The 57,671-nt window shown below is 66.2% G+C and carries 52 protein-coding genes and 6 pseudogenes; 35 read left to right on the top strand and 23 right to left on the bottom strand.

The genetic code is table 11. The annotated features are described in order from the left end of the window. Positions 1-894 precede the first annotated feature (894 nt). Positions 895-1,287 carry a hypothetical protein gene (locus IU450_RS33660; RefSeq protein WP_195153759.1) on the bottom strand — a complete coding sequence of 131 codons (393 nt, stop codon included), beginning with the start codon at positions 1,285-1,287 and terminating at the stop codon, positions 895-897. A gap of 498 nt (positions 1,288-1,785) precedes the next feature. Between IU450_RS33660 and IU450_RS33665 the strand changes: the two genes are divergently transcribed. Beyond that, on the top strand, positions 1,786-2,244 hold the full coding sequence (locus tag IU450_RS33665) for a GNAT family N-acetyltransferase (RefSeq protein WP_195153760.1): 459 nt from the start codon (positions 1,786-1,788) through the stop codon (positions 2,242-2,244). Between the two features lie 76 nt (positions 2,245-2,320). On the opposite strand, the gene IU450_RS33670 is transcribed toward IU450_RS33665, so the two are convergent. The 5 genes and pseudogenes from IU450_RS33670 to IU450_RS33690 form a co-directional block, all read right to left on the bottom strand. Then, entirely contained in the window at positions 2,321-2,536 is a 216-nt protein-coding gene (locus tag IU450_RS33670) for a hypothetical protein (protein ID WP_195153761.1), read from the bottom strand. 402 nt (positions 2,537-2,938) lie between these two features. Further along, entirely contained in the window at positions 2,939-3,121 is a 183-nt protein-coding gene (locus IU450_RS33675; protein WP_195153762.1) for a hypothetical protein, read from the bottom strand. Between the two features lie 104 nt (positions 3,122-3,225). After that, a pseudogene (locus IU450_RS40705) lies at positions 3,226-3,710 on the bottom strand (ferritin-like domain-containing protein); the annotation flags it as partial. 620 nt (positions 3,711-4,330) lie between these two features. After that, positions 4,331-5,179 carry a DUF1932 domain-containing protein gene (locus IU450_RS33685; protein ID WP_195153763.1) on the bottom strand — a complete coding sequence of 283 codons (849 nt, stop codon included), beginning with the start codon at positions 5,177-5,179 and terminating at the stop codon, positions 4,331-4,333. After that, entirely contained in the window at positions 5,176-6,552 is a 1,377-nt protein-coding gene (locus IU450_RS33690; RefSeq protein WP_195153764.1) for a hypothetical protein, read from the bottom strand. The genes IU450_RS33685 and IU450_RS33690 overlap by 4 nt, the downstream gene beginning before the upstream one ends. Positions 6,553-7,223: 671 nt before the next feature. On the opposite strand from IU450_RS33690, the gene IU450_RS33695 reads away from it, so the two are divergent. The 3 genes from IU450_RS33695 to IU450_RS33705 all read left to right on the top strand — a co-directional run bounded on the left by IU450_RS33695 (position 7,224) and on the right by IU450_RS33705 (position 9,864). Then, complete coding sequence (locus tag IU450_RS33695) at positions 7,224-7,745, top strand: hypothetical protein (RefSeq protein WP_195153765.1); 522 nt, start codon at positions 7,224-7,226, stop codon at positions 7,743-7,745. Beyond that, entirely contained in the window at positions 7,738-8,730 is a 993-nt protein-coding gene (locus IU450_RS33700; RefSeq protein WP_195153766.1) for a nucleoside hydrolase, read from the top strand. Before IU450_RS33695 ends, IU450_RS33700 begins: the two co-directional genes overlap by 8 nt. A 309-nt stretch (positions 8,731-9,039) precedes the next feature. Beyond that, entirely contained in the window at positions 9,040-9,864 is an 825-nt protein-coding gene (locus IU450_RS33705; RefSeq protein WP_195153767.1) for an SAM-dependent methyltransferase, read from the top strand. Positions 9,865-9,977: 113 nt separating this feature from the next. Here IU450_RS33705 and IU450_RS33710 read toward each other — a convergent pair. Beyond that, a pseudogene (locus IU450_RS33710) lies at positions 9,978-10,442 on the bottom strand (IS110 family transposase); the annotation flags it as partial. A gap of 1,146 nt (positions 10,443-11,588) precedes the next feature. Between IU450_RS33710 and IU450_RS33715 the strand changes: the two are divergent. The 14 genes and pseudogenes from IU450_RS33715 (at position 11,589) to IU450_RS33775 (ending at position 26,192) form a co-directional block, all read left to right on the top strand. Then, positions 11,589-12,593 (top strand): hypothetical protein, encoded by a 1,005-nt coding sequence (locus tag IU450_RS33715; protein ID WP_195153768.1) that lies wholly within the window; start codon positions 11,589-11,591, stop codon positions 12,591-12,593. Next, positions 12,590-13,165, top strand: a pseudogene (locus IU450_RS41435) (D-sedoheptulose-7-phosphate isomerase); the annotation flags it as partial. The gene IU450_RS33715 and the pseudogene IU450_RS41435, both read left to right, overlap by 4 nt. Continuing rightward, a complete protein-coding gene (locus IU450_RS33720) occupies positions 13,148-14,614 on the top strand; it encodes a PfkB family carbohydrate kinase (RefSeq protein WP_416382933.1) in 1,467 nt (488 codons plus the stop codon). The pseudogene IU450_RS41435 and the gene IU450_RS33720, both read left to right, overlap by 18 nt. After that, positions 14,611-15,591, top strand: coding sequence for an NAD-dependent epimerase/dehydratase family protein (locus IU450_RS33725; RefSeq protein WP_195153770.1), 981 nt, complete (start codon positions 14,611-14,613; stop codon positions 15,589-15,591). Before IU450_RS33720 ends, IU450_RS33725 begins: the two co-directional genes overlap by 4 nt. 14 nt (positions 15,592-15,605) lie before the next feature. Next, positions 15,606-16,712 (top strand): hypothetical protein, encoded by a 1,107-nt coding sequence (locus tag IU450_RS33730; protein WP_195153771.1) that lies wholly within the window; start codon positions 15,606-15,608, stop codon positions 16,710-16,712. Then, the gene (locus IU450_RS41080; protein ID WP_195153772.1) at positions 16,709-17,983 is read left to right on the top strand and encodes a cytochrome P450; all 1,275 of its coding nucleotides are present in this window, start codon (positions 16,709-16,711) and stop codon (positions 17,981-17,983) included. Before IU450_RS33730 ends, IU450_RS41080 begins: the two co-directional genes overlap by 4 nt. Then, a complete protein-coding gene (locus IU450_RS33740) occupies positions 17,980-19,254 on the top strand; it encodes an aminotransferase class I/II-fold pyridoxal phosphate-dependent enzyme (RefSeq protein ID WP_195153773.1) in 1,275 nt (424 codons plus the stop codon). The genes IU450_RS41080 and IU450_RS33740 overlap by 4 nt, the downstream gene beginning before the upstream one ends. Continuing rightward, a complete protein-coding gene (locus IU450_RS33745; protein ID WP_195153774.1) occupies positions 19,251-20,408 on the top strand; it encodes a glycosyltransferase family 9 protein in 1,158 nt (385 codons plus the stop codon). The genes IU450_RS33740 and IU450_RS33745 overlap by 4 nt, the downstream gene beginning before the upstream one ends. Positions 20,409-20,411: 3 nt before the next feature. After that, on the top strand, positions 20,412-22,121 hold the full coding sequence (locus tag IU450_RS33750) for a carbamoyltransferase (protein ID WP_195153775.1): 1,710 nt from the start codon (positions 20,412-20,414) through the stop codon (positions 22,119-22,121). Beyond that, positions 22,118-23,488: a GDSL-type esterase/lipase family protein gene (locus IU450_RS33755; protein ID WP_195153776.1), complete on the top strand. Its 1,371-nt coding sequence runs from the start codon at positions 22,118-22,120 to the stop codon at positions 23,486-23,488. The genes IU450_RS33750 and IU450_RS33755 overlap by 4 nt, the downstream gene beginning before the upstream one ends. Beyond that, positions 23,485-24,174, top strand: coding sequence for a hypothetical protein (locus tag IU450_RS33760; protein WP_195153777.1), 690 nt, complete (start codon positions 23,485-23,487; stop codon positions 24,172-24,174). The genes IU450_RS33755 and IU450_RS33760 overlap by 4 nt, the downstream gene beginning before the upstream one ends. A 705-nt stretch (positions 24,175-24,879) precedes the next feature. Beyond that, positions 24,880-25,152 carry a nucleotidyltransferase domain-containing protein gene (locus IU450_RS33765; RefSeq protein WP_195153778.1) on the top strand — a complete coding sequence of 91 codons (273 nt, stop codon included), beginning with the start codon at positions 24,880-24,882 and terminating at the stop codon, positions 25,150-25,152. 6 nt (positions 25,153-25,158) lie between these two features. Continuing rightward, the gene (locus IU450_RS33770; RefSeq protein WP_195153779.1) at positions 25,159-25,599 is read left to right on the top strand and encodes a nucleotidyltransferase domain-containing protein; all 441 of its coding nucleotides are present in this window, start codon (positions 25,159-25,161) and stop codon (positions 25,597-25,599) included. Next, positions 25,596-26,192: a hypothetical protein gene (locus IU450_RS33775; protein WP_228835509.1), complete on the top strand. Its 597-nt coding sequence runs from the start codon at positions 25,596-25,598 to the stop codon at positions 26,190-26,192. The genes IU450_RS33770 and IU450_RS33775 overlap by 4 nt, the downstream gene beginning before the upstream one ends. Before the next feature lie 20 nt (positions 26,193-26,212). Here the strand turns inward: IU450_RS33775 and IU450_RS33780 are convergent, their stop codons facing one another. Continuing rightward, entirely contained in the window at positions 26,213-26,671 is a 459-nt protein-coding gene (locus IU450_RS33780) for a GNAT family N-acetyltransferase (protein ID WP_195153780.1), read from the bottom strand. Between the two features lie 378 nt (positions 26,672-27,049). On the opposite strand from IU450_RS33780, the gene IU450_RS33785 reads away from it, so the two are divergent. The 4 genes from IU450_RS33785 (at position 27,050) to IU450_RS33800 (ending at position 31,560) form a co-directional block, all read left to right on the top strand. After that, the gene (locus IU450_RS33785) at positions 27,050-28,546 is read left to right on the top strand and encodes a hypothetical protein (protein ID WP_195153781.1); all 1,497 of its coding nucleotides are present in this window, start codon (positions 27,050-27,052) and stop codon (positions 28,544-28,546) included. A 518-nt stretch (positions 28,547-29,064) separates the two neighbouring features. Next, positions 29,065-29,424 carry a hypothetical protein gene (locus IU450_RS33790; RefSeq protein WP_195153782.1) on the top strand — a complete coding sequence of 120 codons (360 nt, stop codon included), beginning with the start codon at positions 29,065-29,067 and terminating at the stop codon, positions 29,422-29,424. 812 nt (positions 29,425-30,236) lie between these two features. Then, positions 30,237-30,539, top strand: coding sequence for an ArsR/SmtB family transcription factor (locus tag IU450_RS33795; RefSeq protein ID WP_181720243.1), 303 nt, complete (start codon positions 30,237-30,239; stop codon positions 30,537-30,539). A gap of 19 nt (positions 30,540-30,558) precedes the next feature. Then, complete coding sequence (locus IU450_RS33800; protein ID WP_195153783.1) at positions 30,559-31,560, top strand: LLM class flavin-dependent oxidoreductase; 1,002 nt, start codon at positions 30,559-30,561, stop codon at positions 31,558-31,560. A gap of 159 nt (positions 31,561-31,719) precedes the next feature. On the opposite strand, the gene IU450_RS33805 is transcribed toward IU450_RS33800, so the two are convergent. Beyond that, complete coding sequence (locus tag IU450_RS33805; protein WP_195153784.1) at positions 31,720-33,318, bottom strand: MFS transporter; 1,599 nt, start codon at positions 33,316-33,318, stop codon at positions 31,720-31,722. 118 nt (positions 33,319-33,436) lie between these two features. Beyond that, entirely contained in the window at positions 33,437-34,441 is a 1,005-nt protein-coding gene (locus IU450_RS33810; protein WP_195153785.1) for an NAD(P)/FAD-dependent oxidoreductase, read from the bottom strand. A 93-nt stretch (positions 34,442-34,534) separates the two neighbouring features. Here IU450_RS33810 and IU450_RS33815 point away from each other — a divergent pair, with 93 nt between their 5' ends. Both IU450_RS33815 and IU450_RS33820 read left to right on the top strand, forming a co-directional pair. Beyond that, entirely contained in the window at positions 34,535-35,143 is a 609-nt protein-coding gene (locus tag IU450_RS33815; protein ID WP_228835510.1) for an XRE family transcriptional regulator, read from the top strand. Positions 35,144-35,247: 104 nt separating this feature from the next. Then, a complete protein-coding gene (locus tag IU450_RS33820; protein ID WP_195153787.1) occupies positions 35,248-36,111 on the top strand; it encodes a class I SAM-dependent methyltransferase in 864 nt (287 codons plus the stop codon). Between the two features lie 511 nt (positions 36,112-36,622). Here the strand turns inward: IU450_RS33820 and IU450_RS33825 are convergent. Continuing rightward, positions 36,623-37,363 carry an SDR family oxidoreductase gene (locus tag IU450_RS33825; protein ID WP_195153788.1) on the bottom strand — a complete coding sequence of 247 codons (741 nt, stop codon included), beginning with the start codon at positions 37,361-37,363 and terminating at the stop codon, positions 36,623-36,625. A gap of 61 nt (positions 37,364-37,424) precedes the next feature. Between IU450_RS33825 and IU450_RS33830 the strand changes: the two genes are divergently transcribed. Then, positions 37,425-37,997, top strand: a complete 573-nt coding sequence (locus IU450_RS33830) for a helix-turn-helix domain-containing protein (protein WP_324197923.1) — start codon at positions 37,425-37,427, stop codon at positions 37,995-37,997. Between the two features lie 403 nt (positions 37,998-38,400). On the opposite strand, the gene IU450_RS33835 is transcribed toward IU450_RS33830, so the two are convergent. From IU450_RS33835 to IU450_RS33845, 3 genes are all read right to left on the bottom strand, one after another. Beyond that, a complete protein-coding gene (locus IU450_RS33835; RefSeq protein ID WP_195153790.1) occupies positions 38,401-38,703 on the bottom strand; it encodes a twin-arginine translocation signal domain-containing protein in 303 nt (100 codons plus the stop codon). A gap of 493 nt (positions 38,704-39,196) precedes the next feature. After that, positions 39,197-39,973, bottom strand: a complete 777-nt coding sequence (locus IU450_RS33840) for a MauE/DoxX family redox-associated membrane protein (RefSeq protein WP_195153791.1) — start codon at positions 39,971-39,973, stop codon at positions 39,197-39,199. A gap of 403 nt (positions 39,974-40,376) precedes the next feature. Further along, positions 40,377-40,754 (bottom strand): hypothetical protein, encoded by a 378-nt coding sequence (locus tag IU450_RS33845; protein WP_195153792.1) that lies wholly within the window; start codon positions 40,752-40,754, stop codon positions 40,377-40,379. Positions 40,755-41,681: 927 nt separating this feature from the next. Between IU450_RS33845 and IU450_RS33850 the strand changes: the two genes are divergently transcribed. After that, complete coding sequence (locus tag IU450_RS33850) at positions 41,682-42,644, top strand: ferritin-like domain-containing protein (RefSeq protein ID WP_195153793.1); 963 nt, start codon at positions 41,682-41,684, stop codon at positions 42,642-42,644. Between the two features lie 307 nt (positions 42,645-42,951). Here IU450_RS33850 and IU450_RS33855 read toward each other — a convergent pair whose 3' ends face one another. Both IU450_RS33855 and IU450_RS33860 read right to left on the bottom strand, forming a co-directional pair. Next, positions 42,952-43,152 (bottom strand): hypothetical protein, encoded by a 201-nt coding sequence (locus tag IU450_RS33855; RefSeq protein WP_228835512.1) that lies wholly within the window; start codon positions 43,150-43,152, stop codon positions 42,952-42,954. Positions 43,153-43,513: 361 nt separating this feature from the next. Continuing rightward, entirely contained in the window at positions 43,514-44,125 is a 612-nt protein-coding gene (locus IU450_RS33860) for a TetR/AcrR family transcriptional regulator (RefSeq protein ID WP_324197924.1), read from the bottom strand. 150 nt (positions 44,126-44,275) lie between these two features. Here IU450_RS33860 and IU450_RS33865 point away from each other — a divergent pair, with 150 nt between their 5' ends. From IU450_RS33865 to IU450_RS33880, 4 genes and pseudogenes are all read left to right on the top strand, one after another. Next, positions 44,276-44,851, top strand: coding sequence for an NADPH-dependent F420 reductase (locus IU450_RS33865; protein ID WP_062977933.1), 576 nt, complete (start codon positions 44,276-44,278; stop codon positions 44,849-44,851). A 4-nt stretch (positions 44,852-44,855) separates the two neighbouring features. Beyond that, positions 44,856-45,857, top strand: a complete 1,002-nt coding sequence (locus IU450_RS33870) for a zinc-binding alcohol dehydrogenase family protein (RefSeq protein ID WP_195153795.1) — start codon at positions 44,856-44,858, stop codon at positions 45,855-45,857. A 99-nt stretch (positions 45,858-45,956) separates the two neighbouring features. Beyond that, complete coding sequence (locus IU450_RS33875) at positions 45,957-46,418, top strand: nitroreductase/quinone reductase family protein (protein ID WP_195153796.1); 462 nt, start codon at positions 45,957-45,959, stop codon at positions 46,416-46,418. A gap of 514 nt (positions 46,419-46,932) precedes the next feature. Beyond that, a pseudogene (locus IU450_RS33880) lies at positions 46,933-47,319 on the top strand (MFS transporter); the annotation flags it as partial. Between the two features lie 241 nt (positions 47,320-47,560). Here the strand turns inward: IU450_RS33880 and IU450_RS33885 are convergent. Then, a complete protein-coding gene (locus IU450_RS33885) occupies positions 47,561-48,220 on the bottom strand; it encodes a TetR/AcrR family transcriptional regulator (RefSeq protein WP_195153797.1) in 660 nt (219 codons plus the stop codon). 144 nt (positions 48,221-48,364) lie between these two features. On the opposite strand from IU450_RS33885, the gene IU450_RS33890 reads away from it, so the two are divergent. Continuing rightward, positions 48,365-49,123, top strand: coding sequence for an SDR family NAD(P)-dependent oxidoreductase (locus IU450_RS33890; protein ID WP_195153798.1), 759 nt, complete (start codon positions 48,365-48,367; stop codon positions 49,121-49,123). Positions 49,124-49,249: 126 nt separating this feature from the next. On the opposite strand, the gene IU450_RS33895 is transcribed toward IU450_RS33890, so the two are convergent. The 3 genes from IU450_RS33895 to IU450_RS41440 all read right to left on the bottom strand — a co-directional run bounded on the left by IU450_RS33895 (position 49,250) and on the right by IU450_RS41440 (position 51,472). Further along, a complete protein-coding gene (locus IU450_RS33895; RefSeq protein ID WP_195153799.1) occupies positions 49,250-50,455 on the bottom strand; it encodes a Tn3 family transposase in 1,206 nt (401 codons plus the stop codon). 5 nt (positions 50,456-50,460) lie between these two features. Beyond that, the gene (locus IU450_RS33900) at positions 50,461-50,634 is read right to left on the bottom strand and encodes a hypothetical protein (RefSeq protein ID WP_195153800.1); all 174 of its coding nucleotides are present in this window, start codon (positions 50,632-50,634) and stop codon (positions 50,461-50,463) included. 595 nt (positions 50,635-51,229) lie between these two features. Further along, positions 51,230-51,472: a transposase gene (locus IU450_RS41440; RefSeq protein ID WP_195153801.1), complete on the bottom strand. Its 243-nt coding sequence runs from the start codon at positions 51,470-51,472 to the stop codon at positions 51,230-51,232. A gap of 168 nt (positions 51,473-51,640) precedes the next feature. On the opposite strand from IU450_RS41440, the gene IU450_RS33910 reads away from it, so the two are divergent. From IU450_RS33910 to IU450_RS41455, 4 genes and pseudogenes are all read left to right on the top strand, one after another. Further along, on the top strand, positions 51,641-53,269 hold the full coding sequence (locus IU450_RS33910; protein WP_195153802.1) for a hypothetical protein: 1,629 nt from the start codon (positions 51,641-51,643) through the stop codon (positions 53,267-53,269). Between the two features lie 156 nt (positions 53,270-53,425). After that, complete coding sequence (locus IU450_RS41445) at positions 53,426-53,668, top strand: hypothetical protein (protein ID WP_195153803.1); 243 nt, start codon at positions 53,426-53,428, stop codon at positions 53,666-53,668. Between the two features lies 1 nt (position 53,669). Beyond that, a pseudogene (locus tag IU450_RS41450) lies at positions 53,670-53,723 on the top strand (hypothetical protein); the annotation flags it as partial. Positions 53,724-53,796: 73 nt separating this feature from the next. After that, positions 53,797-54,234, top strand: a pseudogene (locus IU450_RS41455) (transposase); the annotation flags it as partial. On the opposite strand, the gene IU450_RS41460 reads toward IU450_RS41455, so the two are convergent. The 3 genes from IU450_RS41460 to IU450_RS33940 all read right to left on the bottom strand — a co-directional run bounded on the left by IU450_RS41460 (position 54,176) and on the right by IU450_RS33940 (position 56,731). Next, positions 54,176-54,604 carry a hypothetical protein gene (locus IU450_RS41460; protein WP_195153924.1) on the bottom strand — a complete coding sequence of 143 codons (429 nt, stop codon included), beginning with the start codon at positions 54,602-54,604 and terminating at the stop codon, positions 54,176-54,178. The pseudogene IU450_RS41455 and the gene IU450_RS41460 sit on opposite strands and share 59 nt — an antisense overlap. Positions 54,605-55,345: 741 nt before the next feature. After that, positions 55,346-56,092: a hypothetical protein gene (locus IU450_RS33935; RefSeq protein ID WP_195153806.1), complete on the bottom strand. Its 747-nt coding sequence runs from the start codon at positions 56,090-56,092 to the stop codon at positions 55,346-55,348. A gap of 117 nt (positions 56,093-56,209) precedes the next feature. After that, positions 56,210-56,731 (bottom strand): hypothetical protein, encoded by a 522-nt coding sequence (locus IU450_RS33940; RefSeq protein ID WP_195153807.1) that lies wholly within the window; start codon positions 56,729-56,731, stop codon positions 56,210-56,212. Positions 56,732-57,671 lie beyond the last annotated feature (940 nt).

The following is a 57,671-nucleotide window of genomic DNA, read 5'->3' on the forward strand; positions in this document are numbered from 1 at the left end:
GGGCCAGCCGGTGCAGACCCTGCTGTACCGCGGTCGCAACCATTCGGTCCTCGTCGTGGCTGTAGGAAATGAACGCGTTGTATTCGTGTTGTCTGCTCCGCGGATCGGCCACCGCACCAGCATGGCGGACCCAATCCGTGCCGGTGCCGGAGACTGCGGAAAGTGCCTGCAAGGGCTCCGCTAGTGCAGGTGGCCGCGCGCGACATGCGCGCCTGGACTCGCGCGTTACGACCGAGCATGCACTCCGCGCGATGACTGTCTCGAGCTCGGTTGGGTGGTCGTGCGCAACCGATTTCACCGCGCCGCAGTCCGAGTTCGGGGAGGTAGACAGTGACGAGCTGTCCGCGACCGCTCACGGTGCCGGTGTATTCGAGGTCGGCCAGGTCCACCCCCAGGGTTTGCAGGGCATCCACCAACAGCTCTGCTGCGGTGTCGGCGTGCTCATCAGAGATCGTGTTGCCGAGGTGCCGCTGCCATAGACCGCTTCCTGGTGTCCAGCCGAGCTCGATGAGCCAGCTCGGGTCGGGCAGATCCGGATGGTGGACGAATGCATCGGTGGTGAGATCCCCTCCTACATTCCACACGCTGACGAAGTGCTTCTCATCGACCGCCGACTCCAGATGGAAGATGAACTGCCCGGGAAGTTTCGGTGTGTCGTGGCACAGAGCTCGCAGCGCGGCACTCAGCCGGTGGCGCAGGTCATCCCAGTCGGTGACGACGACACGGGGTTCGTGAGCGAGTAGTTCCGACGATTCGGCGGCTATCCATACCGTGTACGGCTCGTTTGTCGGCAAGCGCGGTGCACCGCCACTCGACCGCCACATCGCTTCCGTCCAGCCCTACGGCCATGCTGGTCTCAGGTCGCTGCCACAGCATCCAGGGACCAGGCCCACCTCAGCGGGTCGGTCGCGCACCGCAGACGCCCTCCACGATGCCCCACGCTTCGCGCAGGAATTCCACTTCGTCGTCGTAGGCGATGCCGTGGGAGACATTCACCGACAGCGCGACGATCTGTCCCGGATCAGATTTCGCGGCAACTACCGTCGCGACACCGGCTCTGGGCGCTTCGGGATACCAGCCCAGTTCCCAACCGACGACCTGCTCGGTGGGCCGCGCCGGTTCAACCGGCCGAGCCGGAACCACCGGTCGCAGCTTCCATCCCAGCCTCGACAACGCGGACTCGACCTCAGGAATGCTCCATCCGCCCATTCGCAGACCGGCGAGCTGTTCCACCAGATCCCGGAACCGTCGCTGCGCCGACCAGTACCGGTACTCGTCCCCCTTCACACACGCAGGGTATCGGTCTCTGCGCACCCAGCAGCGCCGCGATCGCTTCTCCTCGCGCGGCGTCAAATGCTGAATCGGTTATTCGGGATGCTGGGGCAGACACCGCGTGTGACTCGCTCGCGACCGTGCGGTTCCGCAGCCGCGCGTGACGGGCGCGACCGGGCGCACGCGGTGCGGCGGAGCGTGCACGTCGTGCGCGGTGGACTGGAATTGACGGGCGGCTGGCGCGCGGTCGCGCGCAAGTGGTGCGCGTGCCGCCGCAGCCAAGCCGTGCGCGAGAAGAGAGCAGGCGGTGTCGTGCGCACAATGCCGATATTCAGCGGGACGCAGCATGAGCTGGCGCTTCTGTCGCTGGCATGTGGGAAGTGGGTGGTCGAGTGGCACCGCGCGCGGTGCGCACGCTCCTCGCGCGCACTGTGCGCGGGCGAGTGATCAGGGTGGGACCGGCTGGCTGGCCGACACGTCGACCCCGGCGCCGCCCGTTGCTAGCGCGGTGAGATGGTCGAAGCCGTGAGCGAGGATCTCCGCATCGAGGTGGTGCACGACGTATCCGAGAACGAGCTGCCGCTGCGTGTGCTACTGGAACAGCTGGATCGTCGGCATCACCTGCGTGACAGCTCGTTTTTGCGATCAGCACACCATGTCGGTGCGCGGATGCTGGCTGTTGTGGCCGTGCGCCGAGGAAAGCTGGTCGGCTGGCTGGCGGGAAATCCGTCCACTGGGCATATCGCTCTGGTGGGAGTTCTCGAAACCCGGCAGGGGGTCGGTTCCGCACTGGTGGGCGATTTCGCCGTGCGCGCACGCCGCGCGGGCGCCCCCGAGCTGACCGTCACGGTTGACACCGAGCCTGCCGGCCGCTGGGACCGGCGGCGTTTTTTCATCAGTCACGGCTTCAGTCCCGTCAATCACAGCGCTCTGCACTTCGCGCGGCCTGTCGACAACACACCGTTCCGCTGACGTCTGCCGCGCCGACGCCGGCGCCCGAAGCCGTCGCTTGCTGACACTTCTTACTACGGAACCGCAGCAGGTTCGGTCACCGCGACTGGCCTTGGATGTCCAGCAGAATAGCGGCGGCGACGAGGATGCCGCTGATGACAATCGGGATGGATATCTGAGTTCTGTTCAGAATTTTCACTAGTGCCGATGCCACGACCGCCTCAGTGAGATCAACAGCAACCAACAGTGGCAGGTTGGAGATGACGAGCCGCGCGCCGGTACAGCACGAAACCGGGCCCCAGTAACGCTGCACCCGCCAGTTCGGCGAGCATCCGAGTTCCGTTCCAGGTCGTCGCCAGCAGGAGCGGCGTGGTGAGGAGTCCGGTGACGGCGTGACTTTTCGCGGGTCTGGTCTCCCCCCCGGGGGGTCGCGCTTGTGGTGGCCCAGAGGTGAAGGACGCTTCGTCTTCTCGGGGGTGGTGGCGGTGCGGTATGAGCGGTAGAGCGGGTGCGGGTTTAGACTGCTCGCTCAACGGCTGGCGCGTGAGGGGTTGTGCGGTGGCGGTTACTGCACCCTCCCAATACCGACCCTTCACCAGTCAGTAGGTCCGGCGGAGCCGAACGGCCGAGCTGGTCGAGTCGCGAAGGTGCGCCCGGACCGTCACGAGGTGCCAAATTGCACAGTTCGGACGGTCCAGGCGGTATTCGGTGGGTTCTATTCCTGCCAGTTGTACGGAGCGTCGGCACGACCGGACGACGCATCGCGTCTGAATCCCATTTCGATCCCACCGTTCCGGCGGCCGGAGCGGGTATAGATGTCGACCCCACACGCCTCGGCGAATTCATAGGGATCGAAGTTGGGATCGTCGTGCCACAGCGCCTGCCCGACCACCCACATGACATTCATGCCTACCTTGTCGGTTTCGGGTCGCTCAAGCTGTCGGGTATTCGCCGACCTCACCCGGTCTGGTGGGCGACGACTTCGCCGCTGCCGGGACCGGCTCAGGTGAGGCCGGCGACTTCTTGGGCGATCGCGGCGAGCCGGGTTTGGGCGGCGGAGACCACGCCGTGGCGGTTCTTGTGGGCTTCCTCGTAGGCGACGATCGCCCGGATGTCGGCGGGGTCGGTGAGTTCTTTGACCTCGGCGACGGCTTGGGAGACGTTCAGCTCGTCGTAGTCAGCGACCGGCAGTTCGTGGGGTTCGAGGACGCCGGTGCTGGTGCGGATCGACCGCAGGGCGTCGGCGGCGGTGTCGGCGCCTTCGCGGCGGGTGACCTGCTCGGCGGTCTCCAAGGCGGCGTCGCGGGACGCGGAGAGGGTTTTGACCGCGACATCACCCGCGCGTGCGCCTTGGCGAGCAGCCCGCCCAGCGCGGGCGGGGTGGCGCGCACGGTGTCCAGTGCCCGGTCCAGGCCACGAGTCGACCAGAAGACCGGGAGGTTGAACAGCTTTAGCGCGGTCCCGGTCGCCGCCTGCAAAGGGGTGCGGGCTCAGGAATCCGGCGACAGCAAGTTGAAGCTCGGCTGAAACGCTCGGATCACGTTGGCGAGATTCGCCGGCCACCAAGACGATCAGCATTGTGACCGTGGCGGCGCTGCCGAGCGCCAGTACGCAGTCGAGGACTGCTTTGCCAACACCGATCTCGGCGCCGGGTCTCGCTCGCGGCAACCAACACGATGGCGATGATGAGCAGCAGGAGCTCAACGGCCACGCCCACGCTCATCGGGCGCTTGCCGGCGCGCCGGCCACCGCCCAGTCTGGCCGGGCGGCCTTGCGTTCGATCAGCGTCTCGATCTGCGCGAACGATGTCAGCTGCCGCCGGTGGGCATGCAGTAACCCCACTGCGGTGGTGAGGATCTCGGGGTGGACGGAGTCGCTGGGATCGGCACGAACCGGCCGCGCGCATGACCCTCCGGTCCTGACCCGCACGATGCATACGAGGGGACACGCGCCGGGCGCGAGCGTTCAGGTGAAGGCTGGCGCGGACAGCATGGACAGACAGGGCTCCAAGGGCGAGGCGGGTCAGAGGCCGACGAGTGCTCCTATAGCCCTGCGCAGCGCGGCCGGGTAGGGCACGAACTGTTCGGGGGTTATCGAGGGCGCCCGACTACTTATCGTGATCAGTGGCCGTCAGGCGTTGGATGACCTGCTCTGGCGAGTTCGCCCAGTTGTCTTTGTCCGCGTCGAATCGCCGGTAGAGTTTCGCGGCTGCGTCGACGAAGTCGGCGGGTAGCCCGGCCTCAGAAAGGCTTATGGCGGCCTCCTCGACCTCGGTTATCCAGCGCCAAGCTCTGGCCGCGACTCCAGGGAGCGCGGCTCGGTCGCTGAGGAAGCCGGTTCCGATCCGATTCGCCTCGGCGACGAGCGTATCGGTGATTCCGTGCTGGTCTGCGAGACCATGAGAAATGGCTGCTAACAGCCGAGCCGGGCGTTGGTAAGCGATGAGAGCCATCTTGAGCGCGCTCGCTGCACCAAGCCTGTCGCCAAGTAGATCAACCGGCAAGCCCGCCGTCGTTAACAGGTCACGTACCGCTACGCACGCATTGCGAGCACCAGCAACGAAGATCTTGGCGGACGGGTTGTCATCGCGTGGCGGCGACCCGGAGATGATCGCATCGACCACCGCAGCGCCGTGATCAGTCAAAAGCGCAGCGATGTGCTGCAACTGCTGTGGGCTGATTGCATTCGCCTCGACATAGATTCCCTCGAATCGGTGTTCGGCGACCATCTCTGCGACTTCGATCGCAGCGGCGGACGGGCAGATCGATACGACGATCTCGGCACGCCGAAGTAGTTCCGCACGGTCTTCGACCGAAGTGAGCCTGGCGGCAGTGGCGCGCCTGCGAGTGTCAGTGCTGCGGCCTTCGGGGCACCACAGAACGGTGTGGCCAACTGCCGCGAGTCGGCCACCGAGCGCTGCCCCCATCTTGCCTGGGTGTAGCAGTCCGACGATCATGACGTTGCTCCAGGTGGCAAGGCCTGAGCGCTGCCCACGGGCGAATCCTTGATGCGGTCGCGTAAACCGATCGCCAGAGCCGAAGTCTGGAAGTGGGGCCGCTCCAATGCAGTACTGATCTGGCGAAGTCGTCGACCGACGCTTTCGACACGTCGTTGTCCACCTGTTTCGAGGACCGCTTCGATCTGTTCCGCGGCGCCGTCGAGGTCGCGCTGCAACAGCCGCGCGACCGCCAGGTCGAGGCGTGCTAAGGACATTTCGCCGAGCCGTCTCTGCTCGGGCGGGTCCTCGAGGTAGAGCTGAAGCGATTCGTCAGCGAGGGTTTCTGCTATGGCGTAGTTGCGATCACCGCCGAGCCACAGACGGGCGTTGGCCGCTGAGTACGCCTGCTTACCTATAGGGAATGCCATCATGCCGCCGGGCTGATCCTCGCCTTGTACGTGCTCCCGGGCCCAGTCGGCTCGAGTCAACGCCTCCTCTGTTCCACTGGCATCCCGCATGCGGGCGCGAGCACGGGCCTCGACGGAAGCGAGGCGTACTCGAGCCGTGCCGACTTCGGGGGCGAATTGCCATCCTTGTTCGGCGAATTCGACCGCATCGGTGAACCGATCATCCCAGTAGGCGATCAGTGCCTGAAGACCGCGCACCCAGCCACGTAGGCCATTGTGCTGAGCGAGTTCCCCGCAGAGAAATGCTGTGCGGGCCTGCGTCTGTGCGGCGTCGATGCTGCCGAGGTCGAAGGAGGCATTCGCCAAGACCGCGCAGACTGTACCGGCGACGAGGTAGAGATCCCGAGTCAGTTTGGGCGGCTGCCGTCCTTCGAGCTTCCTGAAGACGCGGTCGCGAAGCGAACGCAGCTCGACGAACGCGGGGTAGACGGGCCTGTTCGGGTAGACGTTGACGATGCGCTGGAGGTCAGCGTGGAACTGCTCCAGCGTGTGCGGCCCTACGTTGGATTGCTCGGCAAACTCGCCGAACGTGGCGGATTCGGCTGCCGCCATTGTGGTCATCTCCTCGATGTCTTCCCGGATGCCCGGTGCAGGACGCCATGGGGCTACCAGTTCCTGGGGCGGCACCTGTACCGGTGTCGACGGTGTCCAGTCTGCCAGCGGGGGACCGAACATGTCCTCTGCGGTCACCCCATACTCCTTGAACATCTGCTCAAGGACTCGGCAAGAGATCGGGGTGGGAAGCCCGATCTCTCCCTTGATCCACCGGCGGGCGGTTGACCAGGACACAGCGGCCTTCGGCGCATGCGTCTGCTCAGCGATCTCAGCAGACGTCCGCTGGAAATGGAGCACAAACTCACTCGTGGTGAGCCGCTTCGCTTTCACCAACTGTTCGAGGCGCGTGCGATCTGCCTGGCCGGCCACGCGATCTCCTTCTCCGATGACTGTGGGTACGTCGACAAGCTGAGACTACGGACCCGACGACACTCCCAGACCTGTCTGCTGACCAGATGCGCACCGAATGCTGACCACATGCTGACCGCATGCACGCCCTCTCTGGACGACGATCTGAGGTCATCAATCACTGGCCAAATCCGCAGTCAGGAGGGGCATGATGACCCGAACAGCAGGAGGTGGTGTTCTCTGGTGGGACAAGCCTGAGTATCGGATCCGTTGTGCAGCTACTACGGTACGGCGACTCTGCCCTGCAGCGGGTAGCAGTCGCCGCAATGCTGATGCTGGGTTTGCACCGCTCGAGTGCCCACGGTCGTGACCCGGTGGATAGCCACATCACAGTCGAGTTCAGCATCAACGGTCTGCCGGTGATTCTGCACTACCGCGCGGAGAGGAGCGCAGCGGACGTTTTCGCCGCTAAGATGCGGCGACAAAATCCATCTCGGAGTGTCACAGTCGATGACTCCACGACAGAAGAGATGGCTCGTCTTCCTTGCCAACGGCTCTTCCTACCGTGACCCCTCTGGCTCGCGAATGGCGCTACAGAGAGCCGCCGTACCGACTGAGCCGCCCAACGCCTTCCATCACCATCGCCGCATTGCCTCGACGCGCGCCTGCCCATTGAATTTCTGTGAGGATCCATGACTTTAGCCAATTCATCGACCGAAGCCGCCGAGACGTTGTGTGCGCGATACCGCTCAGAGAACGGTTTGGACGGTGCGGAAGTGAATCACCTTTCGCGCATCGTCGTACCTGCAGGAAGGATCGATAGCATTCAAATGCCCCGTCGGTTGGGCGATATAGTGCGCAATGAATTGGAGCAGCGCAAGATTCGGACGCCGATCATCTTGAACAAGACCACCGGCTACCTGATGTTCATCACCAACGCTGCGCCAGCTGATGACTCACGGCCGGTGCACATGCTGAGGATGGGGGGCGATGCTGAGACTGGCGTGCCGGTGTCGCTGCGCCGGGACGCTGGGCTATACCGGAATGCTGCGATCCGCACCGTACGCGGGGTCATGGTCCCGCTGCCGGGTCCGAACGATGAAATCCGCAGCTGGCTGGAAGAACCTGTTGGTCGCAGGCGGGCCGACTTCGACACCGTGGCGGAGATCACGGTGTCTGCCGGTGACAAGTTGGCGGGGCTGCGACATGGGTGAACACGAGCCCATGACGGCCCAGCTACGCACCCCGCTCATCGTTGCCAGCGACCAAGGCGGTGATCCAGATGATGCACTCGCGCTTGCTCTGCTGGCGATGATCGAACCGCGGCTCAAACTGGTGATCACTGCTGACGAGCTCCCCGATTTGCGCCGCGCGAAATTCACTCGACACCTGCTGACCCTTCTCGGCCGCGACGACGTTCGAGTAGTGGCGGGCCGCGTGCTAGGCGAGAGCAAATACTGGGCCGCCGACCATCTGTATCCGGCGGATATCACCGTCGACAACGTCGATGTGTATGAGGCCGTCGCCGAGGTCTGCGGCCGAGTGAGCACGTCGGTGCGCTATCTGGGGTTGGGACCGCTGACCGATCTCGCCTACATCTTGGAGGTGGATTCACGCCAGTCCAACCCTTTGAGGTTGGAAGAGCGGTTGTGTATCTGGCAGATGGGCGGTGCCCTGAATTATCGGCGCCCGGAGCGTGCTGAGCACAATTTCCGGCTTGACCCGCAGGCAGTGCACGCGGTCACCACACGGGCGAAACACCTTTCGCTGGTGATGTCGGATCACACGTTCGTGCCGGATATCGCGGTCGATACTGGCAGCCCGATCTATCAGTTGCTGGCCGCATCCACGCGGCCGTGGGCGCAGTTGCTTCGACAGCACCTGGATCAGTGGTTCTTGGGCTTCCATTCGTCCAGCAAGATGCATGACCCGCTGACGATGACGGCCGCGATCGGACTGCGGTTTGTCAGTTTCGAGTGGGCCGAGTTCCACCTGGCGCCTGATGCTCGCATGTCCGCGGGTACCGATTGTGGTGCGCTGCTGTCCGCCGGGGCTGACTATGGCGCGTTCGTGGAGTGGGTGTTGGCCACCTTGCGCATCGGAAAACCGGCACGACCAGTCACTCCGGGTCAAGCGGTGGATGAGTGCGCAACGTTGAAGGCGGGTTTCTCTGGATTCAGCGAGCCGGGGCGCGAATGACGATCAGGCCTTTGGTGCTCATCCCGGCTGCGGCCGCACGAGTAACCAATTCATGGTGGAGGGGAGGGCTCCGGTGAATGGGAATTACTTGGACCGCCGCACATATCCGCATATGGATGCCAACCTTTGGAACTGCTGCGACGACCCGGGCGAGTTGACTCCCCAGCGAGCCGAGGACGCCCGAAAACTGCATGGGCAGTGCAGTTCCCACTGTCGGGTACGCCCGCGGGTCGAGCAGAGTTCCAGCTCCGGCGACAGCGGCCCGCGGCAAGAAGGGGCTACCTGATGGGCGGTACTGGGAGGAAGTCCGTGCCCGCGTTGAGCAAGCATTTCGATCCGCTCAAGGCGCACAGTGGTCGCATCCACGATTACCTGCTCGGCGGCAAGGATCAGTACGCGGTCGACAGGGAAGCGGGCGAACGAATCGTGGGCAGTGCGGGCGAATATCAGGTGGCCGCTCGCGCCGCCCGCGCGTTTCTCATTCGGGCGGTTCGTCACCTTGCTGCCGAGCGGGAGGTTGAGCAGTTCGTGGAACTGGGGTCTGGCTATCCCTGTCCACCGAATGTGCATGAGGCCGCCCAAGCGTGCGCTCCGGCGGCGCGCACGCTTTACGTCGACAACGACCCAATTGTCGCGGCGCACGGGCGCGCGCTGCTGGCCGACACCCGGACGAGCAGTGGGCAGACCCGATTCGTGCACGCTGATGTGATCGACACCGCCACAGTCGCAGGCGAAATGGGCGGCTTTCTGAATCTCGGCGAGCCCATCGCGATCAGTTTGGGGGCCGTCCTGGAGTTCGTTGAAGACCCCCATGGGGTTGTTCAGGAGCTGGTCGGTACGTTGCCAGCCGGGTCGTACGTCGTTATCAGCCATATCACTGGCGATTTCGATACGGAGATCGTTGAACGTGCTGCCGCCGTCTACGCCAGCTGTGACATCGCGTTCTGGCCGCGCACCCGTGACGAGGTCATCCGAATTCTGGCCGGCTGTGAACTCATCGAGCCTGGTTTGGTCGCGCCGCATCGGTGGCGACCTGATGACGAGCTCGAGCAGTGCCGCGCACAACAACTCGGGTCGGCGCCAGCACCCAGCACCGATATCTGCTGCTACGCAGCAGTTGGGAGGGTGCCATGACCCGGACCGAGAATCCTGCGGCTGCGCCGTGTCGAGGGCGCGCTGTAGTGGCTGGCCCTGGCTCCCATCACCCGACCGTGGAAGCGCCCCGGTCGGCGAGACCGCGACATGGCGCGCAGCCGGTTGATCGCCCGGGTCCGGTCACACGACAGGTCGGTGCGGTGCGCGGTGAGGATGCGCAGCTCGACCGCGATCTCGTCACCCGCGCGCAGCGGTTGCAGATCACGCCGCATGCGCGCCTGGTCGGCGATGATCGCGGCATCCTTAGCATCGGATTTTCCGCTGCAGCGATAGCCGGCCGCAGCGTGATGCACGACCCGGCCAGGGATGTAGAGCAGCTGCTGCTCGCGTGCGAGCAGCAGGGTGATCAGCAAGGCCGCGCCGCCGTGGTTCAGATCGATTGCCCAGATCAGCTCACCGCCGTCGGCCAGCGCCACGACCTGGTTGATCAGCCCGGTCAACTCGGTCTCGTCGTTGCCGATCCGCCGCGACAGCCGCCGTTTGCCGTCGGTATCGATCACCACGCAGTGATGCGCAGTCTTGCCAGCATCGACGCCCGCCCAAAGCTGGTGGGGCACAAGCACCTCCATCACGTTCACACCGGATACCCAAGGGTCCGACGACCACGCTGTCGTGTCCTTACACAGCGATCGGATCGCGTCTCTCAATCAGCAGTCGGGCCGTCGTGGAACGGCGGGCGGCCAATCTCCTGCGGCCATGAACCTCAGCAAACACATGAAAGCCATACCCGCCGTTCCCGGGTGATTCAACCCGCCGGCTGCGGGCCCAACCACCACCAGAAGAAGGTAAGGAAGCACATGGCACGTCATCTGACTCGGTCCGCGCGCCGTGTTCTGGAGGCTTTGGCGGCCGCCGAGGGCGCTCGAACGGTCGCCGAGCTGACAGGCCGCAGCCGCCCACACCGACCGATTCGATTGAGGTTGGAGGAGTTGAGGCGCCGCAGGTTGGTGCGGTGGGTGTCCGCGTGGGAACTCACCCCCGCAGGGCGTACTCACCTCGCGGCTTTGGTCGACCGCTCCCGCACACGGTGGATGGACGGACTGCCACGCCCGTACCCGCTGCCGTCATCGACCGAGCTGCTGTCGGCGATGGCCGACGGCCAGGTGCCCGAGCGCCACCCGTATGTGACGATCCTGCGCGCAGCGTTTCGGCTGGGTCGATTCGACAAGTGGTGCAACCTCGACAGCGTGACCGCCGCCGATGGCGATTCCGGGTCGGAGGTGGTCGGCCACATGGGCCATCAGCTGCGAGGGCTATCTCGAAGCAGTGCGGGAACCGCTGGTCACCTCGGTCGAGGCCGCAGCTCCATACGTCGAGGGGATAGGCGAGCTGGTCGCGGCCATTGCGGACGCGTGGCGTCGCGCCGGCTACGGAGAGCCGACCCTTGCACGACAGGACACCGTCTACCAGGCATGTCGTGCCTACGACAGCCGAGCCCGGCCGGACTATTCGACCCTTACCTGCCCGCTAGGGGTGGTGTGGTGATGAACTTCGCGCCCTCCGGGGCTTGTTTCTTCGGCTGAAGTTTCTTGGCGGTTCGAGGCCGCCCCCGGTCCCGATCGTTGCTTGTAATCCGGCTGCTCCCCGACCTTTCGGGAGTACGTCCGATCCGATGCACCTGGCATCGCTGCGCTACATGCGCGTGAAAAGTCAAGTGATACAACAGAGTTAAGGAAACAGCGTGTTGACGATGTGTACGCGATATGCGGACGCTGGAATTCTCGGCGACCCACACGATGCGAAGGGGGGCCGACGTGTCGATGTCTGCGCATACGCCTGACGCAGCGGTTCGCGAAGCGCGGGTCATGTGGTGCTCGTATTTCGATTCGTCGGTGGCTGATCTGCAAGAGATCGGCGCTCACCATGAGTGGTTGTCCACCGGCATCACGCCGAGTGATCACGAATTCGTCCTGAGTACGGGCCAACGGGTGGAGTTCATCTCGCTCGAAGCGTTCCGTGCTGGGGGCCGTGATCCGCGGATGCCAGAGACCGCCGGCCGGATCACCGGTGAAAGCGCCGTGCGGCAGAGGCTGGCCGAAATCGCTGCCGGACTGCGCTCTCGAATCGTGGGTGAGGGATTCGTACTGCGCCAGGTCGACTCGGCCTGCCAGCGGCTTCCTGCACGCCATTCGTGCAAGCCGGTCGTCGAGGATTCCGTGACGCTGGCGCGGCGGTTGCACCAAGAGCTTGGCTTCGCTGCGGCGCTCGATTATCCGGCGGCTGCCCTCACTGCCTTGGCCGAGCGCTCGGAGCCAGCGGGACGGACTCTGCTGGTGGTCGGAGGCGGCATGCTCGGCCGAGCTGTTGCCGAACAAGCAGGAACGGCGGGATACGCACAGGCACTGATGGTCACCCGCACGCCCAGCAGAGCGCGCAAGAGGCTTGAGCGCGCCACGTGCCCGGTATCGCTCTCAGGGGTCGACGGCGCGCGAGAAAGGTTGGGAACAGGTGCATGGGATGCGGTGATCGCTACGTCCGCGGTCGAGGGCGGCTACCGGGCTCGGATCAAGACGTTGAGTGACGCACCCGACTGTGTCGGCGCGGTGGATCTATCCGGGGTCCCGCTGCGCAGCCAATTCACTGACCGGTATCAGCACATGTACGGGCCGCGCTTCACCGCGCTGGTCCACAGCCAAAACCGCTACGTCGCGCGGCGTGCCGACCTCGTGCGCCGCAGGATCGCCGAATCGGTCGGGGAGCAGCGATGACTGTAGCTTCGGAGCACAGCAGCGGAACTGCGTCCAACGTCGAGGTGGATCGCATCGCGGCGTTGACTACGGCCCTCGGGTACGTGGATGTGGAGAGAGTCAGGTCGTGGGGGCGGATCCTTGCCGACCGGTTGCAGCAGGGTGGGCGGGTCCTGGTCGTCGGCAACGGCGGCTCGGCGGCGCAGGCGCAGCACTTGGTCGCCGAGCTGGTTGGCCGGTTCGAGTCCGAGCGGGCGCCGTGGGCGGCGATGGCGTTGACCACCGATTCCGCGGTCGTGACTGCGGTCGCCAACGATTACGGGTTCGATGAGGTGTACGCGCGACAGGTGCGCGCGCACGGCCGCGAAGGTGACGTGTTGGTGGCGTTCTCCACGTCCGGGTGCAGTGCCAATGTGGTCGCGGCGGCCGTGGAGGCGAACGGTCTGGGAATGCTGACTCTTGCGGTGACCGGCCCGTTCGGCAGCCCGCTGGCGAGAGCGTGTGACGAAGTGGTGTCCGTCGAGTGGCCTGCGACTTCGACGATTCAAGAATGCCACCTGCTGATCACTCATGAACTGTGCGGCGCCATTGATGCCGCCTTGACATCGGGAACGCAGCAACCGGTGCCGATCGAGCCGCCGACCTACGGCACTGCACAGCCACGGCGATTCGGGCACCTGGTGGTGGTGGGTGACGTTCTCGCGGACTGCGACTGGAGTGGTGAGGTCACGCGAGTGTCGCCAGAGGCTCCGGTGCCTGTGCTGAGCGGGCTGGCGAGACAGTGGCGCCCCGGCGGTGCGGGCCTGGCCGCGATGCTCGCGGCCACCGACGGCTGGTCGGTGACGATGGTGGCGGCTTTCGGCGACGACGAACCGGGGCAGCGGATCAGGGCAGAACTCGCCGCGGCGGGAGTGTCGCTGATCGAGCTCGCCGGCGACGGGCCGACATCGTTGAAACTGCGGATGCGTGCGCGAGGACAAACCCTTCTGATGGTCGATGACTCCGCGCCGGTGACGGCGGTCGGTGAGCCACCGGCGGACGTCGCACGGGCACTCGCTGCGGCTGACGGCGTCCTGGTCGCCGACTACGGCCGCGGGGTCGCCGCGCAACCGCAACTGCGCGCGCTGCTGGCTGCTGTTTCCGGCCGGGTGCCGGTGGTGTGGGATCCGCACCGGCACGGACCGGCACCGATTCCACGCGTGAGCGTCGTCGTGCCGAATCAGGACGAAGCTGCGTGGCTGGCCGATGACGACATCGTGGGAAATGATTTGGACGCCGATGTCCGCCGTGCTCGGAATCTGCGGGCGCGGTGGCGCTGCGACCATGCCGTGGTCACCCGGGGAGCCGACGGCGCTGTCCTGGTCGGCGGCGATACCGAGCCTGCACAGGTGTTCCCGGCACCGCGCCGCGAGCACGGCGATGCGTGCGGCGCGGGCGACAGGTTCGCGGTGACACTGCTCAAGCAGCTGATCGCCGTCCGGATCCCGTCGACGGCAGTGCAGCAGGCGGTCATCGTGGCCGCCGATCAGGTTGCCGGAGCCCCCACTCCGGGCTCGCGCTGTGAGAGCGGTCGCGAGGTGGATGGCGTCGCGGTGGCGCAGCGGGTGCGCGCGACCGGCGGCACGGTGGTGGCGACGGGTGGCTGCTTCGACGTGTTGCATGATGGACACCGCCACCTGTTGCAGGCCGCGCGCGCCATGGGTGACTGCCTGATCGTGTTGCTCAACAGCGACGAGTCGGTGGCTCGTCTCAAGGGCACGACCCGGCCCCTGGTGCCTCAAGCCCAACGGGCGGCGATGTTGTCGGCGTTCGCCTGCGTGGACGCGGTCGTCGTGTTCGACGAGGACACCCCTGCCGAGGTGCTGGAGCGGGTGCGGCCGCATCTGTGGGTCAAGGGCGGCGACTATGGCCACTCCGAACTGCCCGAGACCGTGGTGGTCGAACGCCACGGCGGCCAGGTTGTTCTCGCCCCGTACGTGGATGGGGTGTCGACGAGCGAGTTGATCGCACGCGCCGCCGCGGCGCGGGCGGTGCGATCATGACCCGCACGGTGCTGGTCACCGGCACAGCCGGGTTCATCGGCAGCCACACCGCCGCCGGCTTGCATGCATCAGGGTGGGCGGTGACCGGAGTCGATGTCCGACCTCCGGGCCGCGAGCCCAACCGGTGGGAGGCGATCACCACGGATGCCGCCGACCCGGCGCTGCTGGCGAGGGTCGCTGCAGGCGAGTTCGACGTGGTCGTTCACCAGGCGGCGATCACCGACACCCTCACCCCGGCGGACGAACGGCTGGAATGGGCGAATTCGACAGTGCCGCAGCGGATCGCGCGGGCATGCGCGAGCTCTGGAACGCGGCTGGTGTATGCCTCCTCCGGCGCCGTGTACGGCGTTGTTCGGCCGGGGACTGCCTCGATCGAATCCGACGCCGAAGATCGGGTGCCCTGCTCGGGCCCGTTGAACGCATACGCCCGATCGAAGCTGGCGATGGATCAGGCGATGCGGCGGTGCGCGCGAACGGACGGATTGGACTTCGTCGGGCTGCGTTACACCAATGTTTTCGGCCCAGGGGAAGGCCCAAAAGGGCGGATGGCGTCGATCCTGTGGCAGATCGTCACCACAGCGGCCGCGGGGCGTCCGGTGGCGTTGTTCGAGGACACATTGACTGCCGCGCGCGATTACATCCCGGTGCAGCTGCTGGTGTCGGCGCTGGTACGTCTGCTGGACCACCCGCGAGTGTCGGGCATCTACAACCTCGGCTCCGCAGTTCCGGTCCGCTTCGAGACGCTGCTGGGTTGGTGCACCGAATGGGCCGGTTCGCCGATTCCGATGATTCCGGTGCCCAACCCGGTTCGTGACCGCTACCAGTACTGGACCTGTGCGGATATGCGGCAGCTGCGGTCGGCGCTGCCCGGCCTGCAGCCGGTGACCATGGCGACGATCCGCGCCTATGCCCACGCCCTGTTCGACCGCGCCCGCGCCCAAGCGACGGCACCGGATGAGCTGGTGAAGTTTCTGTGATCGGAGAAAATGCTATGTCTATCAATGCAATCGATGTTCTCGACGGCGAGTCCGCGCTACGTCATCGGATCACGAGGTTGTCGCGGTCGCTTCGGCAAGTCGCACCGGTCGAACACGCACCGTCGCCGCGATTTGTCGACTACGACACCGTCCGCGACGCCGACGGCGCCACCCACACCCGCAAGAAGGCGATCCTCATGTCAGGCGGATGTTCGGTGCCGACCTGCACCATGTGCCCGTTCACCAATTTCAACAACTTCGGTCGCGGTGGCAACGCCGCCAGCTTGCGTGAGCAGGTCGCTTCGCTGCTGGCGCGCACCGGCGACGAGCCGGACTACGACATGCTCGCCCTCTACAACGACGGATCGTTTTTCGCTCGCCGTGAAGTGCCATTGGAGGTGCAGCTCGACGTTGCCCGAGAAGTCGCCGCGACCGGTGTTCGCCGCCTGGTCGTGGAGAGCCTTCCGCAGTTCGTGACCGCTGAAACGCTCCTGCCTTTCCTGGACGCGCTCGGCGACGTTCAGCTCGAGGTCGGCATCGGTCTGCAGTCGGCGGACCGGCTGGTGCGCGAAACCCTGGTCAACACCCGCATCACCGGCACGGCGTTCGAGTCGGCTGTGGCATTGATGCAGCAACACAACGTGATTCCCAAGGTCTATTTGATGATCAAGCCGCCGTTTCTCACCGAGTCGGAGGCGATCACCGACGTCGTCGACTCCACTGCCCACGTCGCCTCGCTGGGCGTGGACGGAGTGACGTTGTGCCCGACGCGGCTGGCGCCGAACACGGTGGCGTGGTGGTTGTACCAGCGCGGCCACTACACCGCGCCGAATCTGTGGACCGTGGTGGACGCGGTGCGCGGAGCTCATACGAAGGCGGCGGTGCGGGTGGCGTGCATCAACATGCGCGGCAGCGACTTCGATTCGATCTACCCGGACTCGTGCCAACGCTGTGCCGATGCGATCGTGGATGGGCTAGTCGCCTACAGCGTCAGCGGCGATCTGGCGGATCTGCCGAGCACCTGTGAGTGCCGCCGCCCAGCTGCGCCGGTCTCTCTGGACCACGAACGGATCATCGCCCGCACCGCGGCCGCGCTGGATGCCTGCGAGGCCGCCGCGTGAAGCCACCACCTCTTGTGTCCACCCCGCTGGCCGCGGCGAATTTGCCCGGGTTCCTTGCGAAACAGCGCCACCGGCTCGGCGAGGTGTTCACCGTCGAGCTCCCGGCGAATCCACCGACGGCGTACTGCATCGGCCCGGGCGCGGTGAGGCAGATGTTCGAGCATGAGCGCGCTGGGCGGTTGGCGGTGCATAACACCGCCGCGGTGCACACGCTGTTTCGGCGCGCGGTGTTCACACTGCGCGGCCGCGAACATGCCCGGGTGCGCGCGTTCCTGTCGGCAGGGCTGCGGCATGACGCGGTGGCCGCGTACCTGCCCGATACGGCCGAGATTGCGCACCGCCACGTCACCCGGTGGGCCCAGATGCCGACGGTGGCGCTGTATCAGGCTGCTCGCGACTACACCATGGAGGTCTGCCTGGCGGTGATCCTCGGCCTGCCCGCCGCCGACCCGGTCGCGCGGCAGGTTGCTGAGTTGTTCGATCGGTTCGTTGCCGGAGCAGAACTCTCACCCGCCCACGAGAGCGGATCCGAAGTATTCTCCGCCGCCGTCGCGGCGGCGGCACAGCTGCGAGAGTTGTTGCAGGCGTGCGCGATGCGCGCGGCCCCGCCTGCACCGCCGTCGGTTGTCGCCGAACTGGGGGCACCGCAGCGAGCACCGGTCGGTGCGGTGGTCGATCACTTGCTGGCGCTGTTGATCGCGGCGCGCGAAACCACCGCGAGCCTGATCACATGGCTGCTGGTGGAGTGCGCGCTCGACGATCAACGGGCGGCCGCGCTCGGCACCGACGCCCGCGACCTCGTCGCCGACCCGGTCCAGGCGGCTCACCGCGGTGCCGCACCGGCGTTGCGGCGTGTGCTGGCCGAGTGCAGCCGCCTGCACACCCCGAACACCGTCGCAACCCGGCGTGCGATGAGCGCTGTGCAGCTGGGCGACTACACCGTCCCGGCCGGGTGGCACGTCGCCTATAGCGCCCCAGCTACCCACCTGTTACCCGAGTTGTTCGCTGAACCGGAAGCTTTTCGCCCGCAGCGGTTCTGTGGGCCCGAGGGCGCGCGCAGCGCCGCGGGGCTGCTGGCGTTCGGGCGGGGAGCGCATGCGTGTGCCGGCCGCGGGCTGGCCGAAGCGGTGACGTTGCTCTTGGCCGCGGTAGTGCTGGCCGGGCACCGGATCGACCTGGTTGCCGGTCACCGACCGCGGATCGCGCGGTTTCAGCCGGTGCGCGCCCCGGCGGGCTCGGTACAGGCCCGCATCGAGGCGGTGCGCCGGTGAACGCTGAGGAAATCGCTGCGCATCTGCTCAAGTTCCAGGCCGCAAGCTCACGACGACTGCACCTGATCGCCAGCGAAAACCAGATGCCCGAACCCGCATGGGCGCCATACATGACCGAAGCCCTCAGCCGATACTGCTTCGGTGGTGCTGGCGAGGAGAACTGGGGTTGGCCAGGTCGCGGCGACCTCGCCGAACTCGAATCAGCGGCCGCGCGGGGTATAGGTGCGCTGCTGGGCGCCCGGTATGTCACTGTGAAGCCGATCTCCGGTCTGTCGGCGATGACTGTGGCACTGTCCGCGCTGGCCGGATCAGCGGGCACGGTGTTCAGTTTGGCCGAATCCGACGGCGGGCACGGTTCCACCGCGTTCGTGGCACGCCGGTTCGGATTGCATTGGCAACCGCTGCCGTTCGACCTGACCAGCTGGTGTGTCGACGTGGCTGCGCTGGCGCGGCAGGCGCGCTGCATCACCGGACCGGTGCTGGTCTACCTGGATTCATTCATGACACTGTTCCCTCACAACATCAAGGCAATCCGCGACGCGGTCGGGGATCCGGTGACGATCCACTACGACGGCTCCCACACGCTGGGGCTGATCGCCGGTGGGGTATTCCAAGACCCGCTTGCCGAGGGGGCCGACAGCGTCGGGGGCAGCGTCCACAAGACCTGGCCCGGCCCGCCCGGGAAAGGGGTCGTTGCGACCAACGATGCGGGGGTGGCGGACCGGATCGACGATCATGCCGCCGGGTGGATATCCCACAGCCACTCAGCCGACACTGCGGCGCTGGCGTTCTCGGTCGCATGGATGACCGACCATGCCCGCGACTACGCCGCCGCGGTCGTCGCCAACGCACGCCGCCTTGCCGCCGCCCTGACCGAGCAAGGATTCACCATCTGCGCGGCCGAACGCGGCTACACCCAATCGCATCAGGTATGGGTCGACATCGACCGTATCTGTGGTGCCGAAACCGCCTCCCGGCTGCTGTATGAGGCCGGGATCGTGGTCAACGCCATCAGTATTCCCTACCTGAGCGCGCCCGGATTGCGGCTGGGTGTGCAAGAACTGACGTTCGCCGGTCTCGACAGTGCGGGCGTCGACGAGCTCGCCGTGCTCATGGCCTGCGCAGTCATCCATCGCGAACCGCCCGAATCGGTCGCCCGCGCGGTCGCAGCCTTGCGCGCCCGCTACGTCACCAGCGAAGACCTACACGCCGCCGAGGAACTCGCGCATCTGATGCCAAGTGTTCGGCAGCCGGAATTGAGGACCCCATGAGCACCGCCGACATCGCACTGGAGGTCGACGGATTCGACTGGAAGCCGGACTGCCGCCATTTCGTCGGTGGGCTGCCGTGCCGTCACTGGCGGCCCTGCCCCGGCTGCGGACTCTACGATCCGGTCACCCACCGGATCCTGATCGTGATGCTCAAACGAATGGGCGACATGCTCATCGCCTCACCGCTCCCGGCGCGGATCAAAGCCGAGCACCCCGGCGCCCATATCACCTGGCTCGTCGGCGCCGAGTCCGCGCCGATCGTGACGATGATCCCGCACGTCGACCGCGTCCTGATCTGGGACACCGACGCCGCCTGCACGCTGCTCGCCGAACACTACGACGCGATCTACTGCTTCGAACGCCATCCCGCCGCCGCCGGGCTCGTCCCACGGATCAGCGCCGATCACCGCGCCGGCCTGGCCTACGGCGACCACAACACCCTCTACCCGATCGGGCAGGCGGCGCGGCACTTCTTCGCCATGAACACCTGGAACGACTTCCGCACCCGTGGGAACACCAAGACCTGGACCGAACTGTATTTCGAGGTCGCCGGATACACCTACACCGGCGAGCCATACCAGCTGGCAGTCCCGGACGATGCGCGCGCCCGGGTCGCGGCGCGGCTGGGCACGGGCGGCGGTTGGGTGTGCTTGAACGTCGGCGGCTCCAAGACCACGAAGCTGTGGCCGGCTCGGTATTGGAGCGAGCTCGGGCAGCGGCTGCTCGATGACGGCAATCGGCTCCTGATCACCGGCGGGCCTGATGACGCGCGCGTCTGCCACCCCCTGCTGCGCCAGTTGGACACCGGTGAGGGCCGGGTGCGCTGCGATGCGATGCCGCTGGAAGAGTTCGCCGCGGTCCCGGAGTTCTGCGACGCGATGGTCACCGGCGACTCTCTCGGCTTCCACCTCGCCCTCGCCTACGACCTGCCAGTGGTGGTATTGCTGGGACCCAGCAACGGCGCGGAGGTCATCCCCAAGCACGCCGACACCGCCACCGCGCTGCGGTCCAGCCTGGCGTGTTCACCGTGCGCGCACCAGGTCACCTGCGGCGGTGCCGGTGGCTGCATGGACACCATCTCCGTCGACGACGTGCACGCCGCGGTGCGCAACTCACTCGCCGCGGCGCCCGTCAGCACGGGCTCGGAGGGCTGAGCAGTGGGGTACGTGCTCGGACTCGGCGGCCCCTATCACCATGACGCCTCTGCCTGCCTCGTCGCCGACGGGCGACCCATCGCGTTCGCAGAGGAGGAGCGATTCTCCCGGATCAAGCATCACCGCGATTCCCGCAGCGCCGCGGCTGCGGCGGCGTGGTGCCTTCAGCAGGCCGGACTGCGGTGGGGCGATATCGACGAAGCCGCCGTGGCGTGGAACCCGCACTGGCCCACCCCCGCCGACCACATCACCGACCCCGAGCTGATCACCGAACTCCTCGGACCGGCCACAGGTCCGGATCGTCCACGTCGGCTGAGCATCGTCGGCCACCACCTCGCCCACGCCGCCAGCGCGTTCTACCCCGCCGGTGTCGCCGACGCCGCCGTCATCGTCGTCGACGGCTCCGGCGACGGAATCTCCACCAGCATCCACCACGGCACCGCCACCGGTCTGCGAACCGTGCGGGCATTCCCCTTCACGCAATCGCTGGGCTGGTTCTATCAATTCGCCACCGAGCATGCCGGGCTCGGCGATTGGACCAATGCGGGCAAACTGATGGGGCTGGCCGCCTACGGGCAGCCGCGCTTCGACCTGAACTTCCTGCAACCCACCAGTTCCGGCTACCACCTGGATCTCACCGCCTACGGCCTGGCCCCCGAGACAGATGAGACCACCCGCTACAGCGACCTGTCTTACTACCGCGACCTACGCCGCGCCTACGGCAAGGCGTTCACCGACGCCGGAATCCCAGCCCAACCCCCCGCCGGGCACGACGCACATCGCGCGATCGCCGCCGATCTCGCGGCCTCAGCCCAGCTGCTGCTGCAACGCTGCCTGATCAGTGTCGTCGCGGCCGCGCTCGAAGAGACCGGCGCCACCGCGGTGTGCCTGGCCGGCGGGGTCGCGCTCAACTGCACCACCAACGGAATCCTCGCCCGAACCCCCGACATCGAGTCCCTGTTCGTGCAGCCCGCCGCCAGCGACGCCGGATGCGCGCTCGGCGCCGCCCTCGAGTGCGCGCACCGCCGCGGCGAACGCGCCGTACCCGGCCCTAGGCAAACCCACACTCTGCTCGGCCCGTCCTTCGACAACCACGCCATCGAGACCGCGCTACACACCGCGGGAGTCGCCTACAACACCCCATCCGACATCGCGGTCACGGCTGCTCGCCTGTTGGCCGAAGGCAAGGTCATCGGCTGGCATCACGGCCGCGCCGAGGCCGGGCCGCGCGCGCTCGGGGCTCGCAGCATCCTCGCCGATCCCCGCACCACCGCGCTACGCGACCGGATCAATCTCGAGATCAAACGCCGCGAGTTCTGGCGCCCCCTCGCACCGAGCATGCTCGAGTTGGGCGCGTGGACGACCACACCGAGCGCTCCGGCGGAATTCATGATCGTCGCCCACGACGCCACAACCTATGCCCATCAACAGATTCCGGGTGTGGTGCATGTCGATGGCACGATGCGCCCGCAACGGGTCGACCCAGGACTGCAACCGGCATACGCTCGCCTGATTCAGGCCTTCGAGGCCGAGACCGGGATCGGCGTCGTGTTGAACACCAGTTTTAACGGGCCCGGTGAACCGATCGTCCATTCGCCTGCTGACGCACTGCGCAGCGGCGCGCGGCTGAGCCTGGACGCCATCGTGATCGGCGACTATCTGATCACCTCACCCCAATCGAGCTCCACCCGACCGGCAGGACATGGATCATGACCAGCGTGACCGACACCGACACGATCACCACCATCGACAGGATCCGCGCCCGACACGGCCAGGCGCTGGGCATCGGCACCGGCTGCGACATCGCCGAAGACATCGACATCCTCATCGACCCCGATGCCAGCGTCACCATCGGCGACGGAGTCAGCATCCGCCGCGGCACCACCCTGCAGGCCAATCGCGGGGGTCACATCATCATCGGCGACGACGTCGCTATCGGCGAGAACGTCGTCATCTCCGCCATGACCACCATCCGCATCGGCCGCGGCGTGGGCCTGTCGAATATGGTCGATATCCACGACCACAACCACCGCCCCCGCACCCACGACACCGTCACCCTCGGTGACCCGATCACTGCGTGGGCCAGTGGCTTCGACGCCGCACCGATCACCATCGAATCCGGCGCCATCATCGCGAACAAAGTAACGATCACCGCCGGAGTCACCATCGGGCAGAACACGCGCGTCGGAGCCAACGCGGTCGTCACGGCCTCGCTCGCCCCCAACACCACCGCCGTCGGTATGCCCGCCCGCGTCATCGCACGCCACCCCGGTCCGCTCGACCCTGCGCAGCCACGCCGACAGCTGCGCATCGCCTGGTTCGGAACGTCGCTGATGGAACACTACGAAGCCCACAACCCGCGACTGTCCACCCAAGCCGACCTGCCCGAAATCGGAGAACAACTCGCAGTCACCGAATGGCGCAACCGTGGCTACGTCCACGCGCTGATCACCAGCTGGTCCATCCGCTACCCCTGGATCACGTTCCATTCCAACAACTTCGGCGAAGGAGGCGCGACCTCCCGAGACGTCCTGGCCAACCTTCGCGCCGCCGTCGACGCCGGCGGAAGCTGGGACCTCGCCGTCCTGGGGGTGGGCATCAATGATGTCTGGCGCCACCACCAAGGCCGCAGCGCCGAAGCAGTAGGGATCGAGGAGTACGACACCAATATCCGCACCGCCCTCCAACTCCTCACCGCCCGGTCGCGACGGGTCATCGTCATCGGCGAACCTCCGATGGGCTGGGAACCCGCCATCGACGTCCCCGCAGCGAACACCGACCTGGCCGACTACAACCGGCGCGCCCACCGCGCCGCCGCCGACGCGGGCGCGGACTTCATCGACACCTGGGCCCCCGTCCTGTACACCGCGACAGCCTTCGGATGGTCACCGACAGCGCCGGCCGCACCACCCGCAGGAGCACCGAGCGTCTGGAGTGACGGAGTCCACCTCTCTGAGCTGGGAGACGAACTCTTGCGCCAGCTCGTCACCCAGCACGTCACCGAACACCGGCTCCTCGACGGCCTGCTCACCCTCGACCGGCTCGACCGCAACACCGCCGCCCGCCTCTACTCCAGATGACCACCGACAACTCCACCATCGAGACAATCCAGAAGATCATGCGGCCGCGCGACCGGCCGCGAGTCATCTTCTGCGATTGGCACGGCGTGCTGTGCCGGAAACCGTTCTGGCACAGCATCACCGACACCCCCGGGCACTCCTTACACACGATCCTCACTCACGAGCTGGATCGACTGTTCACACCCGGCAACCGCGAAGGCCGCGACTGGATGTGCGGGACACGAACCTCCCGCGACATCCTCACCCACCTCGCCACCCAGCACCGCGACCTGGACGTCGACCTCCTGCTAACCCAGCTCGTAGACGACATCGCCGCAATGCCCGTCGACCAGCCGCTCATCAACGCCCTGCATCGAGCGCGGTCCCACACGACGGTCGTCCTGGCCACCGACAACATCGACCTGTTCGCCAGCACATTCCGCACCGCCGCCGCGCGAACCGATCACCGACCAGCGACACCAGCGCGAATGCAGACCATCACCGCGAAATTCGATGACATACTCAGCTCCAGCGAAATCGGAGTACTGAAGGTCGAAGACCCCGAATACTTCTTCGGGCCTTGGCTGGAAAGGACTGGACTGACCTGGTCGGACGCGCTCCTCATCGACGACCGGTCAGCCAACTGCCACGCGTTCGAGCAGATGGGCGGCACGGCCCTCGAGTGGGTGACGCACTCTGCCGAGTGAATGATCCAACCGAAACCCCAGGAGGCAGTGATCGCTCCAGACCCGGCGTACCTCGCGCTGGCCAAAAACGGTGGCGAATCACCCGGTGATACAGGCGAAAGCTCAAGGGCAAAACGCCGCCGACCTCATCGCCGTGGCCGCCCGTCATGTCGGGTTCGCCCTGATCGCTGTCGGATTGGCTGAGTGGGGCGCGGAACCCAACGGCCACGCCGAGATGCAAGCGCGCGTGGCGAACCAACAGTTCGACACTGTTGTTGGCACCGATCAGTTACGCCGCTGCCTCCGCGGTGAGCTGCCTGGACGCGTGCGCTGCCGCCGCATACCGGCTGTGCGTAGGCATAACCGATATAGAATCGGATCTGAGGCAACTCGGCAAGGCCATGCAGGGCGGTGCCGTCCTGCGGCCGAACCTGCAGACGTGGGCACTGGACGCCTTGGCCGATCCCGGCTATCCAGAGATGGTGGGAGTGCGTCATCGGATGGTGCACCGCGACATCCCGAGCACGTCCCTGCGCCCGGACGCACGACCTATCGTGTCGGCGGGCAAGACCGGACTCCCGAGGACGCCACACGTATGTTCGCCGACATCGCGCAGCGCTACTACGAGAAGTTCATCGCTGCGGTTCTCGCGGACTTCCCGTAGAGGCATCGGCGCTCGGAATCTGTAGGGAGGCGTAGCGGCGCCGTGGAGAGACCCAGTGATCCATGAGCTGCCCGTCCACCGGATACAAGACGGGCTGCGAGTACCAGCTGTTGTCGGGGGCTGCCGTACATACCTGCACCGTGCTGGCTCACGAGGCCGGTCGCGTGAGCGGCGATGGCAAATACACTCTGCCGCAGATCAAGTCGCGTGCAGAGCGCGCCACACAGAAAGGGCGCGGCGGCGACGACAACGCCACCTACCACGAGGTCCGCAAGTTCCTGCGCCTCGCATTGAAGTGCAACCCGTCGATCCTCGAGCTGCTGTGGCTCGACTAATACCTGGTGCGCACCGAGTTCGGCGACGAGCTGATTGTGCTGCGCCGTGATGTGCTCAGCACCAGAGCGGTCCGCAACGCCTATCTCGGCTACGTCACCGACCAGCTCGACAAACTGGTGCGACGCGGCCGACAGGACACCGACTCCAGCGACCGCCGCCGCGAGAAACACGCCCGCCACGTCGCACGGCTGCTGATCCAAGGATTCCAGCTCTACAGCACCGGCGAACGCACCGTCCGCGTCCAAGACCGGGACCGCATCATGGGCATCGGCGAACAGGTGATGAGCGATCCCGAGGCCACTGCGCTGCGCCACCTGCTCGCCCAAAACGAGCGCGGATTCAACGCGGCCAAATCGCCGCTACCAGAACGTCCGGAAACCGATCGGCTCGATGATCTGATGCGCCGCATCCGCATCGCTGACCTGAAAGGGCAGCTGCCCGCGTGAACGACTGGTATATCGCCGACCTCCACATCGGGCACCGCCACGTTGCCGAGACCCGCGGGTTCGACGACCCCGCCGACCACGACCGGAAGCTGGCCGAACTCTGGGACGAGAAGGTTGCCACCGGCGACCGGGGTGTGGGTGCTCGGCGACATCTCCGTCGGCGGAAACGTCAGGAACTCAACGCTCTGCTCTGGCTAGCCGACCGGCCCGGCGAAAAGCACTTGGTCACCAGCAATCATGACGGCTGCCATCCGATGCGCTCCCTGGCCGCGAAGTGGCAGTCGATCTATCTGGCCAACGGGTTCGCCTCGGTGCAGCAGACCGCGGTGCACAAGATCGCCGGGCAGCGCGTCATATTGACGCACTTCCCGTTCCGGCACGACCCCGAGGGCGACCACACCCCGGAGAACCGGTTCGAGTCATGGCGCGTGCCCGATGACGGCCAGATCATCATCCACGGCCACACCCATTCCAAGGTGCAGGTCCGCGGCCCGCAGATCCACGTCGGCGCGGACGCGCACGGCCTGGCGTCGGTGTCGCGTGCCTGGGTGACCGAGCAGGTCGAGCGGATCGTGGCCGCCACTGCGACGTAACGAGTGCTACCTGAATGTCGCTACGGTTCAGGGGCTGGCAAACCTAGACGTTCCGCGGCGGCGCGTAGGGCGTCCAGCCCCTCCGCGATCGCGTCGGCCTCGTTGAAGGGTTCGTACTCGATCCCATTTTCGGCGAGGCTCGCAGCTCTCTTGGGGAACGGCTTGGCCCCCGCGCGCTCGGCCACCCGGTGTCCTCCGGGGGTAGCGGTCTGGAAGTAATACAGCGTGAGGGGCGGATCTTCGGCCGCCAGAGCTTCGATAGCGTGACGCGCGAGCTGTGTGGCGATGCCGCGGCGACGCATGCATTCGACGGTGTACGCACCGCGGTCAAACGCCACTTCACCTGGCGCTGGCTGATACGCCACGAACGCAGCCACTGCATGGCCCTCGTCGTCAACAGCGACCCAAACCCGGCGCAGGGGATCCTCGGGTGGATGGCTCGCTTGGAACGTGATGCCCTCGATTCCGCATGCGCTCACGGACTTCAGTATGGAGGCCTCACGATCAATCGGTCCAGATCCACGCGGGTCGATCGTGCCCCCCGGCAACAGCCAGGCTATCGAAACTATGTTCGATTGAACGTAGGATCTCCTGCATGCCTGAGCTGGAGCCCCGAGACTGGGCGGAAAAATGCATAGATTACGTCGACAAGCTGGTCCGATGGAACAGTCTTCGTCCCGTATCTGAGTCGGCAGGTCTACACCGAGCTCGCGAAGGCCTTCGTCGCCGAAGCCAAACAGTACGAGGCCGACTACCAGGCCCTCAGCACCCAAACCGTCGTCACCGACAACTTCATTCAGCTCGCCAAGGCGCCGCTGGCGAACAAGACCTACGAGACCCAATACACCACTCAACTATTGGCCCAAGCGAAAAACAACTTCGACAACGCCAGCGCCGCGGTCACCGCCGCGCAGCAACGGCTGACGGCGGCTCAGGACACTGCCGAGGAGACCCAGATCGACTTCGAGGAGATCGGCGTACCCGAATGGAAGAATCAACAGATCCTCAAGGCGATCATCGACCTCAGCACCGCGGTCATCACCTTCGGCGTCGGGATCGGCGCCATGTTCGTCGGCGACCCTGCCGCAGGCGCCGCCGCCGCGGGCAGCGCGATCGAGGGAGCGGAGGCGGTGGAAGCCGCCGCCCAGGCCGGCAGTGACATCGCGAACCTGGCCGCGAGCCTCAAAAACTGCATGGACCAGCTCAAAAAGATCGCGGAGGCACTGAAAGAGGTCTACGACCTGTCGAAGGAGATCGTCGACGCCGTCGAGAACTTCCACGACGCCGAGGAATACGCCGCCAAGCTCAGGGACATGAACCTCGACACCGGCGGGGCGGATCTCACCGCGACCTACCAGTGGCAGATCTACCAGCAAAACACCGATGCCATGCTCGCCGACCCGATCCAGAAAGGCATCCGCTACGCACGCGAGCTCAAACTAGCCGTCGACGCCGTCGCCATCCACGGGCAGGAATTGGCCGCCGCCCAAGCGGCTGCGGTCGCGGCCGGCCAACAGTACGCCGCGGTCAGCCTGCAAAAACAATTGGCCGAACAGGAACAGCAGCAACTGCAGCAATACCTGGACTCCCTGGTCCACGGCAAGGCTCCGCTGGCAGCGCTGATGCAGCAGCTGTACCAGCGCTACCTCGACACCAAGAGCTCGCTGTTCACCGCCCTGCAGGGCTACCGCGCCTCGTACTTCTACTGGGCACTGGCACCCTCGGTAGTGCGCCCACGCATCCTCGACAACATCGGCGAACTCGACGCCGGGCTGACGAACCTGACCAGCATCACCATGGACTCCGCGACGGCCCTGGAACACTTCTCCCCGCCGCCGCAGATCCTCGCCGACAAGAGATACACCATCAACAGCACAAACGCCCCCGACGTCCTCGCCCAATTCAAGAAAACAGGGACCGCCCGCTTCGAGGTACCACTGGACACCGACGAGTTCGCCGGTTTCGGCCGAGTCCGGCTCACCCGCGTCCGGATCTGGGTGGACAATGCCGTGCCGCGAAACGGCAGCTCGATCAACCTGACCCTCGGCAACCAAGGCAACTACCTCGATCGCTATCGAGGCAAAACGTATCAATTCACTTCCAAGCCTTTGGCTCTCGACTTCGAGTACCGGGTCACTGCCAAGAAGAACGGACCACCCGACTGGAGCTTCGACGACGGCACCTACGGTTACGTCGAAGTCGACGGCGCCCTCGACCAGCAGGTGAGCTACGCCTATTTCGAACCGACGCCCTTCGCCGGATGGTGCATCATGGCCGACCCGTCGACAACCGACTTGTCGAACGCGACTTCGATCACCATGCAGTTCTCCGGCTCGATAATCCACGACGCGTGACAGACCGCCGACGAGCACGCCGGCGTCGATGCTGATCTGGCTGCTGGCAGCAGCTCCGGGGCGCACGCGGCGGACACTATGCGGCGCATACCCGTTTCGAACTCCGCGCCGACCGCGGCTTGCAGGTGCGGTGCGGGAAGGCCGCCCGCAGGTGGTGAGCACAGGCACCTGTCACTACAGGCGGGCGAGAGGGGGCTCGCCGGTGAGCGCGACCAGCACCTCGGACACTGTGGCCAGTCGCCGAGGATCGTGCCGTTGGTGAACCCTGGGTACGTCGACGTGTGCGTGTCCGCGCTTGAACAGGGTCGCAGCAGAGCGGCCGAATTGATTTTTGACCAACTCTGCTGTGGTGTGGCCGATCCAATCCATGTTCACCTGTAGTTCTTCAGCCCATGGGGGTTCATCACGGGACCGGCGGACGAGGACTGCAGCCGAACCGATTCGCCGGGAGCGAATCGCGGGAGAGTAGTGCCGGTTCGGCTTGACCTCAACTGCTCTTGAGGTTCGATGATCGAGGAATGAGCATCCTGTTTCACAACACCATGCGGATCACGGACGGCCACCTCGAACAGTTCGAGGCGGCCGTGCGGCGGGCGGTGACGTTCGTCGAAGAACACGGCCCGCAGCTGATGGTGCAGGTATTTCTCGACGAAGAACGCGGCTTGGCCCACAGCTTCCAGCTGTATCCCGACTCCGAAGCCGTGCTCGCGCACTGGAAAATGTCTGATCCCTACATCCAGGACGTGATGGCCCACTGTACAGTGCAGTCGTTCGAGACCTACGGTGAGATGTCCGACGAGGTGCTCGCCGGGCTGCGTTCAGGACCGGCCGACCAGGCGGCGGTGCGGCCACTGCTCACAGGTTTCACGCGGTTCTGACTCTCAGATCGGATCGTGGTACTCGCGGGCTATGCCCGAAACCGAACACGGATATCGGAGGTAGCGCGGCGGGCCAGCTCTGCCGGGTTAGGCGCTCTCGCGCTACCTCCTGCGGGTTTCCCCCGATACCGGAGACCGGGTAACCGGCACATCATCTGCGTGCGGCATGGCACGCTACAACGCCGTCATCGGCTACTTGCCGCGCATCCATTGCAGTTGTGGGCCATATGTTATAACTTGCTCGCTCGCCGGGGTCACCCTGATCTGACCTACGGGGGGCGGGGTCGACGCGCAAGGTCGCGCGCTCGTGGTGCGCGACGACAACCTCGACCTCTTCCACGGCGGCCATTATCGCGGGGTTCACCCACCGACGTCGCCTGATTTATCGCGTGCAAGTGACCGATCGGACTTCGCCGAGAGAGGTTCGAAAGACGGTCTGAAAACGGCATTTGCATACGCTCGGAGCCCACTTCGTTCGCCGCGGTGGCATCGGGTGCGCGGGTCGGTGACAACAACGGTGGGAAATGTGGCGACAGATACGCTGATCACCGGTCCCGGGTGACCTGCGGCTACTGCACCGCCCTGCCGCTCCTACTCGGCATCGCCGCACACCGCGCCTGGCCTGAGCCGCATGTGCTGATTGATTCGGCCGCCTGCCTTTGTCGGCGTGTGCCGGATCGGAGCCGCACCTTGCCCGTCCCGATGCGCTGACGGTGCAGTTCCCGCCGGGTGACGATTGACCGAGTGAGCAGTGTCATGGTGCCCGACGGGAACTCGCGGCGTAAGTTCGTTAATTAGCGAAATATCGAAGGATGGTGAGCGTGCTCGACGAGTGCAAGGCACTGGCGAACGAGACCCGGTTGCGCATCCTGGAGTGGCTCAAGGACCCGGAGTCGAACTTCCCTGGGCGGGAGGGGGATACGGCCGAACTCGGTGTCTGCGTCGGCCTCATCCAGCAGAAGGCCGGGACCTCGGCTTCGACCATGTCGGTGCATCTGGCGATCCTGCAGCGCGCCGGATTCCTCCATGCCACGCGGCGCGGGCAGTGGACGTATTACCGCCGCGACGATGCCCGCATTCGCGCTTTCACCGAACAACTCCATCGCGTTCTCTGAATCCGAAAGGCAGCGTCATATGCCCATCGCACTGTCCATCCTCGATCTGGCATCGATCGCACCCGGCCAGACCCCACGTGACAGCTTCGACAACAGCGTCGAATTGGCCAGAGCCGCCGAACGCAGCGGCTACCGGCGGATCTGGTACGCCGAGCACCACAACATGGCCTCCATCGCATCGAGCGCCACGAGTGTTCTGATCGGCTATGTCGCTGCGCATACCGACACCATTCGGCTCGGCGCGGGCGGCATCATGCTGCCCAATCACTCACCGCTGGTCATCGCGGAGCAGTTCGGCACGCTGGAAACGTTGTTTCCGGGCCGGATCGACCTCGGGCTCGGACGCGCCCCGGGCAGCGACCAGAAAACCATGCACGCGCTGCGCCGTAGCCCGTCGTCCGCGGACTCCTTCCCACAGGATGTGCTGGAACTGCAGGGCTACCTGTCAGGGCAGTCGCGAGTGCCGGGCGTGCGCGCGGTTCCGCGCGCGGAAGGTGTTGTGCCGCTCTACATTCTGGGTTCGTCGCTGTTCGGTGCTCAGCTCGCCGCGCAGCTCGGCCTGCCGTATGCCTTCGCATCTCATTTCGCACCGGCCGCCCTGCATCAAGCGGTCGCCGTCTACCGCGACACCTTCCGGCCGTCGGAGCAATTGGCTGAACCATACGTCATGGCCGGAGTCAACGTATTCGCTGCCGAGGACCACGACGAGGCGGCCGAGCAGAAGGTGACCGCCTACCGTGCCCGGACCCGGATGATGATCTCGCGAGGTGCGGCGGGCCCCGACTTCACCGACGCGGAGATCGACGCATTCCTCGCCTCCTCCAACGGCCGCCAACTCGCCTCGATGACCCAGTACACCGCCGTCGGCACGTCCACCGAAGTCCGCGAATACCTCGAGGATTTCGCCACCTCCACCCACGCCGACGAACTCATCCTCGCCCACCAAGCCACCCGAATCGACGACCGAGTGCGGTCTGTCGAACTCACCGGCGCCGCCATGGCGGCCGCGACGGCCCGCTAGTTCTAAAACTGACGGAGGTTGTTGACACTGTGGGCTCCTGATACGAAGGAGTCCCGTGCCCGAACGTGTATGGAGTGAGAAGGATCTGGTCCGGCGAGCGAACCGGCGCCTGGCGGTGCTTCGGCACGCCGAGGAGGTCAGCTGAAGGTTGTTGCGGGGTCAGCGCGATGTGATGGGCTCGGGCGTTTCGGCATCCTGCGCTGGGTAGGCGAGGGTGTTCTTCGGGCCGACCGTGAGGATGTAGAGGAACAGGGCACCCATGACGCCGACGCCCACCCACATGGCCTGCTGCCAACCGTCGACGAAGGATTGTTGTGCAGCCTGGATCAGCTGTTGTGTGTGAGAGCCTGCACCGTCGGCGGCGTTGACGGCATTGGCGATGCCTTCGCGTGCGGTGTTCGCGGTGTCCTGCGGGATGCCGTCGAGCTTGCCGTTGATGGCGTTGCGGTAGCCGGTGGCCACGAGCGCGCCGAGTAGGGCGACACCGAGTGCGGTGCCGAATTCGCGGGTGACGTCGTTGAGTGCGGAGGCGACGCCCTGCTTCTCTTGTGGCAGAGAGCTGGTGATGGCTTGAGTGGAGGGAGTCATCGCCAGGCCCATGCCGATTCCCATGGCGATGATGCCGGGCAGGATGGACAGGTAGCCGCCGTCGACGGAGGCGAACCCGGCCATTTGCGCCAGGCCGACGCCGCCCACGGCGATGCCGATCGCCATGGTCGTGCGGGAGCCGATGCGCTCGGCCAACTTTGGGGCAAGGCCGGAGGTCATCATCATCGCCACGGCCATGGGCATCAGGGCCAGCGTGGCCAGCAGGCCCGACCAGCCGAGCACCGCCTGGAAGAACGGGAACAGCACCACGGCGATGCCGGCTTGGACACCGAAGACGACCAGCAGCGTGATCGAGCCGCCGGCCAGGCCGCGCTCACCGAAGAGGCGGACATCCAGTAGTGCCGCGTCGCGGTGGCGCAGTTCCCATGCCACGAATCCGACGGTGGCGATGAGGCCCACGATGAGGCTGATCAGTGTCGCGGGTGTGGTCCAGCCTCGTTCGGGGCCTTCTTGCAGGATGAAGATGAGACCGACTACGGCGACGACGGAGATCAGCGCCCCGACGGTGTCGAAGGCATGTGAGGCGTCCTCGTGAGAGTTCGGCACGGCGTTGAGCGTCGTGGCCAGGGCTGCGATGACCAGAGCCGCGGGAAGGACGAACAGCCAGCGCCAGTCGGCGACGTCGACGAGCAGTGCGGACAGGAACATGCCCAGGATGCCGCCGCCTCCGGCGACGCCGGTCCACACACCGATCGCTTTGCCGCGCTGTTCTTCGGGGAAGGTGGAGGTGATCACCGCAAGGGTGATGGGCATGATCATGGCCGCGCCGATGCCAGCCGCCACGCGCGCACCGAGCATCACCTCGGCGTTCGGAGCAAGGCCCGCCACGACGTTGGCGACGCCGAAAACGGCGAGACCGGAGACGAGCATGGGTTTGCGGCCCAGGCGGTCGCCGATCGCGCCCAGCGGCAGCAGCAGCGCGGCCAGGGTGAGGGTGTAGATGTTGATGATCCACAGGATGGTGTTCTGTGAGGCGCCGAACTCGACAGCCATCTGGGGCTGGGCCACGTTGAGCCCCGACACCGACGCGATGACGGCCATCAGTGCGAGTGAGACCGCGACCAAGATGGCGCGCAGCCGAGCGGCGTCCGGGGTGGAGCCACTATCGTCGGCGGCGGGAACCGCAGGTGTGGGTTGGTTGGTGTCCATGGCTTCCTCTCGGAAATGGGCATGCCGAACTAGACGCGGCGGTCGATGTCCGGTCGCCGTGTTGGGGATGCGATGTGTGGTCGCGGCGGGCCCGGGTGGAGGTAGCGGGCCCTGTCGGTCAGGTGGTGATCTGTGCGGCGGCCAGCGCGGCGTCGGTGTCGGCAGTGGCGAGCACGGCGTTGATGTGCGCGCCGGCCAGCGCGCCTGCCGCCGCGGATGCACCGACCTGGGCCGTGAGGTCGGTCGCGTTGCCGGCCACCCAGACCCCGGGCACATCGGTGGTGCCCGCCATCATGGAGGCGAACCGGCGGCCCATGTTGTCGGGCAGATCCTCCATCGGCAACTCGAGTTCTTCCAGGCCCGCGGTGCGGGCCTGCATGTGGGTGGCGACGGCGAGGACGCGGCGGGCCACGACCCGCCCGTCGGTCAACCGGACACCGGTGAGCGTGCCGTCGGCGGCGGTGACGACCTCGGCCACCGGCGTGTCGACGACGGTGATGTGGCGGGCGGCGAAGCGCGCGCGGGTGTCGTCGTCGAGGTCGGTGTCGCCGGTGAAATAGATCAGGTCGTCGGTCAATTGGCGGAACAGCAGGGCGTGATGGATCGAGCCCGGTCCAGTGGCGATGATGCCGATGGGCTCGTCACGTACCTCCCAGCCGTGGCAGTACGGGCAGTGCACCACGCTGTGCCCCCAATGCTGCCCCAGGCCGGGTACGTCGGGCAGCACATCACGCAGCCCGGTAGCCACCAGCACACGGCGGGCGGTCAGGGTGCGGCCGTCGGTCAAGGCAACGGTGAACCGCAGGTCACCGTCAGCGGACGGGTCGGTCGGCGCGGTGGAAGCCACGGTCGCGTACACGACCTGGCCGCCGTAGTGGCGCACCTGCTGGCGACCTCGCTCGAGTAACTGCGCGGGCGGGGTGCCGTCGAGCACGAGGAACCCGTGCATGGCTTCGGCAGGCGCGTTGCGGGGGTCGCCGCTGTCGATCACGACGACCGAACGACGGGAGCGGGCCAGCATCAGCGCACCGTTGAGGCCCGCGGCGCCCCCGCCGATCACCACGACGTCGATGGTCTCGTCGGGCAGTGTGTCGGATGCGTAGGTGAAAACGTTCTCCGCCATGCTCTTACCCTTCATACACACCTGGTCCAGCTGTTCTGGACGTCTGCGAGCGACCATAACCGCACCTTGCATCAAAGGCATACAATGTTGCCCATGGCGCAAGAAGATGGTGAATTGGACAGCCTCGTACGCAAACGCATCCGCGCCTTACGTGTGGCGCAGGGCTGGTCCCTCGAAGAACTGGCCACCCGCGCGCACCTGAGCCAGTCCAGCCTCTCCCGCATCGAGAACGGCCAGCGGCGGCTGGCGCTCGATCAGCTGGTCACCCTCGCCCGCGCGCTGGACACCACGCTGGATCAGCTGGTGGAGACCGCCGCCGACGATGTCATCATCAGTCCGATGATCGACGCCGCGCACGGTCTGATGCGCTGGTCGATCAAGGGCGAACCGGGCATGAGCGTCGTGCGTCAGCGGATGACCGAACCCCCGCCGGACAATCCCGCCCGCATGCGCGCGCACCCCGGCCGGGAGTGGCTGGTCGTCCTGTCCGGCACCGCGATCCTCATGCTGGGCCACCGGCGGTTCCGCGTCGAGACCAACCAGGCTGCCGAGTTCCCCACCATGCTGCCGCACGCCATCGGCACAGAAGGCGGCCCGTGCGAAATCCTCGGCATCTTCGACCGCGACGCCCGCCGAGGCCACCAACGCGACAGCGAGGGAGAGCAAAGCGAGGACCGCGCAGGCGATGGCTCGTGCACCTGATCGCGCAGCCGAGCACTTGCGTGTGCGGCACTCTCGACAACCCAATGCTTGCGCATACTGGGAGATTACTTGCTATTTACGCATGGCGTCATAGCGTGATGGACATGGCCCACACACATTCGAGCAGAACCCACCACGCGACCACCCATGTCGCGGACTCCAACGGCCAAGTCGAGATCCTCGATCTGGATGCGGAAGTCCTCGCCGAGTACACCACCGCTATCGCGGCATGGCTGCCCGTCCAGGCTGCGCCACGCTCAATCGTGGACCTGGGCGCCGGCACGGGCGCCGGAACGTTCACCCTCCTCGCGCACTTTCCTGACGCGCATGTCACTGCGGTCGACTCCTCCGTCGAACACCTCCGCCGACTACGCGATAAGGCCTGTGCCACCGGGGAACTCGAGCGTGTGGACACCGTTGCGGCCGACCTCGACGCTGCCGACTGGCCCGACCTCGGCGCGCCCGACCTGGTCTGGGAGTCGGCCTCGATGCACCACATGGCCGACCCTGTCCGAGCGTTGGGCAAGGTCCACGACGCCCTCGCGCCCGGCGGCCTGTTCGCCATCGTCGAGCTGGCAGGACTGCCGCGGTTCCTACCAGAGACCAGGCCCGCCGATCGGCCCGGTCTCGAAGAGCGGTGCCATGCCGCGACCGCCCACTTCCGCGCCGAGCACGTGTCCCACCGTGGCGCCGACTGGGGTCCGATGCTGACCTCTGCCGGATTCACCGTTGAAGGTGTGCGCACTTTCACCGCCAACATCGAGGGCTCGCGGACTCCAGCCGTCGGCCGCTACGCGCTCGCCGTTCTGCAGCGCTTACGCCACGGCGGTGCTGGCACGATCTCCACCGAGGACCTCACCGCGCTCGACCGGCTGCTCGATACCGGCAGCCCACACTGCATCCTGCGCCACGACGACCTCGCCCTGCGCACCGAACGCACGGTCTGGGCCGCCCGCCGCGCCAGCTGACCAAGTCAGCAACCCGATGGTCCAGCTGGCGACGACCGCGCATGTGCCTGGAGCGGTGGGCCTATCAAACCCCGCCCGCCCCAACGAATTCCGTACGAGGTCACCGACGAAGCACGCTTCCGCCACGCCTTTTGCCCGCCTACCGCACCTTCATGCTCACCGCCAGGAACACCTGGAAAAAGGGAACCGAACGTCCTCGGCAACCCGGCACGCGTGGGCCCATGGTTGCTGTACCTTCCTACCCGACCACACAACCGCCATCTCTTGGCCCGGCCGAGCCGAAAGCCACCGGATTCTCTCTCGCCGCGGCGAGGTGCCCTGATCGTAAGGCGGGGCTCGGATGATAATGCGATGCGGCACTTCAAGCTGGTCGATCTGGATGACTGGACGCTCTGTCGGGAAAAACATCGGATCGGCGAGATCGAGATCGCTCGAGTGTCGGCCAGGTGTGACGCACCGGGGCGGATGTCCGTCTTTGTGGCGTGTCCGGTCACGCCGAGGAGCGGGTTATTCAGCCTTGGCGCGTCGGCCGGATGGTCAGATCCCCGATTTCGACGTCGTCGGGTTGATCGACCGCGAATGCGATCGCGCGAGCTACCGCCATAGGGTCGATGCCGATATCGGCCATGTTCTTCCTGACGTGCTCATGCAAGGCCGGATCGTCAACGGCATGGTCGATGAACTCGGTACGGACGAGGCCCGGGGAAATCGACGTCGTCCGCAACACCCCATCGGTGCTCTCCTGCCGCAAGCCCTCCAGGAGCGTGCGGACCGCGTTCTTCGTTCCGGCGTACACCGCTTGGGTGGGGACGATTTTCAGGCCGGAAACCGAGAGGACCGTGACGAGGTGCCCGCTGCCCTGGCGGCGGAACACCGGTAGCGCTGCAGCGATGCCGTGCAGGATTCCCTTGACGTTCACATCCACCATCGCCGACCATCCCTCGGCGTCCAGGTCGGCGATAGGGCTGATTCTGCTGATCCCGGCGTTGCCCACCAGGACGTCCAACTGCCCGAAGCGCTCGATGGCGAGGGTGACGAGCGAGCGGAGGTCCGCAGGATCGGTGACGTCGACCCGCGCGGCGGCCGCGGCGCCGCCAGCGGCTTCGATCTCGGCGACCAGCCGGTCGAGCCGGTCGGTGCGTCGGGCGCCGAGGACAACGGCCGCGCCGAGTGAGGCGAGGTGGCGAGCGGTTGCTTCACCGATTCCGCTGCTGGCGCCCGTGATGGCGACGACCTTGCCGTGAATGGTCATGACGATCTCCTCCAGCTAAAGTGGACATATGTCCGGTTATCTACCCGACCTTAGCGGACACGTGTCCGCTTCTGTCAAGAGCAGCAGCGAACCACGGCGCGCGGACGCGCAACGCAACCGCGAACGGATCCTTCGAGCGGCACGAGAACTGATGCACGAGCCGGGAGAGCTGAAGCTCAACGCGGTCGCGAAGGCCTGTGGTATCGGGCAGGGCACGCTGTACCGGCACTTCCCGACCCGGGAGGACCTGCTCGCCGAGGTCTACCGCCATGAAGTGGACGAACTGGTTGCCGCGGCGGCTCGCCTGCTGACAACGCACCAGCCGCCGGATGCGTTGGCGGCGTGGTTCGACCGGGTGGCCGCCTACGCCCGGGTCAAGCGTGATGTGTTCGCCGCCGTCGAGGCTGCGACCTGGCGCGACCTCGCTGCCCACAGTCTCGGCCCGATCGGTGAGGCGGTGGAACTGCTGCTGGCGGCCGGTCGCTCGGACGGCAGCATCCGCGCCGATACCGAAGCCCGCGACGTCATCGTGCTCATCAGCTGGTTGTCGCGGCTCGACGACGCGGAGCTCGACAGTCGCGGACCGCGGTTGCTGTCGATCCTCGTCGACGGACTCCGCACACACCGCCGTTGAGCGACTACGCAGCTGCGCGCTCATGATGTCAGCTGCACGGCGCGCCCTGGCCTGTCCGCTGAGCGAGTAGCCGGGAGACGGCCACTGTCGCAGCGCTTGATATAGCAGGCGCGCTCGGAGCGCCAAGTGGCGGTTGACCAGGTGGTTCAGCCGGGCGTCGAGGTACGGCTTGATCTGCTCGACCGCCTGGTGCGGTGACCGGTCTCCGTTGCAGCATCGCCACTCGAGCGCCGTTGAGGTGCACCGTCCACGCCGGCGCCTGAGCCGCCGCGAGGCCCACCGCACCGACGCCGTTGGTTGCCATCCAGCCACGGACCAGCAGTCCCGGCGATGGTGAGCGAGACCATGACGTGCAACGCGTTGTGAGCCGCACGGTGAGGATTTCTGTTGCCGGTGCAGGCGCTTACAGACAGGTGGACGGTGCCGCGTGCCATCGCTGGTTGTCGTTGGTGCACCAGCAGGCCACTTCCTGACTGCCGTACTTCTGGCATTTGCCGGTCTTGTAGTTGTTGCATTTGCATCGTGCTTCGCACCGGCGTGGGTCCGAACAGTCCTCCACCGACACATCCTGCGCCGATCCGCGCGGCCGCGCGTAGGCGGTGCCGGCCCCGATCTCGGGAAACAGTGCGGTCAGTGCGGTCAGGAATGCACCGCTCGCGGTGGCGATCCCGGCGCGGCGGATGAAGCTTCTGCGAGAGATCGTCATGACTTGTCGCCCTTTCTGCTGCTGGAAGCGTCCCGACTACCCCGGCGCCCGAGACGGTGCGCCGGTGGTCGGCGGTGACCGCTATGAGGTTGCGTGCCGCGCCCCCGACCCGGCCGCTTCCCGCGCGCCGCGCACGCGGACCCACCGACGCGGACTGCCGGTACCGGGTGCGGTGGCGCACTGACCCCACGACGGGATCAACCGCCGCACGGGGCGGGGTTCGAGAAATCCTCACAACTGGCGCGTGGGCCGTAATCGCAGCATGACTTACTACCGCTGCACATGTAGGCGTGGGACCATGCACCGCCCGAGCCGAGATTTGTGATGGCGTTACACCCACCGCAATACACTCCGTGCGCCCAGGACGTGCATTTGCAGCCGTTGTACTTGCACGCGGCGTTGGCGACTTCGGGGAAGATCGCGGTTATCGCCGACATGCCGGCGGTGAGGATGGCGGTGATGCCGAGACGACGTAACAGGTCACGGCGTGTGCTCACGAGTGGGCCTGCTGAGTCGAGGGCGGTTGGGGGAAGGGCAGATCCGCCGGCTCGCGGGCGTTCAGGTGATGCGGATGGGTGGTCGGGTCGTGGCCCGGCTCGGTCGCGCGGCGGCGGTAGGCCCCCACGCTCAACGCGGCGACCACGGCGGCGAGCACGGTGACCTGGATGCCCGGTGCGAACCCGGCCAGGGCCGGTCCGCGCAAACCACCGACCGCGGTCCAGAGCACTGCGGTGATGAGCACCGCGTTGCGGGCCACCACCGGCCACGAGATCAGCGTGCCGACCTTGCCCAGACACCCACACGAAACCTGCTGCCCGCGCAGCAGCGCGATCACCACCGCGGCGCTCACCACCGCCAACACGATCGCGGCCGCGACCGCGCCCGCGCGGCCGAAGACACCCAGCACATACATCGCGCCCACCACCGGCCACGAGATCAGCGTGCCGACCTTGCCCAGACACCCACACGAAACCTGCTGCCCGCGCAGCAGCGCGATCACCACCGCGGCGCTCACCACCGCCAACACGATCGCGGCCGCGACCGCGCCCGCGCGGCCGAAGACACCCAGCACATACATCGCGCCCACCACCAGCTCGGCCCCGGGCAATCCCCACGCGGCCGGAGCGAGCAGCCGACGCGGCAGCAGCTGGTAGGAGTCCAGCCACTCCAGTCGCCAGGCCATAGTGGTGGCGGCCTTGGCGAACCCGGCCAACACCAGCAGACCTCCCACACCGCCCCGCACAAGCAGCTCGCAGACGATTCCGATCATCGCCGCCACCGCCTATCCGGTGACAGCGAACCTGCACACCCACCGTGATACGGCGTGATGATCGTTTTCGAGAACGGGATATGCACGTGCCCTCCACCTACTATCGACCATGGACCGATACCGCAGAACTGAAGTCCCGAACCCGGAGACGGGCCCGGAGGAAACACCGTGACCAGCCCGCCTTATCGCGCGGGCCCAAGAAAGACCATGCGAGAGTATCGGAAACCGCGCCCGTCAGGTGGTTTCGGGCCACACGTTCAGCCCAACCCCGAACACGGTCGTGGGAAGCCCGGCCCCGGCCGCTCCCATACCCGGCCGCAGCGATGCGGTCAGGGACGGACGATCATCAGGGCTTGACCGCACTTCCTGACCGTCGTCGGCGCGTCCATTGTTCCGGTGTCGCTCACATGCGGGGGTGTCGAGCGCGGCCGGTCGCGAATGGGATCGTGATGCGATCGCCGGGTCGGTAGGCTTCGATGGCTCCGAGATGGGTGGTGAGCCCTGCCAGCGTGGTGCGGCGGCTGTGCCCGCGCGGCTCGCCGACCAGCAGAACTTCGACCGCGCAGTCTCGCACGGTGTCCGTCGCGACGGAGCGGTCGAGGACGGCCACGATGGTGGTGATGGGTTCGCGTCCGCGGTCGAGGTAGGCCGCTCCGGCGTCGGAGGGCCCGTAGCTCCAGGTCAGGATTTGCGGTCCGGAGCATTCTTTGATGAATGTCCAGCCGCAGACTCGCAGCATGCTGTCCAGTCCGGCGAACACGCGCATGTCCGACGCGGGCACCGGATGACCGCATCGAGTGCCCAGGGCTTGCATCACCGAAGCGGGTGGCTGTCGGCGATGCCAGATCTCGGCCTGCATAGTCGTGACCAACGCACCCTCACCCCGCGGTATGCGCCGGTCGGAGCCACGCCAGAACCGTCTGTCACCTCGGCGTGCGGTCTTTGTCTCGTTCGCCCTGGACATGGGCACTCATGCTCGGAGTCTCAGCGTCTGGACCTCGACAGACACGCCCACCGCCGGCGCACCAGCCCTCAACATCCGGTTCCGACCTCGATGCCGTCCAGCAGCATTCCGCAAACCCGCGACCAAGTGGCGAGGAATCTGAACCGCTCCACAGGTGCGGGACGGGGGCGCTGCCGCCGGGCAGGGGGATTGTGTGCTTGGTTCGGCGGCAGCGGCCGTATCCGATTCGGGCGCCGAACACCGGTGGTGACCACCCAGTTGCACCCGACAGGGTCGTCGCGCAAGCCAAGCCGACAGTTACCGCCGACACACCGAAAGACACCTGTGACTTCATGTTTCAGGTATGACGGTGGGGAGGGGATCTAGTATCGCCGTCGTCGCGGGCGCATTCTCCTCGCTCGTGACCCTGCATCAGGACCGGCGTGGCCCACAGCGATGCGCGGCAAGCAAGCCATGGGCATGACCGGACCAACGCACACCCCGTGATCCACATATCTCCACGGTGATGGCAGACCCGCCTATCCACAGCGAACCCTTCCGGGGCGGGTCTTCACACCTTTTCCGCGCCTACCCTGCCAGGTCGTCCCAGCTCAGCACTCGCCCGAGCATCCCCCCATGAACCTCCGGTCGCACATCCGCAGCAAGCGAAGAGGTGTTACTGGCCGGTAGGGGTGGGTAACGCCGGCAGTGGTGCACCTTTGCGCCGACCCGATGCTGTCGAACACAGAAGGGACGAGATCCATAATGAGCACACCAGACACCACAACCTTGCTCGCGCAGCTCCGCACTGTGCTGTCGCTGACCAACACCGAGATCCAGGTCGCCGAGACCCGCATCGCCCAGGCCCGCACCGAAGCGGTGCGCCGAGAGCTGTCGGAGAACACCGACAACGCCCGCGCCCGCGCCGAGGCCATCGAGGCCACCATCCGCGAGCTGGGTGATGTGCCGGAGCTGGTTGGTCCGTTCCTCGGCCAAGCTGCCGCCGCGGTCAAGGCGATGGTCGAGCAGGCTCTGCCGTTCGACGAGGCCCTGCTCGGTGACCTGGCTCTCGAACACCAGCTGGTCGACCGCGCCCGCTACATCAAAGCCCTCGCCACCTCCGCTGGACTGCGTGAGGTGGTGGCGTTGGCGCAGCGGTTGATCACCGCGCATTCGGCCACCGTCGACTGGCTGACCACCGTCCTGGCCGAGGACGCCCTCGGTGGGCCGGCCGCGCTGCGCCGCACCCCCTTGCAGGCCGCTGCGGGGACGGCGGTGAAGCTGTTCAACCTCCCGGTCAGCTGGTCGACCCGCGGGCTGGATCGGGCGTTGGACACCGTGCGTGCCAGCACACCCGCACTCGGTGAACTGCTGGCCCAAGGCGCACGCGCCGGGGATGTCGCTGTCAAGACGCTGTCTGCTTCCCGCGATGCCGCGTTGGAGACCGCTGAGCAGGTCACCCGCCGCGAAGGCGCCGACACCGCCGCCGACGCGCTGCGGTCGATCCGCAGCAGCACCGGCGTGCTCGAGCCCGACGAGCTGCCCGTCGACGACTACGAATACCTCAATGTTTCCCAAGCCGTCGCCGCGGTCAAGGAACTCACCGCCTCCGCCGACATCCGCGCGATCGTCGCCTACGAGGAAGCCCACAAAAACCGCCACGGCGTCGTGTCCGCCGCCCAAACCCGCCTCGCGGCCATCGCCCAAGAAGTCGCCGGACTCACCTGAGCTCGATCGAACCAGCCTGCGGTGAAGGTGCTCTACCTGGTCCACCCGCGACCGCCGCAACAACTGCCCCCACGTCGTCGGACACACCCCCGCCTGGAAACGTGCCCTGCAGCAGTTCGCCCTGATCTACGGCGACCGCATCACCGACTACACCGATAGATAGAATCAGGACCGATCGCCTTCACCCACAAGGGTTCTGGTTCTTACACTCCGCTGCCGGGCAACTCGGGGCGTGTGTTGCGGCCTTCCGGCCTTCCGGGCCATGTGCGGCGACCCGGTGACGTTGCGGACGGCGAGGAAGCTCCGGTCACCTCGTGAAGGTTACCCGGTGCTCTCCGGCGCAGTTGGTGTTGTAGATCTGCACGTGTCTGTTGTCGATGTGGCCGCCCCAGTTCACGCAGTGGCCTTTGCCGAAGACGTAGGCCGGCCCCGCGTGCGAGGTGTACTGGCCGTCGGCGATCACCGGGCATTTCGTCAAACCCGAAACCAGCCGGCGCCACCCGGACACCACCGTCACCGAAAACGGCTGACCGCGCCGGGCAGCGGGACGGTCGATTTCGCTACCACCGGGCGTGGTGATCGGAAACGATGCCAGAACATCATTGCTCGTGGAGCACTGGTGTGGATGACGCCGCACGAACCAGCCGCGTGGGCACAAGGCGCCCGATCCGGCCGCCGCCCGCAGGGTCGATACGACCAGCTCACCAGCCGCCCGGCCCGGGCGAAGCGGCACGGCTGCCCCGTGCCCGATTCCACGGTCGCGGTAGTTGTCGAGGCAACATCTGTCATGACTGTTGACACGCCGACGGCGCCATGCGGGGCTGCCCGACGCCGGACTAGCTCCGTCGGGGTGGCCGGAACGACGGTGGTCACAGCTTCTTGAGCCGCCGCCGATTGACCGTCAGCACCTCGTCTGACAGGTCCGGGGCAGCGTCCGCGATCGCCCGGGAGAGGACCAGCGCGCCGACCATCTGGCTGAACAGCGCCACCGCGCGCTCGCGGGCTTCGGCGGGAGTTAGTTCGGTGCCGGATTGGCGTGCGCGTTCGAGCAGCATGTCGGTGATGGTGGCGAAGTAGCCGTCAAGCCCGCGCCGGTATTCGGCTTGGGCGGCGGCTCCATGGCGGCCGGCGTCGGAGACGAGGGCGGCCGAGGCGCAGCCGATCTCGGGGTGGTCGCGGTGCTCGGCGTTGACGTACCCGTCGACCATGTCGTGCAGGGCCGCGCGCGCCGAGCGGGGATGCGCTTCGCGGATGGCGTCGAGCGCCTCGAGTGAGTCGGTGAAGCCTTGGTGGAGGACTTCGAGAGCGAGGTCGTCCTTCGAGGCGAAGTGGTTGTAAAACCCGCCGTGCGTCATGCCTGCCGACTTCATCAGCTCCTCGATGCCGATGCCGTCGATGCCGCGCAGCCGGAATCCCGCACCGGCCGCGTTGACGATCTTCTCGTGGTTGAGCCGCTTCTGCTCTTGCGTGATGCGGGGCACGTCGACCACCTTCCCGGCGAGCTCGTCTCTCCCGATGTTACTCATCATCAAAACGAGAGTCCACGGAGGAGTCCGGGCTTGACAGTTAATAATGATGCCTATAATCATTAATTATGATGACGGACGTCATCGAAGACTGAAGGGACGGTCATGAACTTCGGAACCATCGGCGCCGGGACGGTCGCGCAGGCCGTCGCCGGCCACCTCGTGACGGCCGGCCACAAGGTGACGCTCAGCAACAGCCGCGGCCCTGACACGCTGCTCGACGTCGTGACCCGGCTGGGGCCGCTCGCGAGCGCGGGCACGGCCGACGAAGCGGCCGCCGCCGACATGGTCTTCCTCACCGTGATGTGGCCGCAGGTCGGTGACGCGCTGGCCGGGCTGCCCGAGTGGGACGGCCGCATCCTGGTCGACACCACCAACGCCTTCGCCGACCTCGAGGTCGAGACGGCGAGCGAGTTCGTCGCGGAGCGCGCACCGGGCGCGCGCGTGGTCAAGGCGTTCAACACCCTCTACGCCCAGTACATCGCCGCCGATCCCCGGCACACGGAAGGGCGGCAGCTGCTGTTCTACGCCGGTGACGACGAGGCCGCCAAGGCGGATTTCCACACCGTCGCCGACGGCATCGGATTCGCGCCGGTCGACGCCGGGTCGTTGCGCGATGGCGGCCGCCTGATGCAGATCGGCGGCCCGCTCTCGGCACTGCACGCCCTGAGGCAGGACTGAAGCCATGAAGGCACTCGCCTACGAGAAAGCGCACGCGCTGGACGCGTTCGCCATCACCCTGGCCGAGGTCGCCGAACCTCGGCTACGCGACGGTGACCTGCTGATCGAAGTCCGCGCGATCGGCATCAACCCGGGTGAAGCCGCGATCCGGCAGACGCGCAGCGCCGAGCCCGGCGGGCGGGTCATCCTCGGCTGGGAGTTCGCTGGGGTCATCGCCGCGGCCGGGCCCGCGGCCACCGGGTTCGCGGTCGGGGACCGGGTGATGGGCACCGGCGACTTCACCCGCGACGGTAGCTGGGCCGAGCGCGTCGCGGTCGACCACCGGGTGGTTGCCAAGATCCCGGACCAGCTCGCGTTCACCGACGCCGCATCGCTGCCCATCGGTGTCCTCACGGCCTGGGAATCGCTGTTTCGCGACCAGGATGCGCTGTTGCCCGGTGTCGGCCGCGTGCTCGTCGTCGGCGGAGCCGGCGGCGTCGGGTCGATGGCCACGCAACTGCTCAAGGCCACGACGCCGGCATTCGTGATCAGCACGGCCTCGCGGCCCGAGTCGCGGAAGTGGGCAACGGCAATGGGCGCCGACCTGGTCGTCGACCACCGCGGCGACCTGGCCGGACAGCTCCACACAGCGGGGATCGACCACGTCGACCTGGTGTTCTCTACCTCGGGCACCAGCGGCCACCTGAAGGCGATCGTCGAGGTGCTGCGCCCCTTCGGTCACCTGGCCTCCATCGACCTCACCGGCCCCTTCGACCCGCGGGCCTTCACGGGCAAGTCGCTGTCGCTGCACAGCGAGATGGTGTTCAGCAAGATCGTGGCCAGCGGTGACGTCGGCAGCCAGGGCCGGATCCTCGCCCGGGCGGCGGACGACGTCGCGGCGGGCCGGCTGCGCCCGATCGTCACCACCACGCTCGAGGGCCTGACCGCCGAGAGCATGAATACGGCGCACGCACTCGCCGAGAGCGGCCGGACCATCGGGAAGACCGTGATCCAGGTAACCGGCTGAAGCCGGTGAACGTGTTCGGCTCCACCGTCCCGCCGGTTCTGGCTGCGACATCCACGGCCGCGCGTGAAACGCCACCCCCGATGAAAGGAATTCCCTGACATGACAACGGATCTGCTCGACGGCGAGTACGTCCCCAGTGCCGACGCGATGACCCGCGCTCAGGTCGAGCTCTACGAGCGCACCGACGGCCGCGAAGGCGCGACGACGGAGGGTGGCCCGGTGGTCGTGGTGACCATGCGCGGCGCCCGTTCGGGCAAGCTGCGCAAGGTCGCCCTGATGCGCATCGAGCGTGACGGCGTCTACGCCATCGGCGCGGCGGCCGGCGGCCAGGCTCGCAATCCGAGCTGGTTCCACAACCTCGTGGCGCACCCGACGGTGCAACTGCAGGACGGTCCCGATCGCCGGCTGATGACCGCCCGGGTGGCCGAAGGTGCGGAGCGGGAGAACTGGCTGGCCTACACCGACGAGCTCTACCCGTTTTTCGCCGACTTTCGCGCCCGGGCCGTCGAGACCGGTAACCGTGAGGTGCCGCTGATCCTGCTCGAACCCACCGAAAGCTGACCGAACTCGCCACGGGCGCCCGGGCTCGCACCCGGGCGCCCGCCATCCGGCCGACGCCGACCGAACCATCCTGTGGATCGACGTCGCTCCCGACTAAGGGGCCGTATAGCTGCAGGTCGGCGACGAACTCGAGCGTGAGGTTATGGGTCAGCTCGGTCCGCCGCCACCGGCGGCGCTGCGAACACGGGTACCTGCACCTTCAACGCCAAGTTCAAAACGTTGCCGAAGCCAAAGAGGAATGTGAGCCCGAGACCAGCCCCATCGTGACCGTGACAAACCGAGCAACTGTCTGCGCGTTGGCGTTCATAAGGGTCTCCCACCCGTGCCCAGAAGCTAAAGTCTCCTCGACCGTCAATGTGCCGATGAAAGTTCCTGGTCAGCCCCGTTCCCATCCTTTGGTAGTCCCGCCACGGGCTCCAGACGGCCACGCAAATCGCGCTGGGGCTCTACACCGCCTACAACATCGCCGCGACCGTCGTGGCCTTCCCACAGGGAAGGTCTCGACCGCCTCGGGAAGCGCGGTCCACTGCTCGTGGTCGCGGCCAGAGTCGCCACGTTCCTGGTGTCCTACGTGCTCTTCGCCGTCACCGGTCCAGCTATCGCGCTACTCGCGGTCGCGTTCATCGCCGCCGGGATCGGCATCGGTTGCGCAGAAACCGCCGAACACGCCGCCGTCGCCGCCCTTGGACCCGAACACCTCCGTGGCTCGGCCTTCGGGCTGCTGGCCACCGTCCAGGCTGGCGGCAACGTCATCGCCAGCACGATCGCCGGACTGTTCTACACCGTCGCCTCACCCGCAGTCGCCTTCGGCTACGTCGCCGCCTGCATGGCACTCGCCCTCGCCGCACTGGCCTGGGCCGCCAAACCCGCACCGTTCGTTTCTGCGCAATCCGACCGCTGAGCAAGCTCCTGCCCCGCCAACCGGGACATTCAAGCGAAGTATGATCTACAGCACACAATCGTTGCGGGAAAAGAGACACGTGATCGTCCAATTCAGACTCGACGGCGACGAACTCCACGCTGTCCGAACAGGACACGGACTCATCTAGACACAGCAACTGCGGACAGAAAATGCTTGTCGTCAAAGGACCGTTTGCCGACAGGTATCGCGAGTGAAGGCGTCGCAGTCTTTGCATTGCGCGTCAGTGTCGAAGTTCCGGCTTCGGGCAGGCCAGCGGGCCGGGGGTGTATCTGGCGAGCATCGTCTGGACGGCCTCTTCGACGGCGTTGTGGATGTCGGAGGTTGCGGGGTTCCAGCCGGTCAGCAGCAGGCGGGGCCACAGGACGTAGTTGGCTATCATGCCGAGGAACTGGTTTGCGGCGCTCTCGGCGTCGGGCACGTCAGCGTTTCCCGCCTCATGCTCGGATTCCAAGTAGTGCTGGACGGAGGCGAAGTAGGGCAGTTTGCCGAGCTGAAACTGCATCCGTCCCAGTTCGGGGAAACGAGGCAGTTCGGCGATGACGATCCGGAACAGGCGTGTCATGCGGGGCTCCCCGATCAGGTCGGCGTAGCGGTGGCCGATGGCTCTCAGCCCGGCGCGCAGATCTCCCGCCTGTGGCCGCGCGGTGGTATCGCCGGCGTCGCGCTGCCAGGACTCGGTGACGATGGCCTCGAAGAGGGCCGCCTTGGTGGGGAACTGCTTGAACAGGGTGGACTTCGAGACCCCGGCCGCTTCGGCGATCCGTGCGAGGGAGGTGCCGTTGTAGCCGCGGTCCAAGAACAGTTCTGTGGCCGCGGAGGTGATCGCCTCGCGCTTCTGCTGGGCGAGCCTGCGGTGATGCGCGGTGAGTTCTGCTGCCATGCGGAGAGTATGCCGTAGTCCCGAGGCGAGTCACTTGACTCGCCTCGGGAGGCTACTTAGGCTGCACCAGCAAGGCGAGTCGTGTGACTCGCATCTGATCTGTGGCACGCGGGCTCATCCTGGTTGTCACGTGGAAGGAAGTTCATGACGATCGACAAGATCGCTGTGGTGACCGGTGCGAATCGTGGCCTCGGGCGCAGCGCGGCCATCGCCCTGGCCACACGCGGGGTGCGGGTCGTGGTCACCCACCGCGGCGATGCGGCCGGGGCCGAGAAGACTGCGGAACAGGTGCGGGCCGTGGGTGGGACGGCCGCTGTTCTCCGGCTCGACATCAGCGACGTCTCCTCCTTCGCGTCCTTCACCTCCGAAGTCCGAGCGCAGCTGGAGTGCTGGGGTACTTCGCGGCTCGACGTCCTGGTCAACAACGCGGGAGTGGGAGTCTTCGGGCCGCTGGAGGCTGTCACGATCGACGACTTCGACACGGTGATGGGTACCAACGTCCGGGGCACGTTCTTCCTCATCCAGTCGCTCGTGCCGCTGCTGGCCCAGGGCGGCCAGGTCATCAACGTCTCGACGTCACTGACCCGCCACACCAGCCCCGCCACCTCGGTCTACTCTGCCTCGAAGGCCGCCGTCGAAGCTCTGAGCCGCACCCTCGCCGCAGAACTCGGACCTCGCGGCATCCGGGTCAACTCCATCGCCCCGGGGCCGACCGCCACCGACTTCAACGGCGGAGCGATGCGGGACGACGCCGGAATGCGCCAGGTTCTGGCCGGACAGACCGCTCTCGGTCGCGTCGGCGAACCTGATGAGATCGGCGCCGCCATCGCCGCGCTGGCCTCCGAGGGCCTGCGCTGGGTCACCGCCCAGCGCATCGAGGTCTCCGGCGGCGCCTTCCTGTGAGGCCGGGCGACCGCCGGTGGGAAGGCAGGCAGTGATGGCCCCGACTCACTTCGAGCCGACCGGTTCGTCCTCATCCTCGTCCAGCTCTGGCGCATCAGGGTCCCGCAGCACCCGCCTGGCACCCGGCTATCCGCCGAGCGCCAGGCGGCTGGTCATGTTGAGCTTCACCTCGCCGTAGGGCAGCACATGCGACCAGAACAGCGGGGTCATTCCGCGCTCGTCCTCGGCACCCAGCTCGATCGGGTTGTCGGGGTCGTCGAGGATGTCCTGGATCATCAGCACGTTCACGTAGACGAGTGCGGCCTGGCAGATCCGCAGGCACAGCACGCTCATTTCCTGCTCGTCGCGGCGGTTCGAGGCAATTTCGGAGTTCTTGCCGTAGAAGATGATCGAGTTCGCGCCGTTCCAGGCTTCGACCACGTTCAGGCCGCTGTTGATCTCCCGTTGAAGCTCCCGGGAGCGCAGGTAGCGGGCTAGAAACACGGTCTTTTGTGCACAGCCGAGTTCGATCATCGCCTGGTAGGTCGGGTGCGTGGAGTTGGCCTTCATGAACCGGCGCAGGATCGCCTCGGTGGAGGCGGTGCCGGTACGGATCGCGGTCGCGTACTTCACCAGCTGGTCGTACTGCTCGGCGATCTTCGTCCAGTTGATCGGCCGGGTCATCGCCGGTTTCAGTCCGGGCCACAGGTCCGGTTCCCCAACAGCGGGCCGGTACAGCTTCACCTTGTTGATCCGCTTGATCCTGGGCAGCAGGTCGAAGCCCAGCAGTTTCGTGATTCCGAACCCGATCTCGGACCGGCCGTGGGTATCGACGTACGAGGATTCCACGGCCATCTCGGTGCCGTGGTGGATCGCGCCGTCGACCATCGCGTGGACCTCGCTGGCCGAGCAGTTGAGCAGCTGGGAATGCACAACCACCGATCCGTTGCGCTCGACGCTCCAGTAGATCAGCACGCCGCGGCGGCCGTAGCGGGAGTGATGCTCGGTGAAGATGTTCTGGTCATATGCCCCGAAATGCGTGGAATCCGAGGCTATCGCGGTCGAGGACTCGCCCCAGATCGCCGACCGTCGCGCGGAGAAGGTGGCGTCGGCGATCTCCATCGCGATTTTCCGCGCGGCGTCGGCGTTGAGGTAACGGCGGCGGGCGTAGCGGATCTCGTCCTCGGTGTGTCCGGTGCCGCCGGACACCGACTTGATGCCGGTGTTGGTGCCGTAGGCGTATATCGTCAGCAGAAGTCGCTCCGCGAGAACGTCTTCCGGCATACTGCCGCGGCCGGCGACCGAAGTGATCCCGCGCAGGCAGCCGGTGCGCAGCACCGCTTCCCTCACCATGTCGATCAGTGGCACCACACCCCACGGGTCTGGACCTGCGATTTCAGCTTCCGCAGGTTGTGCGGTTCAGCCGTCGGCGGCAGCGGCGCCAGCTTGATCGCGCCCTGCTTGCGCTCGGCGATCTCCAGCCAGCCCGCCTTCGGCAGCGCCGCGTGCAGCGCCTCCAGCTCGGTCCGCATCGGTCGTGACGGCGGTATCGGGCTCACCCAGGTCCCAGGATCGTCGAAGACGAGCTCGCCGCCGTGCCGTAGTGGGCGACCGGTTACGCCGGGCTGCCATACGGGTGCGCAACCGCGCAGGACTCGGTCCGACCGCATCCGGCCCAGCACGGCCACGGGGAAGTCGAACCGCGAGACTGGTCACCCTCACGGCGACCGGCCACTGCCCCCAGCTCAGCGCTCCGGCGGAGACCGCCGCCGCCATCGCCACCCACAGCAGGAACGCCAGCCGGGGTGCGTTGTAGCCAGCGTCGGCGACGACCCAGATCTCCGATTACCCCCTCGCCAGTGCCCGGCCTCGATCAGATTGCCGATCACGGTCCTCAGCTGGTCCGCGGTAACCGTAGCAGCGTCGTCACCCGGCACCAGCCGCATCGACACAGCCGGTGTCGTGCACACTGTTCACCGAAGCCCTTGGTTATCGAAAGTCTTTCTGTCGCAGGAAGACATGATCAACCAGGGCTTCACCCGGGGCACCGAAACACCGGCTCAGAGGTTGACGCTCAAGCTAGCCCCCGCCAGCACGTTTCGACATCGGCCATGTCGTCGACCCGGGTCACGATAGTACACCGCCGCCGCGCCGCCCTGATCCCGATGGCCGTCCTCGCAGCACAGGGTATCGACGGCGGCCATCGAGGTCGGTGATGGTGTGTCTGACCGGGACCTCCACGACGTAGGGCATCCGGTGCGCCTGCAGAAACGCCCGGAATCTCCCGTCACGCCCATAGGCGGAATCGGCGGTCACCCACCCGGCGGTCACGCCCTCGGCGCAGCCGCCGTCGACCAACTCGGTGTACAACAGTCGACTAGCAGGATTTGCGACGGACGCTAAGGTTTTGGGCGTTCTTGGCTACATCGTTTCAAACTTGGGATCTGATGAGTGATTGAGGTAGTGATCGCGCGCCCGCAAGCTTCCACCGAGCGGGAGGGCTTGCGACAACGACGTGATCGATCGCGGTGGGCAGCAGTGGCGGCAGTGTTGGGTGGTGTGCTGTTACTGGCATGGCAGGCCACGCGATACGGCAACTGGCTGGTGGACGACGCGGGAATCACCTTCGCGTATGCCCGCAGCGTCGCCAACGGTTTGGGCCCGGTGTTGCAGCCCGGTGCCGAACCGGTGGAGGGATTCTCCAATCCCACTTGGCTCCTGGCGCTGGTCCTGGGCGAATGGCTCGGCCTGTTCGACCGTGGCACCCTCTTCGGTGTACCGGACTTCGTCGTCTATCCAAAGGCGATCGCGCTGCTGTGCTGCGCCGGAATCCTCGTCGCCAGTTATGTCGCCGCACGCCGGGTGTCACGGTGGCCCGCGCTGGTCACGTTCGCGACAGGCGTTGTGCTCGCGGCGATTCCGTCGTTCGTGATCTGGTGTTTCTCCGGGCTGGAGAACTCCTTGTTCGCGCTGGCGGTGTGCGTGCTGGCCGTTCACCTGTTCCTGGCGGTGCTGGACCAACGGCTCTGGACACCGACGGTGGCGGTGACAGCCGGTGCGATAGCGGCGTTCGCGGCGTTGACGCGGCCCGACGGCCTGATCTACTTGGCCGCGTATCCGCTGGTTTCGCTGATACTGGTTCGACGTGCCCTGTGGCTCAATGCATTTCGGCATGTGCTGTATTTGGGTATCGCCTTCGCGATTCCGTTCGGGGCGTACCTGGAATGGCGGATCACCGAATTCGGCAGACTCGTCGCGAACACCGCGGTGGCCAAGCATCAGGCGATGCCGACCGTGCACGACCTGACCAGGGCCGGTGAGTTGGTGCAGTACGCGGGAGCACCCGCGGCGATCGCGGCTGTCGGAGTGGTCGGGCTCGCCCTCGCCGGTCCGAGTAGATGGCGTGACGGTGTTGCCGCACTGTTGGTTCCGCTGGCGCTGGCGATGGTCGCCTATTGCGTGCTGCAACCGGATTGGATGGGGCAGTTCCGGTTCGCTACTCCGGTGTGGGCGCTGGCCGCGTTCGTCGTTGTGGTCTCCGCAGCGGAGTTGCTGGCAAGGCTGCGCACGCGCGGCCGGGCGCTGGTCGCACTGACACTGGTCGGCGCGCTGATCCCGTCCGGTGTCGCATTGGCCGACGCGGCCGAGTCCTATCGCGCCGATTCGGACGTGCCCCTGTGCTGGATCGCCACTCGATTCGGGCACTACGTCAACGGCTACGCCGACATCATCGGCCTCCAGCAGGGCAGTCTGCTGGCGCCCGACATGGGCGGAAGCTCGCTGACATCGCGACTACGCCTGATCGACATGGCCGGACTCACCGAATCGCGGATCGCCGACATCTACGCGGGCAAGGAAACCATCACCCTCGAGGATTACGTATTCGAGGAACGCAAACCCACTTTCGTGCACACCCACGGAGCCTGGTGGCACAACGGACTCACCGTCGACCCCCGAATGACCCGCGACTACTACCAGATCCAAGGATTCCACGGAGCGTCCGGCTCGGACGAGGACTGGGTCCGCAAAGACGTCGTGCGCGACGAGCAGCAACTCCAGCAACTGCGCCAGTACTCGGGTGGGGTCCTGCCAAACCTGTTGCCCGACTATCAGAAGACGGGTGAATGCGGAGGGGTACTGCGTCCAGGCCAGACCATCGCCCGCTGACAGATCCGTTCATCATCCAGTTCGGTATCCCGGTAAGAACCGCGCGAAAACGACGAGCAGGAGAACGAACGGCAGCGCGAGGGCCGCGAGGCCGAGGAGCACCGGCGCGGGCCGACTAGCACGACAGTTGGAGTTCGTTACCTGTAGATTGTCGGTGTGCTGGGTGATGTTGTAGCGCAGAATAATTCGGTGTGGCGGGCGAATCTGGATGATGTCTTCGCTCGTGTTGCGGGGGCGTTCGGGCGGGCAGAGCCGCGGGGGTGGGCGAAGGCGCATGTGACGGGGTTGCTGGCGCCGGTGGAGCGAAAGAACTCCTGGCAGCTGGCCGAGGCGGCGGGGGCGGTGAGTCCCGACGGATGTCAGCACCTGCTCAACCGGGCGCGGTTGGAGTGCCGATGACGTGCGCGATCAGGTCCGCGCCTATGCGGTCGAGGCATTGGCTTCACCAGATGGTGTGCTGGTGGTCGATGAGACGGGGTTTGTGAAGAAGGGACTGCGCTCAGCCGGGGTGCAACGGGGAGTACTCGGGCACCGCGGGCAGGATCGAGAACTGCCAACTGGGCGTGTTCCTCGCTTATGCCGGTCGTCATGGCCGAGCGTTGATCGATCGGGAGTTGTATCTGCCGGAATCATGGATCGCAGACCGTGATCGTTGCGTTGACGCCGGTGTACCCGAACTCCGTTGGAGTCGAGGCGTTTTGACCAAGCCACGGTCGGCCGAGGCGATGATCGGCCGGGCGCTGGCCGAGGGCGTGACCGCCGGGTGGGTGACCGCCGATTCCGCCTATGGGCGTGACGGGAGATTCCGGGCGTTTCTGCAGGCGCACCGGATGCCCTACGTCGTGGAGGTCCCGGTCAGACACACCATCACCGACCTCGATGGCCGCCGTAGAGTCGATACCCTGATCAGCCGCGCCCCAGCCGGAGCATGGCACCGGGTCTCGGCCGGGTATAAGCCCCGATAGACAAAGGGATCACGGGTACAACCGAAAATGACTGTTGATATTCCTGTACTTCCACTAGCGGTCTTGGATAGCTGCGTTCGTGATCGACTTGCTCGGCAACTTCCCGAACAGCGCGCCAGAAGGCTAAGGCTTCATCCATTTCAGGGAATAGCCGCTTCCGAATCGGGCGGGTGTCCAGATATGACTCGCCTGCCACGAAATTGTCGAAGAGCGCTCGTCGCAAGCGTGGAGCGCGCGCTCTTTGCCGCTTGTATTCCTTGATCAGCCACTCTGGGATGACAGCATCCGGAAAGTCGCAGAGTCGCCAAAACTGAACCGCGCCCGCGTGGCACCATACCAGCGCGATGCTGGAGAAAATCGTCGCCGCCATCTCATTTGCCTTGCGGAGCCAGTGAACTGCTGACTCGTCCGATCCCCGGTACCTGGCACATATAGCCGCCCAGAATGAACACGCCGCTCGATCGCCGAGGGAGTTGTGGTGATCGTCTGCCGCAACAACAAAGCTGCGTTCTGCGTTACGTAGATAGAGGGCGCGTTCATTCAAGCTGGTCTCACGTGACGCTTGCCGAAGCATTGCTAGTCCCTCACGAAGATCCTTCCCAAGGTGATAGCTCATCAGGTCAGCGACGTCTCTGCCTAATTGCTCCATCTGGCTCGCAGTTGCATAGTTAGGCTTATTCAGGCCACTGGCACGTATAAGGTAATTTGCCCCCGCCGATCCAGCGCTGCGTGCGACACTCAGCGCGACTGCCCCAGAATGGTCGTCGGCTCCATGGCTATGTACAGTGTACCCGGTCTTCCTAGGCGGATCTGTCGCTGAACTCGCCAGAGGCCAAGAACGCCGCTGTCAGCGGTTGTCCAGCTCCATGATCAGCGACACGCACCGGTCGTGCAGCTGCTTTTCGTCGACGACCCCGTTGCCCAGTAACGGCTCGCGACGGCGGGAGGTGACCCAGATGGTGGACCCTCAGTAGCAATTCCAGAGCTGGACGGGCCAATACACGACAGTTGAATATGCGATCCCACCAGTAACCCCCGAGTCCAGACCGGTGCGCAGGCCGGTATCGGCGTATTTGTGCCGAGGCTGTTGCTCCGATTGGTTCGTGGATGGTTAGCGTCCGCGTGCTTCGCGCCGGTGTTCGCGTGCGAGTGCGCGGGCTTCCCGCCCGGCGCGGGTGGTGCCGGTGCCGGGGGTCGGCGGCTGCCGGTTCAGCTCTTCGGCAGGTGGCGGCATGCTTACAGCGAGGATGCGGGCGACGTCGGGCGGTAGCTTCGCCAGCAGTTGCGCTCGGGCTTGCAGGATGCGGTCGAGCTGTTGCTGGCGGGTGTTCTCGGCTGCCTTCTGGGCTTCTTGGCGTTCGAGGGCTCGCTGTACGGCGTCTTGGACGCGTGCTTTCGCGTCCTGCTGCCGTTGTTGCTGCTGGCGTATCAGCTCCGGCACGTTGTGCATCTCACGTTGCACTCCGCGCGCCTGCTGCTCGAGTGCCCGGCCGAGCTTGCGTGCCTTCTCCGCTTCAGCGCGGGACACCTCCACCACCTGGAAGCGCTCCGGGAAGTCGCGCCGCAGCCCGTCGAGCTGCTTGCGGACTGTCGGATCCGCGGCCCCTACCCGCATCACCCAAGTGCCCGTTGCGTGTGGGTCGCGGGTCAGTACTTCCCGGTCCAGGCGGATTTGATTGAGGGTGTGGGCGTCGCCACGGACTACGACACCACTTTTGTACTCGGTGAAGTCCCGGCCACCCTGCTCGTTGACTCGGGCGGTGTCGTGAACTCGCGTGTTTCCCTTGCCTTTACCGAGTTCGATCTTCGCTTCGTGGCGCCACCCGTTCGCGCGGGTTTCGCCGCGTTGCTGCGCCATCCCTCGATGGAAGTGGCGGCCACGGGCGCGCGCTTTGCGGGATCGTTCGCTTCGGCGGCGTCTCTCGTCCTCCTCGGACATCCTCGACCGTCCCCCCGCCGCCGCACAGGGTGCCCGCTAGCGTGGGTGCGCTCCCGAATCGCAGTAATCGTCTATGCGGTCGGCGATATCGTCGGTGAAACCTTCACCGTGTTCGATCATCGTCAGCAGCATGTCCACCGGGTTGTCCACCTCGGAGGTGTAGTCGTAGCAGACCGACGGCCCGATCCCGTCGTACACCGGGCTGCCATTGGCGGGCACGTTCACAATCAGTCCGCCAGCGTTGCGGACCAGGTACTCGGTCAGGTAGCAGACGAGTTGGTCAGCGGTAACGGCGTTGTCTTCCAGCGCTTCCCGGGTCGGGAACAGTGCGAACGCACCGTGTTCCACCCATTCGAGCATGTAGGAGGTATAGCGTCCGGCCGGGGGCCGTGGCGGCACGCTCTCACCGGTCGTGAAGTCCTCGGCGACCGGGACCGCGGGGAGGGTTTCGTCGAAGAGTGTGTCGATCTGGGTGTAGCAACGACGCAGGTCGGCCCACTCACCCCACTCAGGAGCGAGTTGAGCTTCTGCCTCATAGACGGATGCGAGATCGGCCATGCCTCATCCCCTCGATACGTTGCTGCCGCGATTGGCTTTGATCGTATCGGTCCCGGTGGTCGTCGACCGCCGAAATCGTCCCTGACCACACCGAGCGCCGCGCCCTAGTGGCTGGGCAAGGTCGCCACACTGCCGCGCCGGAACTGCTTCCCCGTCCACTCCGAGCGGAACGGTCTTGCCGCTTGACTTGCGCCGATTGTCTCACCGCGCGCGGTGTGCGCGCTCATTGCGCGCGTAGTGGACGCGCCCGGTCTCGTGATGTTTTCGCTGGCTGGTCGATCCAGGGCGCGCGCGATGCTGTCCACCTCGGGTGCACCTCGGTCACGGTCGAACCGAGCTTGCTGGCCGAGACATGCCGGCGTTGGATGCTGGAGCGGCGGCAGGGGAAGCGGCTTCCTCGCCGCAACGCGCGTTGCCTGGCTGCCATCCTGGACAACCGGCCGGCACCCCTGGGTCCGGTGAAATCCGGCCGCCCGCGCGTGGCCTGTTACAGAGTTGCACGCGCCAGGCACGACCGGGCACAGCGAAGACTGAGCATGCACATCGTGCGCGGTGGAGGGATCGACAGGGCAACTCGCTCACAACGTCGGCGAGCACGATGCGCACGGTTCTGCGCTTGTTGCGTTAACGGCTGGTGCACGCGGCCGCGAAGCGCCGATTCTGCGCGCGGTCGTGCGCGGCGATATGACGTGGCCGCGCTCGATGGGCGCGACCGGATGCCCGCGGTGTGACCGGTGCGCGCACCATGCGCGATACGAGTCGAGTACTCGACGACACCTTCGGTTCGCGATGGGACTGCGGGGCTGGGCAAGGCCCTTCCGCCGGCTCGATCGAATGTGTAGACGGCGCAGCGGCCTAACTTTCTGAGGTGTATCGAATCTTCTGCCGACCAGTCCAGCCGGTATCGGCCGTGTACGTCCCATACCGCGCTCTGCCCGTA

The sequence above is a fragment of the Nocardia abscessus genome (genome assembly GCF_015477775.1).
Classification (GTDB): Bacteria; Actinomycetota; Actinomycetes; order Mycobacteriales; family Mycobacteriaceae; genus Nocardia; species Nocardia abscessus_A.

What these genes read in the sequence shown, in the direction of transcription:
- IU450_RS33665 (WP_195153760.1), top strand. Translation starts at nt 1,786, where the DNA reads ATGGTCGAAGCCGTGAGCGAGGATCTCCGCATCGAGGTGGTGCACGAC.
- IU450_RS33675 (WP_195153762.1), bottom strand. Translation starts at nt 3,121, where the DNA reads ATGTGGGTGGTCGGGCAGGCGCTGTGGCACGACGATCCCAACTTCGAT.
- IU450_RS33685 (WP_195153763.1), bottom strand. Translation starts at nt 5,179, where the DNA reads ATGATCGTCGGACTGCTACACCCAGGCAAGATGGGGGCAGCGCTCGGT.
- IU450_RS33695 (WP_195153765.1), top strand. Translation starts at nt 7,224, where the DNA reads ATGACTTTAGCCAATTCATCGACCGAAGCCGCCGAGACGTTGTGTGCG.
- IU450_RS33700 (WP_195153766.1), top strand. Translation starts at nt 7,738, where the DNA reads ATGGGTGAACACGAGCCCATGACGGCCCAGCTACGCACCCCGCTCATC.
- IU450_RS33715 (WP_195153768.1), top strand. Translation starts at nt 11,589, where the DNA reads ATGCGGACGCTGGAATTCTCGGCGACCCACACGATGCGAAGGGGGGCC.
- IU450_RS33725 (WP_195153770.1), top strand. Translation starts at nt 14,611, where the DNA reads ATGACCCGCACGGTGCTGGTCACCGGCACAGCCGGGTTCATCGGCAGC.
- IU450_RS33730 (WP_195153771.1), top strand. Translation starts at nt 15,606, where the DNA reads ATGTCTATCAATGCAATCGATGTTCTCGACGGCGAGTCCGCGCTACGT.
- IU450_RS33745 (WP_195153774.1), top strand. Translation starts at nt 19,251, where the DNA reads ATGAGCACCGCCGACATCGCACTGGAGGTCGACGGATTCGACTGGAAG.
- IU450_RS33755 (WP_195153776.1), top strand. Translation starts at nt 22,118, where the DNA reads ATGACCAGCGTGACCGACACCGACACGATCACCACCATCGACAGGATC.
- IU450_RS33760 (WP_195153777.1), top strand. Translation starts at nt 23,485, where the DNA reads ATGACCACCGACAACTCCACCATCGAGACAATCCAGAAGATCATGCGG.
- IU450_RS33765 (WP_195153778.1), top strand. Translation starts at nt 24,880, where the DNA reads ATGAGCTGCCCGTCCACCGGATACAAGACGGGCTGCGAGTACCAGCTG.
- IU450_RS33790 (WP_195153782.1), top strand. Translation starts at nt 29,065, where the DNA reads ATGAGCATCCTGTTTCACAACACCATGCGGATCACGGACGGCCACCTC.
- IU450_RS33795 (WP_181720243.1), top strand. Translation starts at nt 30,237, where the DNA reads ATGGTGAGCGTGCTCGACGAGTGCAAGGCACTGGCGAACGAGACCCGG.
- IU450_RS33800 (WP_195153783.1), top strand. Translation starts at nt 30,559, where the DNA reads ATGCCCATCGCACTGTCCATCCTCGATCTGGCATCGATCGCACCCGGC.
- IU450_RS33805 (WP_195153784.1), bottom strand. Translation starts at nt 33,318, where the DNA reads ATGGACACCAACCAACCCACACCTGCGGTTCCCGCCGCCGACGATAGT.
- IU450_RS33810 (WP_195153785.1), bottom strand. Translation starts at nt 34,441, where the DNA reads ATGGCGGAGAACGTTTTCACCTACGCATCCGACACACTGCCCGACGAG.
- IU450_RS33815 (WP_228835510.1), top strand. Translation starts at nt 34,535, where the DNA reads ATGGCGCAAGAAGATGGTGAATTGGACAGCCTCGTACGCAAACGCATC.
- IU450_RS33820 (WP_195153787.1), top strand. Translation starts at nt 35,248, where the DNA reads ATGGCCCACACACATTCGAGCAGAACCCACCACGCGACCACCCATGTC.
- IU450_RS33825 (WP_195153788.1), bottom strand. Translation starts at nt 37,363, where the DNA reads ATGACCATTCACGGCAAGGTCGTCGCCATCACGGGCGCCAGCAGCGGA.
- IU450_RS33835 (WP_195153790.1), bottom strand. Translation starts at nt 38,703, where the DNA reads ATGACGATCTCTCGCAGAAGCTTCATCCGCCGCGCCGGGATCGCCACC.
- IU450_RS33840 (WP_195153791.1), bottom strand. Translation starts at nt 39,973, where the DNA reads ATGATCGGAATCGTCTGCGAGCTGCTTGTGCGGGGCGGTGTGGGAGGT.
- IU450_RS33850 (WP_195153793.1), top strand. Translation starts at nt 41,682, where the DNA reads ATGAGCACACCAGACACCACAACCTTGCTCGCGCAGCTCCGCACTGTG.
- IU450_RS33865 (WP_062977933.1), top strand. Translation starts at nt 44,276, where the DNA reads ATGAACTTCGGAACCATCGGCGCCGGGACGGTCGCGCAGGCCGTCGCC.
- IU450_RS33870 (WP_195153795.1), top strand. Translation starts at nt 44,856, where the DNA reads ATGAAGGCACTCGCCTACGAGAAAGCGCACGCGCTGGACGCGTTCGCC.
- IU450_RS33875 (WP_195153796.1), top strand. Translation starts at nt 45,957, where the DNA reads ATGACAACGGATCTGCTCGACGGCGAGTACGTCCCCAGTGCCGACGCG.
- IU450_RS33885 (WP_195153797.1), bottom strand. Translation starts at nt 48,220, where the DNA reads ATGGCAGCAGAACTCACCGCGCATCACCGCAGGCTCGCCCAGCAGAAG.
- IU450_RS33890 (WP_195153798.1), top strand. Translation starts at nt 48,365, where the DNA reads ATGACGATCGACAAGATCGCTGTGGTGACCGGTGCGAATCGTGGCCTC.
- IU450_RS33895 (WP_195153799.1), bottom strand. Translation starts at nt 50,455, where the DNA reads ATGGTGAGGGAAGCGGTGCTGCGCACCGGCTGCCTGCGCGGGATCACT.
- IU450_RS33900 (WP_195153800.1), bottom strand. Translation starts at nt 50,634, where the DNA reads ATGCGGACCGAGCTGGAGGCGCTGCACGCGGCGCTGCCGAAGGCGGGC.
- IU450_RS41460 (WP_195153924.1), bottom strand. Translation starts at nt 54,604, where the DNA reads ATGGCGGCGACGATTTTCTCCAGCATCGCGCTGGTATGGTGCCACGCG.
- IU450_RS33935 (WP_195153806.1), bottom strand. Translation starts at nt 56,092, where the DNA reads ATGGCGCAGCAACGCGGCGAAACCCGCGCGAACGGGTGGCGCCACGAA.
- IU450_RS33940 (WP_195153807.1), bottom strand. Translation starts at nt 56,731, where the DNA reads ATGGCCGATCTCGCATCCGTCTATGAGGCAGAAGCTCAACTCGCTCCT.